Origin of the sequence: Amycolatopsis sp. NPDC051903, assembly GCF_044452505.1 — a bacterium.
Lineage (GTDB): Bacteria > Actinomycetota > Actinomycetes > Mycobacteriales > Pseudonocardiaceae > Amycolatopsis.
In genome coordinates this window covers 57,672-112,308 of record NZ_JBITBT010000004.1, presented here as the reverse complement: position 1 = coordinate 112,308, position 54,637 = coordinate 57,672, and the positions used below count along the sequence as shown (strand labels likewise).

The 54,637-nt window shown below is 70.5% G+C and carries 60 protein-coding genes (2 of these 60 only partly in view); 32 read left to right on the top strand and 28 right to left on the bottom strand.

Features of this window, described 5'->3' with window-relative positions:
- A protein-coding gene (locus ACIA77_RS11590) for a winged helix-turn-helix transcriptional regulator (RefSeq protein ID WP_395885764.1) crosses the window boundary here: on the top strand, positions 1–100 show its end. 359 nt of this gene lie to the left of the window's left edge; only the last 100 of its 459 coding nucleotides appear in the window; the start codon falls outside the window, past its left edge; its stop codon occupies positions 98–100.
- 33 nt (positions 101–133) lie between these two features.
- Here the strand turns inward: ACIA77_RS11590 and ACIA77_RS11585 are convergent, their stop codons facing one another.
- Positions 134–799 carry a DUF4097 family beta strand repeat-containing protein gene (locus ACIA77_RS11585; protein ID WP_395885763.1) on the bottom strand — a complete coding sequence of 222 codons (666 nt, stop codon included), beginning with the start codon at positions 797–799 and terminating at the stop codon, positions 134–136.
- Between the two features lie 507 nt (positions 800–1,306).
- On the opposite strand from ACIA77_RS11585, the gene ACIA77_RS11580 reads away from it, so the two are divergent.
- Positions 1,307–1,441, top strand: coding sequence for a hypothetical protein (locus tag ACIA77_RS11580; protein ID WP_395885762.1), 135 nt, complete (start codon positions 1,307–1,309; stop codon positions 1,439–1,441).
- Between the two features lie 3 nt (positions 1,442–1,444).
- Here ACIA77_RS11580 and ACIA77_RS11575 read toward each other — a convergent pair whose 3' ends face one another.
- Both ACIA77_RS11575 and ACIA77_RS11570 read right to left on the bottom strand, forming a co-directional pair.
- Positions 1,445–2,287, bottom strand: coding sequence for a PaaX family transcriptional regulator C-terminal domain-containing protein (locus ACIA77_RS11575; protein WP_395886194.1), 843 nt, complete (start codon positions 2,285–2,287; stop codon positions 1,445–1,447).
- A gap of 167 nt (positions 2,288–2,454) precedes the next feature.
- A complete protein-coding gene (locus ACIA77_RS11570) occupies positions 2,455–3,297 on the bottom strand; it encodes a sigma-70 family RNA polymerase sigma factor (RefSeq protein WP_395885761.1) in 843 nt (280 codons plus the stop codon).
- 106 nt (positions 3,298–3,403) lie between these two features.
- On the opposite strand from ACIA77_RS11570, the gene ACIA77_RS11565 reads away from it, so the two are divergent.
- The 5 genes from ACIA77_RS11565 to ACIA77_RS11545 all read left to right on the top strand — a co-directional run bounded on the left by ACIA77_RS11565 (position 3,404) and on the right by ACIA77_RS11545 (position 8,461).
- On the top strand, positions 3,404–4,183 hold the full coding sequence (locus ACIA77_RS11565; RefSeq protein ID WP_395885760.1) for a putative protein N(5)-glutamine methyltransferase: 780 nt from the start codon (positions 3,404–3,406) through the stop codon (positions 4,181–4,183).
- Between the two features lie 61 nt (positions 4,184–4,244).
- Positions 4,245–4,880, top strand: a complete 636-nt coding sequence (locus ACIA77_RS11560) for a hypothetical protein (RefSeq protein WP_395885759.1) — start codon at positions 4,245–4,247, stop codon at positions 4,878–4,880.
- Between the two features lie 70 nt (positions 4,881–4,950).
- Positions 4,951–6,108, top strand: a complete 1,158-nt coding sequence (gene glgA / locus ACIA77_RS11555; RefSeq protein WP_395885758.1) for a glycogen synthase — start codon at positions 4,951–4,953, stop codon at positions 6,106–6,108.
- Positions 6,105–7,322: a glucose-1-phosphate adenylyltransferase gene (gene glgC, locus ACIA77_RS11550; protein WP_395885757.1), complete on the top strand. Its 1,218-nt coding sequence runs from the start codon at positions 6,105–6,107 to the stop codon at positions 7,320–7,322. Before glgA ends, glgC begins: the two co-directional genes overlap by 4 nt.
- A gap of 353 nt (positions 7,323–7,675) precedes the next feature.
- Entirely contained in the window at positions 7,676–8,461 is a 786-nt protein-coding gene (locus ACIA77_RS11545; protein WP_395885756.1) for an SGNH/GDSL hydrolase family protein, read from the top strand.
- Between the two features lie 20 nt (positions 8,462–8,481).
- Here the strand turns inward: ACIA77_RS11545 and ACIA77_RS11540 are convergent, their stop codons facing one another.
- Positions 8,482–9,303, bottom strand: coding sequence for a class I SAM-dependent methyltransferase (locus tag ACIA77_RS11540; protein WP_395885755.1), 822 nt, complete (start codon positions 9,301–9,303; stop codon positions 8,482–8,484).
- A 194-nt stretch (positions 9,304–9,497) separates the two neighbouring features.
- Between ACIA77_RS11540 and ACIA77_RS11535 the strand changes: the two genes are divergently transcribed.
- Together ACIA77_RS11535 and ACIA77_RS11530 are read left to right on the top strand one after the other, a co-directional pair.
- Entirely contained in the window at positions 9,498–10,232 is a 735-nt protein-coding gene (locus ACIA77_RS11535; protein ID WP_395885754.1) for a GntR family transcriptional regulator, read from the top strand.
- 805 nt (positions 10,233–11,037) lie between these two features.
- Positions 11,038–11,775: a sulfite exporter TauE/SafE family protein gene (locus ACIA77_RS11530; protein ID WP_395885753.1), complete on the top strand. Its 738-nt coding sequence runs from the start codon at positions 11,038–11,040 to the stop codon at positions 11,773–11,775.
- A gap of 34 nt (positions 11,776–11,809) precedes the next feature.
- On the opposite strand, the gene ACIA77_RS11525 is transcribed toward ACIA77_RS11530, so the two are convergent.
- From ACIA77_RS11525 to ACIA77_RS11495, 7 genes are read right to left on the bottom strand one after another with little or no spacing between them, the layout of a single operon-like run.
- A complete protein-coding gene (locus ACIA77_RS11525; protein ID WP_395885752.1) occupies positions 11,810–13,669 on the bottom strand; it encodes an exo-alpha-sialidase in 1,860 nt (619 codons plus the stop codon).
- Positions 13,666–15,687 carry a beta-galactosidase gene (locus tag ACIA77_RS11520; protein WP_395885751.1) on the bottom strand — a complete coding sequence of 674 codons (2,022 nt, stop codon included), beginning with the start codon at positions 15,685–15,687 and terminating at the stop codon, positions 13,666–13,668. The genes ACIA77_RS11525 and ACIA77_RS11520 overlap by 4 nt, the downstream gene beginning before the upstream one ends.
- A complete protein-coding gene (locus ACIA77_RS11515; RefSeq protein ID WP_395885750.1) occupies positions 15,688–16,617 on the bottom strand; it encodes a dihydrodipicolinate synthase family protein in 930 nt (309 codons plus the stop codon).
- Positions 16,614–17,579, bottom strand: a complete 966-nt coding sequence (locus ACIA77_RS11510) for an oligopeptide/dipeptide ABC transporter ATP-binding protein (protein ID WP_395885749.1) — start codon at positions 17,577–17,579, stop codon at positions 16,614–16,616. Before ACIA77_RS11510 ends, ACIA77_RS11515 begins: the two co-directional genes overlap by 4 nt.
- Positions 17,576–19,549: a dipeptide/oligopeptide/nickel ABC transporter permease/ATP-binding protein gene (locus ACIA77_RS11505; RefSeq protein ID WP_395885748.1), complete on the bottom strand. Its 1,974-nt coding sequence runs from the start codon at positions 19,547–19,549 to the stop codon at positions 17,576–17,578. The genes ACIA77_RS11510 and ACIA77_RS11505 overlap by 4 nt, the downstream gene beginning before the upstream one ends.
- Positions 19,549–20,508, bottom strand: coding sequence for an ABC transporter permease (locus ACIA77_RS11500; protein ID WP_395885747.1), 960 nt, complete (start codon positions 20,506–20,508; stop codon positions 19,549–19,551). The genes ACIA77_RS11505 and ACIA77_RS11500 overlap by 1 nt, the downstream gene beginning before the upstream one ends.
- Positions 20,509–20,527: 19 nt before the next feature.
- Positions 20,528–22,141 (bottom strand): ABC transporter substrate-binding protein, encoded by a 1,614-nt coding sequence (locus tag ACIA77_RS11495; protein WP_395885746.1) that lies wholly within the window; start codon positions 22,139–22,141, stop codon positions 20,528–20,530.
- 204 nt (positions 22,142–22,345) lie between these two features.
- Between ACIA77_RS11495 and ACIA77_RS11490 the strand changes: the two genes are divergently transcribed.
- The 4 genes from ACIA77_RS11490 (at position 22,346) to ACIA77_RS11475 (ending at position 25,310) form a co-directional block, all read left to right on the top strand.
- Positions 22,346–23,077 (top strand): FadR/GntR family transcriptional regulator, encoded by a 732-nt coding sequence (locus ACIA77_RS11490; RefSeq protein ID WP_395885745.1) that lies wholly within the window; start codon positions 22,346–22,348, stop codon positions 23,075–23,077.
- A gap of 190 nt (positions 23,078–23,267) precedes the next feature.
- Positions 23,268–23,750 (top strand): GNAT family N-acetyltransferase, encoded by a 483-nt coding sequence (locus tag ACIA77_RS11485; protein WP_395885744.1) that lies wholly within the window; start codon positions 23,268–23,270, stop codon positions 23,748–23,750.
- Positions 23,747–24,451, top strand: coding sequence for a histidine phosphatase family protein (locus ACIA77_RS11480; protein ID WP_395885743.1), 705 nt, complete (start codon positions 23,747–23,749; stop codon positions 24,449–24,451). Before ACIA77_RS11485 ends, ACIA77_RS11480 begins: the two co-directional genes overlap by 4 nt.
- A gap of 64 nt (positions 24,452–24,515) precedes the next feature.
- Complete coding sequence (locus ACIA77_RS11475) at positions 24,516–25,310, top strand: SDR family NAD(P)-dependent oxidoreductase (RefSeq protein ID WP_395885742.1); 795 nt, start codon at positions 24,516–24,518, stop codon at positions 25,308–25,310.
- Positions 25,311–25,313: 3 nt separating this feature from the next.
- On the opposite strand, the gene ACIA77_RS11470 is transcribed toward ACIA77_RS11475, so the two are convergent.
- A complete protein-coding gene (locus ACIA77_RS11470) occupies positions 25,314–25,535 on the bottom strand; it encodes a three-helix bundle dimerization domain-containing protein (protein ID WP_395885741.1) in 222 nt (73 codons plus the stop codon).
- Between the two features lie 169 nt (positions 25,536–25,704).
- Here ACIA77_RS11470 and ACIA77_RS11465 point away from each other — a divergent pair, with 169 nt between their 5' ends.
- Together ACIA77_RS11465 and ACIA77_RS11460 are read left to right on the top strand one after the other, a co-directional pair.
- Positions 25,705–26,439 carry a sugar phosphate isomerase/epimerase family protein gene (locus tag ACIA77_RS11465; protein WP_395885740.1) on the top strand — a complete coding sequence of 245 codons (735 nt, stop codon included), beginning with the start codon at positions 25,705–25,707 and terminating at the stop codon, positions 26,437–26,439.
- A complete protein-coding gene (locus ACIA77_RS11460; protein WP_395885739.1) occupies positions 26,436–27,539 on the top strand; it encodes a Gfo/Idh/MocA family protein in 1,104 nt (367 codons plus the stop codon). Before ACIA77_RS11465 ends, ACIA77_RS11460 begins: the two co-directional genes overlap by 4 nt.
- Here ACIA77_RS11460 and ACIA77_RS11455 read toward each other — a convergent pair.
- Complete coding sequence (locus tag ACIA77_RS11455) at positions 27,536–28,126, bottom strand: TetR/AcrR family transcriptional regulator (protein WP_395885738.1); 591 nt, start codon at positions 28,124–28,126, stop codon at positions 27,536–27,538. The genes ACIA77_RS11460 and ACIA77_RS11455 overlap by 4 nt on opposite strands.
- A 149-nt stretch (positions 28,127–28,275) precedes the next feature.
- Between ACIA77_RS11455 and ACIA77_RS11450 the strand changes: the two genes are divergently transcribed.
- Positions 28,276–29,469, top strand: a complete 1,194-nt coding sequence (locus ACIA77_RS11450) for an MFS transporter (protein WP_395885737.1) — start codon at positions 28,276–28,278, stop codon at positions 29,467–29,469.
- A gap of 7 nt (positions 29,470–29,476) precedes the next feature.
- Here ACIA77_RS11450 and ACIA77_RS11445 read toward each other — a convergent pair whose 3' ends face one another.
- The 3 genes from ACIA77_RS11445 to ACIA77_RS11435 are packed head-to-tail and all read right to left on the bottom strand — an operon-like array spanning position 29,477 to position 32,071.
- Positions 29,477–29,947, bottom strand: a complete 471-nt coding sequence (locus ACIA77_RS11445; RefSeq protein WP_395885736.1) for a GerMN domain-containing protein — start codon at positions 29,945–29,947, stop codon at positions 29,477–29,479.
- Entirely contained in the window at positions 29,944–31,356 is a 1,413-nt protein-coding gene (locus ACIA77_RS11440) for an ATP-binding protein (RefSeq protein ID WP_395886193.1), read from the bottom strand. The genes ACIA77_RS11445 and ACIA77_RS11440 overlap by 4 nt, the downstream gene beginning before the upstream one ends.
- Positions 31,357–31,372: 16 nt before the next feature.
- The gene (locus ACIA77_RS11435; RefSeq protein WP_395885735.1) at positions 31,373–32,071 is read right to left on the bottom strand and encodes a response regulator; all 699 of its coding nucleotides are present in this window, start codon (positions 32,069–32,071) and stop codon (positions 31,373–31,375) included.
- A gap of 222 nt (positions 32,072–32,293) precedes the next feature.
- Between ACIA77_RS11435 and ACIA77_RS11430 the strand changes: the two genes are divergently transcribed.
- Positions 32,294–32,833: a D-alanyl-D-alanine carboxypeptidase gene (locus tag ACIA77_RS11430; RefSeq protein WP_395885734.1), complete on the top strand. Its 540-nt coding sequence runs from the start codon at positions 32,294–32,296 to the stop codon at positions 32,831–32,833.
- Between the two features lie 312 nt (positions 32,834–33,145).
- Here ACIA77_RS11430 and ACIA77_RS11425 read toward each other — a convergent pair whose 3' ends face one another.
- The gene (locus ACIA77_RS11425; RefSeq protein ID WP_395885733.1) at positions 33,146–33,784 is read right to left on the bottom strand and encodes a TetR/AcrR family transcriptional regulator; all 639 of its coding nucleotides are present in this window, start codon (positions 33,782–33,784) and stop codon (positions 33,146–33,148) included.
- Positions 33,785–33,916: 132 nt separating this feature from the next.
- Here ACIA77_RS11425 and ACIA77_RS11420 point away from each other — a divergent pair, with 132 nt between their 5' ends.
- The 4 genes from ACIA77_RS11420 to ACIA77_RS11405 are packed head-to-tail and all read left to right on the top strand — an operon-like array spanning position 33,917 to position 38,273.
- Positions 33,917–34,720, top strand: a complete 804-nt coding sequence (locus ACIA77_RS11420; protein WP_395885732.1) for an enoyl-CoA hydratase-related protein — start codon at positions 33,917–33,919, stop codon at positions 34,718–34,720.
- Positions 34,721–34,723: 3 nt separating this feature from the next.
- Positions 34,724–35,869 (top strand): acyl-CoA dehydrogenase family protein, encoded by a 1,146-nt coding sequence (locus tag ACIA77_RS11415; protein ID WP_395885731.1) that lies wholly within the window; start codon positions 34,724–34,726, stop codon positions 35,867–35,869.
- A gap of 22 nt (positions 35,870–35,891) precedes the next feature.
- On the top strand, positions 35,892–36,632 hold the full coding sequence (locus ACIA77_RS11410; protein ID WP_395885730.1) for an SDR family NAD(P)-dependent oxidoreductase: 741 nt from the start codon (positions 35,892–35,894) through the stop codon (positions 36,630–36,632).
- Positions 36,633–36,644: 12 nt separating this feature from the next.
- Positions 36,645–38,273 (top strand): AMP-binding protein, encoded by a 1,629-nt coding sequence (locus ACIA77_RS11405; protein ID WP_395885729.1) that lies wholly within the window; start codon positions 36,645–36,647, stop codon positions 38,271–38,273.
- Here ACIA77_RS11405 and ACIA77_RS11400 read toward each other — a convergent pair.
- Positions 38,257–38,760: an EXPERA domain-containing protein gene (locus ACIA77_RS11400; protein WP_395885728.1), complete on the bottom strand. Its 504-nt coding sequence runs from the start codon at positions 38,758–38,760 to the stop codon at positions 38,257–38,259. The genes ACIA77_RS11405 and ACIA77_RS11400 overlap by 17 nt on opposite strands.
- A 63-nt stretch (positions 38,761–38,823) precedes the next feature.
- On the opposite strand from ACIA77_RS11400, the gene ACIA77_RS11395 reads away from it, so the two are divergent.
- The 4 genes from ACIA77_RS11395 to ACIA77_RS11380 all read left to right on the top strand — a co-directional run bounded on the left by ACIA77_RS11395 (position 38,824) and on the right by ACIA77_RS11380 (position 41,618).
- Entirely contained in the window at positions 38,824–39,633 is an 810-nt protein-coding gene (locus tag ACIA77_RS11395; RefSeq protein ID WP_395885727.1) for a DUF1295 domain-containing protein, read from the top strand.
- A 104-nt stretch (positions 39,634–39,737) separates the two neighbouring features.
- Positions 39,738–40,115, top strand: coding sequence for a hypothetical protein (locus ACIA77_RS11390; protein ID WP_395885726.1), 378 nt, complete (start codon positions 39,738–39,740; stop codon positions 40,113–40,115).
- Positions 40,115–41,149, top strand: coding sequence for a hypothetical protein (locus ACIA77_RS11385; RefSeq protein ID WP_395885725.1), 1,035 nt, complete (start codon positions 40,115–40,117; stop codon positions 41,147–41,149). Before ACIA77_RS11390 ends, ACIA77_RS11385 begins: the two co-directional genes overlap by 1 nt.
- 1 nt (position 41,150) lies before the next feature.
- Positions 41,151–41,618 (top strand): YbaB/EbfC family nucleoid-associated protein, encoded by a 468-nt coding sequence (locus tag ACIA77_RS11380; protein ID WP_395885724.1) that lies wholly within the window; start codon positions 41,151–41,153, stop codon positions 41,616–41,618.
- Between the two features lie 11 nt (positions 41,619–41,629).
- On the opposite strand, the gene ACIA77_RS11375 is transcribed toward ACIA77_RS11380, so the two are convergent.
- The 3 genes from ACIA77_RS11375 to ACIA77_RS11365 all read right to left on the bottom strand — a co-directional run bounded on the left by ACIA77_RS11375 (position 41,630) and on the right by ACIA77_RS11365 (position 44,622).
- Complete coding sequence (locus ACIA77_RS11375; RefSeq protein ID WP_395886192.1) at positions 41,630–42,796, bottom strand: pentapeptide repeat-containing protein; 1,167 nt, start codon at positions 42,794–42,796, stop codon at positions 41,630–41,632.
- A gap of 228 nt (positions 42,797–43,024) precedes the next feature.
- Positions 43,025–43,504 (bottom strand): hypothetical protein, encoded by a 480-nt coding sequence (locus ACIA77_RS11370; protein WP_395885723.1) that lies wholly within the window; start codon positions 43,502–43,504, stop codon positions 43,025–43,027.
- A gap of 68 nt (positions 43,505–43,572) precedes the next feature.
- Positions 43,573–44,622 (bottom strand): TetR/AcrR family transcriptional regulator, encoded by a 1,050-nt coding sequence (locus ACIA77_RS11365; protein WP_395885722.1) that lies wholly within the window; start codon positions 44,620–44,622, stop codon positions 43,573–43,575.
- A gap of 92 nt (positions 44,623–44,714) precedes the next feature.
- Between ACIA77_RS11365 and ACIA77_RS11360 the strand changes: the two genes are divergently transcribed.
- The 3 genes from ACIA77_RS11360 (at position 44,715) to ACIA77_RS11350 (ending at position 47,122) form a co-directional block, all read left to right on the top strand.
- Positions 44,715–45,836 (top strand): cytochrome P450, encoded by a 1,122-nt coding sequence (locus tag ACIA77_RS11360; RefSeq protein WP_395885721.1) that lies wholly within the window; start codon positions 44,715–44,717, stop codon positions 45,834–45,836.
- A gap of 109 nt (positions 45,837–45,945) precedes the next feature.
- Entirely contained in the window at positions 45,946–46,536 is a 591-nt protein-coding gene (locus tag ACIA77_RS11355) for an HdeD family acid-resistance protein (protein ID WP_395885720.1), read from the top strand.
- 43 nt (positions 46,537–46,579) lie between these two features.
- Positions 46,580–47,122 carry a DUF6069 family protein gene (locus tag ACIA77_RS11350; RefSeq protein ID WP_395885719.1) on the top strand — a complete coding sequence of 181 codons (543 nt, stop codon included), beginning with the start codon at positions 46,580–46,582 and terminating at the stop codon, positions 47,120–47,122.
- Positions 47,123–47,817: 695 nt separating this feature from the next.
- On the opposite strand, the gene ACIA77_RS11345 is transcribed toward ACIA77_RS11350, so the two are convergent.
- The gene (locus ACIA77_RS11345) at positions 47,818–48,825 is read right to left on the bottom strand and encodes a hypothetical protein (RefSeq protein ID WP_395885718.1); all 1,008 of its coding nucleotides are present in this window, start codon (positions 48,823–48,825) and stop codon (positions 47,818–47,820) included.
- Between the two features lie 48 nt (positions 48,826–48,873).
- Between ACIA77_RS11345 and ACIA77_RS11340 the strand changes: the two genes are divergently transcribed.
- The 4 genes from ACIA77_RS11340 (at position 48,874) to ACIA77_RS11325 (ending at position 51,001) form a co-directional block, all read left to right on the top strand.
- Positions 48,874–49,404: a hypothetical protein gene (locus ACIA77_RS11340; RefSeq protein WP_395885717.1), complete on the top strand. Its 531-nt coding sequence runs from the start codon at positions 48,874–48,876 to the stop codon at positions 49,402–49,404.
- Between the two features lie 11 nt (positions 49,405–49,415).
- The gene (locus ACIA77_RS11335) at positions 49,416–49,655 is read left to right on the top strand and encodes a hypothetical protein (RefSeq protein ID WP_395885716.1); all 240 of its coding nucleotides are present in this window, start codon (positions 49,416–49,418) and stop codon (positions 49,653–49,655) included.
- 69 nt (positions 49,656–49,724) lie between these two features.
- The gene (locus ACIA77_RS11330; protein ID WP_395885715.1) at positions 49,725–50,177 is read left to right on the top strand and encodes a hypothetical protein; all 453 of its coding nucleotides are present in this window, start codon (positions 49,725–49,727) and stop codon (positions 50,175–50,177) included.
- Between the two features lie 29 nt (positions 50,178–50,206).
- Complete coding sequence (locus ACIA77_RS11325) at positions 50,207–51,001, top strand: helix-turn-helix transcriptional regulator (protein ID WP_395885714.1); 795 nt, start codon at positions 50,207–50,209, stop codon at positions 50,999–51,001.
- Between the two features lie 58 nt (positions 51,002–51,059).
- Here ACIA77_RS11325 and ACIA77_RS11320 read toward each other — a convergent pair whose 3' ends face one another.
- The 6 genes in view from ACIA77_RS11320 to ACIA77_RS11295 are tightly spaced (at most 33 nt apart) and all read right to left on the bottom strand, a layout consistent with a single transcriptional unit that may run on beyond the window.
- Positions 51,060–51,356, bottom strand: a complete 297-nt coding sequence (locus tag ACIA77_RS11320; RefSeq protein ID WP_395885713.1) for a hypothetical protein — start codon at positions 51,354–51,356, stop codon at positions 51,060–51,062.
- Positions 51,356–52,279, bottom strand: a complete 924-nt coding sequence (locus ACIA77_RS11315; RefSeq protein WP_395885712.1) for a glycoside hydrolase domain-containing protein — start codon at positions 52,277–52,279, stop codon at positions 51,356–51,358. Before ACIA77_RS11315 ends, ACIA77_RS11320 begins: the two co-directional genes overlap by 1 nt.
- Positions 52,280–52,312: 33 nt before the next feature.
- Entirely contained in the window at positions 52,313–52,537 is a 225-nt protein-coding gene (locus ACIA77_RS11310; protein ID WP_395885711.1) for a hypothetical protein, read from the bottom strand.
- Between the two features lie 3 nt (positions 52,538–52,540).
- Positions 52,541–53,083: a hypothetical protein gene (locus ACIA77_RS11305; protein WP_395885710.1), complete on the bottom strand. Its 543-nt coding sequence runs from the start codon at positions 53,081–53,083 to the stop codon at positions 52,541–52,543.
- A gap of 9 nt (positions 53,084–53,092) precedes the next feature.
- The gene (locus tag ACIA77_RS11300; RefSeq protein WP_395885709.1) at positions 53,093–53,776 is read right to left on the bottom strand and encodes a hypothetical protein; all 684 of its coding nucleotides are present in this window, start codon (positions 53,774–53,776) and stop codon (positions 53,093–53,095) included.
- Positions 53,776–54,637, bottom strand: partial view of a DUF5047 domain-containing protein gene (locus tag ACIA77_RS11295; protein ID WP_395885708.1) — the 3' portion only. Its footprint extends 110 nt past the window's final position; only the last 862 of its 972 coding nucleotides appear in the window; the start codon falls outside the window, past its right edge; the stop codon is at positions 53,776–53,778. The genes ACIA77_RS11300 and ACIA77_RS11295 overlap by 1 nt, the downstream gene beginning before the upstream one ends.

The following is a 54,637-nucleotide window of genomic DNA, read 5'->3' as shown; positions in this document are numbered from 1 at the left end:
CGAGCCCGTCGCGCCGCAGCTGGTGTGCGGCCACTGCTCCGAGGAGATCACGACGGCGAACGTGACGCCGGAACCGGGCCCGGGTTACCGCGAAGGGTGACCCGGCCCCGGTTCGAGCGACGGCCGCACCGCGTCAGAGGCTGCGGGCGACGATGTCGCCCCGCGAGGTGGTGGCGCGGATGTCGAGTTGGGTGGCGCCGTTGTTCTTCAGGGAGTTGCTGATGCGGCCGGACGTGGTGCCCGCGTCCAGCGCGGCCGACACACCGGCCGCGGCGGCGACCGAGATGTTGCCGGACTGCGTGTGCAGCACGACCGTGCCGCGCACGGCCTCGGCGATCCGGATGTCGCCCCTCGCGGTGCTGATCTCGGCGGGGCCGCCCAGCCGGCCGATCTCGACGTCGCCGTCGACCGCGGTCAGGTTCACGCGCCCGGCCTCGTCGATGGTGATCTCGCGATAGGCACCCTCGAAGGCGACGTCGCCGAGCCGCCCGACGCCACGGAGCTCGGCGCCGGCGGCCTTGCCCTCGACGCGGGAGCCGGCGGGCAGCTCGACCGTGACCTCAAGCGACCCCGACGCGCCGAAGACCTGGTTCTTGGGCTCCGCGGTGTGCACCCGCAGGACGCCATCGGCGTAGTCGACCGTGGTCTTCTCCGCCGCCTTCACGTCGCGCCCCTTAGCCGCGTCCGCGGGCCGGACTTCGACGGTGACGTCGGCCCGCTCCGCGGCGACGAGCCGGACGCGCCCGGCGGGGATGTCCAGGACGGCGGTGATCGGACCGGTGGTGGCAAACTTCTGCATGACGCTCTCCTGTGGTTTCGTTCGGCGCTCCCGTTGCTGGGGCGCCGGTGCTGGCTGCCGGTGTGATCGAGGAGCTGATCACGGAAACCACTCTCGCCCGCCGCGCTGACACGCCACGGGCACCACACTGACGCGGCTCTGACACGGCGTCAGCGCGGAGAACATCGAGGGGGTGCGCTGTCGTCGGCCGGGTGCTCGGGGAAGGTGTCCTTGCCGGCCGCGGTGAGGAGGCATCATGGCGGTCCGCTCGGTGGCTTGGACCACGCGGTCTAGCCTCGTCCCACCAGTTGCTTGAGTCCCGCACTGGTGATTCTGATGCGGTGTAACGACGACCACCGGGCCGGCACGGTCAAGCCACGCCCGCTCGTGCCGGTGGCCGCGTCGGCCTTGACGTACTTCGCGCGCCACCGCGATACCTACGCCGGCACCCACGTGGTGATCGTCCGGCCTGCAAGTGTCCACAGTGCACGGTGAAGGTCAGATCTCCGTGGTCGAGCCTGAAACCCGTTGGGAGAGACAACCATGCCGCACGTGATCGCCGAGCCCTGCGGCGACGTCACCGACGGCTCCTGGCTGGAGGAGTGCCCGGTCGACCGCAGCCACGAGAGTGAGCGCAAGCTCTACCGCAACCCGCTTGGCTGAGGCTCAGCCGGGGTCGCCGCCCTCGATGAACCGGTCCCAGTGCCGCTGGGCTTCGTCGCGCCACTCGGCGTGGCGGTCGTGGAACAGTTCGCCGGCCTGGGTGCCGCTCCAGCGTTCGGGCAGCAGTTCGTGCGGCAGGCCCGGGTCGAGGAACGGGAAGCGGCGCCACTCGTGCACCAGCCGCGTCTGCGCGAGCAGCACGGCCTCGCCCGAGCGCGGCGCGAGGCCGGTGAACTCGTCGATGAACCGCTCGTAGTGGTGTTCGAGTTCGCGCAGGTCCCAGGCGCGGGCGACCATCTGCTGCTCGTCGCCGATCTCGGCGTAGCTCGCGACGAACGACATCGCCTGCCCGCCGTCGGTCAGCTCCGCGACGAGCCGCGCGGCCTCGGCTTCCGCGGCCGTGTTCGGGCTGATCCACACGCCCGGTGCCGGCGAGCCGAAGCCCGCCCAGCTCAGGCGGGTGCGCATGCGGTGGCGCAGGTCGCGCTGCGATTCCGGTACCGACACGAGCAGCACCAGCCACCGGCGGTCCCAGCCGCCCGCCTGCCGGCCGAAGCTGTAGATGCGCTCGGCGCCTTCGGTGAGCAGGCGGCGGCCCGGGGGAGTCAGCGACCAGCGCACACGGCGGCCGGCGCGTTCGGACTTCAGCCAGCCCTCGCCCGAAGCTCGTGCCAGTGCCTGGCGGGCCGATTTCTCCTCGACTTTGAACAGGCCGAGGGCGTCGACCAGGGCCGATGTCCACACCGGCTCCTGGCGCGGCAGCACGTACTCGCCGAGCACCGTCATCAGCAGCGACCGCGCGCTGGTGTGCGCCAGCTCGCGCCGCCGGGTCACGCTGGGCCGGATGGCCGCCACCTGCGCATCACCGCCTCTCACGGACTCTGGGACAAGCGTCCAGTCAGATTACCCGGTCGACGGTCACGCAGCGCGCACCCGCCGGAGAACGCTGACTCTCCTTCGGCCAGGTCAGCGCGAAGGCGACCCCGGCGGGTCGTCACGATGAGCCACCGCGGTCAGAGCGCCCCGATGGCCAGGTCCGCGAGCCGGTCGGGCTCGGTGATGATGTCGACCTCGGTGATGCGGCCGTGTTCGATCGTGAACGCCATCGCGACCTGCAGCCGGCCGCGCGGCGCCGCGATGATGCCCGGACGGCCGCCGACCAGCGCCGGGCGCGAGTACGCGGCGCGCCGGGCGAAGCGGCTGGCGCCGGTGGCGATGTTGCGGGCGCCGCGCACGAGCGTCGGGATCTCGCCGTCGGCGCGCAGCACCGCGTCGGGGTCGAGCAGGGCGACGAGCGCGGCGAAGTCCCCGCCGCGCGAAGCCGCGAGGAACGCGTCGACGACTTCGCGCTTGCGCGCCAGGTCGGTCTCCGAACCGGCGGGGTTTCCGCGGACGCGGCGGCGGGCGCGGCTCGCCAGCTGTCGAGCGGCCGCGGGATTGCGGTCGACGATCGGGGCGACCTCGTCGAACGAGAGGCCGAAGATGTCGTGCAGCACGAACGACAGCCGCTCGGCGGGGGAGAGCGTGTCGAGGACGACGAGCAGCGCCAGGCCGACCGAGTCCGCCATCACGGCTTCGGTTTCGGGGTCGACCGTGGTGGCACCCTCCGGGAGGTCTTCGCCGGTCGGTTCCTCCCGGCGGGACTGGCGCGAGCGCAGGAAGTCGAGGCAGACGCGGCTGATGACGGTGGTGAGCCAGCCGCCGAGGTTGGCCACCCCCGTGGTGTCGGAGCGGCTGAGGCGCAACCACGTCTCCTGCACGGCGTCGTCGGCCTCGGCGAGCGAGCCGAGCATCCGGTAGGCGACGGCCCTGAGGTGGGTGCGGTGGGCTTCGAACTGCTCGGCGAGGTCGTTCACGGTGGTGTCCTCCGGGGTGCGGTGCGTCGATTGTCTGACGGTCCGGGGGCGCGGGATGTGACCGCGGCTAGTGTTGCGGGTCCGGATCGGGGTGCGGGGAGGGTGCGTGGTCGCGCGCGGTGAACGGGTCGTCTCGCGGTTGCGGGCGGCCGGGTGCGTGTTCGCCGAAGAGGAAGCGGCGGTGCTGATCGAGGCCGCCGGGTCCGAGGCCGACCTCGAGGCGATGGTGGCGCGGCGCGTGGCGGGCGAGCCGCTCGAGTACGTCGTGGGCTGGGCGGAGTTCGCGGGCCGGCGGTTCGTGGTGGAGCCCGGGGTGTTCGTCCCGCGGCACCGCACGGAGCTGCTCGTGACCCTGGCCGCCGGGTTCGCGCGGGCCGGCGACGTCGTGCTGGACCTGTGCTGCGGATCGGGCGCGCTGGGGGCGACGGTCGCGGCCGAGGTGGCCGGTGTGGAACTGCACGCGGCCGACGTCGATCCCGTGGCGGTGCGGTGCGCGCGGCGGAACGTGCCGGGTGAGGTGTACGAGGGCGACCTGTTCGAACCGGTGCCGGAACGGTTGCGCGGGCGGGTGGCCGTGCTGATCTCGAACGTGCCGTACGTCCCCACCGGCGAGGTGGCGTTGCTGCCGCCGGAGGCGCGCGAGTACGAGCCGCGCGAGGCGCTGGACGGCGGGGCCGACGGGCTCGACGTGCTGCGCCGCGTCGTCGCGCAGGCGCCGGAGTGGCTCGCGCCCGGCGGCCGCGTGCTCTTCGAGACCAGCGAAGGACAGGCGGAGCCGGCCGTGGCCGCGGTGGCGCGCGCCGGTCTCGAGGCGCGGGTGGCGGAGTCCGAGGACCTGGGCGCGACGGTGGTCGTCGGGCGGAAGCCGTTGCTGCACAAGGAGTAATCGTGGTTCGGGCGAGCACGGGCCGGGTAGTCGACCGGGACCGCGAGAGGGGAGCGCCCCGATGAAGGTCTACGCCGACCGGCCGGTCCGCCGCACCGCGCAGGTGCTCAGCGACGCGTTCGCGGCCGGCCTGCTCGCCTTCGCGGGGTGGCTCGCGGCGCACGTGCACACCGAGGTCGAGCGGCTGCGCGCGCCGGGCGACGGGCTCGTCGACGCGGGTTCCGGGCTGCGCTCGACGTTCGATTCGGCCGCGGACAAGGCCTCCGGCGTCCCGCTGATCGGACACCCGCTCGCCGACGCGCTGCACTCCGGCTCGGCCGCCGGCGGTGACCTCGTCGACGCGGGGCACTGGCAGATCACGGCCGTCGAAGATCTGGCGTGGTGGCTCGCGGTGCTCGTCATCGCGGTGCCGGTGGTGTTCCTGCTGGTGTCGTGGCTGCCGCTGCGCTGGCGGTTCACGCGCGGCGCGACGGCGGCGGACCGGTTGCGCCGCCAGGGGACCGAAGGCCTGGACCTCCTGGCGCTGCGCGCGCTGGTCACCCGGCCGTTGCCGCGCCGGGCCTCGGCCGCCGCGGTCACGGCGGGCTGGCGCGATCGCGATCCGGAGGTGCTCGCGGAGCTGGCCGAGCGCGAGCTCGCCCACCACGGGCTTCGCGCGCCGGCGCGCGAACCGGTCAGCGGGAGGACATCCGCGTGAGTCGATCACGACACGGATTCGTCCCCTTCTCGTACTGCACCGGGCAGGCCGAGCCGATTAGGGTCGGGGCATGAAGGTCGGCCTGCTCACCCGGGAGTACCCGCCGGACGTCTACGGCGGAGCGGGGGTGCACGTCGAGTTCCTCGCCCGCGAACTGCGGTCGCTGGTCGACCTGGACGTGCACTGCTGGGGACCCGATCGCGACGACGGCGCCCACGGGCACCGCGACGCGCACGGGTACGCCCAGACCGCGTTCGCCACCATGGACATCGCCGTGTCCATGGCGAACGCGCTCGAAGGCCACGACCTCGCCCACAGCCACACGTGGTACGCGAACCTCGGCGGGCACCTCGCGAAGCTGGCGCACGGCATCCCGCACGTCATCACCGCGCACTCGCTCGAACCCCTGCGCCCGTGGAAAGCCGAGCAACTGGGCGGCGGCTACCGCGTCTCGTCGTGGATCGAGAAGGACGCCTACGACGCGGCCGACGCGATCATCGCCGTGAGCGCGGGCATGCGCGAGGACGTGCTCACCGCGTACCCGGCCGTCGACCCCGCGCGCGTGCACGTGGTGCACAACGGCATCGACACCACGCTCTACCGCCCGGACCCGGGCCGCGACGTGCTGGCCAAGCACGGCATCGATCCGGACCGGCCGTACGCGCTGTTCGTCGGGCGCATCACGCGGCAGAAAGGCGTGCCGCACCTCGTGCGCGCCGGTGCTTCGCTCGCGGACGACGTGCAATTGGTGCTGTGCGCCGGCGGCGCCGACACCCCCGAGCTCGACGCGGAGTTCCGCGGTCTCGTGGCGGAACTGCAGGAGAAGCGCACGGGCGTGCACTGGATCCCGGAGATGCTGCCGCGCACCGAGGTCGTGCAGCTGCTGACGCACGCGACGGTGTTCGTGTGCCCGTCGGTGTACGAGCCGCTCGGCATCGTGAACCTCGAGGCGATGGCGTGCGGCACGGCGGTGGTCGCGAGCGACGTCGGCGGCATCCCCGAGGTGGTCGACGACGGGGCGACGGGGCTGCTCGTGCACTACGACGAGCACGATCCGGCGGCGTTCGAAGCGGGGCTCGCGCGGCGGATCGACGAACTGGTCGGCGATCGCGAACGGGCCGCCGCGATGGGGCTGGCCGGGCGCGAGCGGGCCGTGGGAGAGTTCGGCTGGTCGGCGATCGCCGCGAGGACGGTCGCGATCTACGAGGCGTGCGGGAGGGTTTCGTGATCGACGGATCCGACGTGCTGGGGATCGTGCTGGCTGGTGGCGAGGGCAAGCGCCTGATGCCGCTCACGACCGACCGGGCGAAACCCGCGGTGCCCTTCGGCGGGGTGCACCGCCTCGTCGACTTCGTGCTCTCGAACCTCGTGCACGGCGGCATCCGGCGCATCTGCGTGCTCACGCAGTACAAGTCGCACTCGCTCGACCGCCACATCTCCACGACGTGGCGGCTCTCGTCGCTCACCGGCGAGTACGTGACGCCGGTGCCCGCGCAGCAGCGCCTCGGCCCGCGCTGGTTCCAGGGCAGCGCCGACGCGATCCACCAGAGCCTCAACCTCGTGTACGACGAGTCGCCCGCGTACATCGCGGTGTTCGGCGCGGACAACATCTACCGCATGGACCCGCGCCAGATGATCGACGCGCACATCGCGTCGGGCGCGGGTGTCACCGTCGCCGGGATCCGCGTGCCACGGGCCGACGCCAGTGCGTTCGGCGTGATCCAGACCGGCGACGGTACGAGGATCGACGCGTTCCTGGAGAAGCCGGCGGACCCGCCGGGGCTGCCCGATTCGCCCGACGAGGCGTACGTGTCGATGGGCAACTACGTGTTCACCACGCAGACGATGCTCGACGCGCTGCACGCCGACTCGAAGAACGTCGGGTCCAAACACGACATGGGCCGCGACATCATCCCCGCGCTCGTCGAGACGGGCGAGGCCGCCGTGTACGACTTCAGCGGCAACCTCGTCCCCGGCGAGAGCGAGCGCGACCACGGCTACTGGCGCGACGTCGGGACCATCGACAGCTACTACGAAGCGCACACCGACCTGATCTCGACGTACCCGATCTTCAACCTCTACAACCGCAAGTGGCCGATCCTCGCGCACCCCGGCCAGCGCGCCGCGGCGAAGTTCGTGGAGGGCGGCAGCGCCACGCAGTCGATCATCAGCAACGGCTGCATCATCTCGGGCGCCCAGGTCGTCGATTCGGTGCTCTCGCCCGACGTCGTGGTCGAGAACGGTGCGGTCGTGCAGGGTTCCGTGCTGCTCGACGGCGTTCGCGTGGGCCGCGGGGCCGTGGTGCGCCGGGCGATCCTCGACAAGAACGTCGTGGTGCCCCCGGGTGCCCACATCGGGGTCGACCTCACCCGCGACCGGGAGCACTACCACGTGAGCCCGGGCGGGATCGTGGTGCTGGGCAAGGGGGAGTGCGCCATCTGACCGCCGTCGCGGGCGGCTCGGGCGGGCGGTTCTTGGCGAACTGGTGGTGCGGCGAGGAAACCTCTTACCCGACGTCGCGAGTGCCGGGGCGAGTGTGTCCGGCGTCACGTCGGCGGGGCGGCGCAGCGGTCCGCGGCGGGTGTGTGGGCCGGAAACGGCAGCTCACCGGCCGTGGTGGGTGGCGGTGCGGGGCGCCTCGGCGGCCGGCCGCCCGCCGGCCGGGCGGTGCGCGGGCAGACCGGCTGCCCGAAAACTCACCTTTCGTTACCAGGCCTCATCCGGTGGGGTAACAACTGTCCGGTGTGGAGCGATTCAGGCGCAGACGCTCCCCGTTCCCCGAAAGGTCCCCGACGATGCGCAGAGCCACGATCACCAGAATCACCGCGTTGCTGTCCCTCGTGGGGCTCGGCCTCGGGGTGTCCGCGGTGTCCACGGCGTCCACCTCGGACGCCGGCCAGGAGAGCACGTGGTGCACGGCCAAGAACAACATCGCGATCGTCGGCACTTCGGCCGACACCGGCTACGGCACCACCGGCTACGGGTCCACCACGGACACCTACTTCCCCACCACGTACGGCTGGACCACCAAGCTGGCCAACGACGTGCACGCCCAGTGGGGGACGAACGTGGAGAACTACTCGCACAACGGTGCCCTCGCGGCCGACTACCTGCCGGGCGGGCGCTGGGCGGGCACGACCGGCGCGATCGCCGACATGACCGCCAAACAGCCCGACCTGGTGCTCGTCGACCTCGGTGGCAACGACCTGTGGGCCCAGAACGACCCGGCGAAGTTCCAGACCGACCTGAACAACGTCATCGACGGCATCCGCGCCGCCCGGCCCGGCGTCGACATCCTGATGTCCATTTACGCACAGCTCAAGTGGACGCCGAACCCGTACGGCGGCACCACGCAGAAGTACACGTGGGACCAGTACGCGTCCGTGATCTACCAAACCGCGGTCGCGAAGGGAACGGCGTTGGTGGATCTCCGCCAGTACATCCCGCCGGCCGGGGCGGCGAACCTGCCGAACCCGAGCCCGTGGACGTCGGACAACATCCACCTCAACGACGCCGGCAACCTCGCCGAGTACGGCATGTGGTGGGGCTGGACCGCGAGCCTGGGCAGCATCTGCCAGTGACGCCGGGGGTCACGCGACGGTCAGGCGACCGTCGCGTGGGCCAGCACCGACAGCCCGGCCGGGCGCAGGGCGTCGGTGCGTGGCCAGACGTCGTGGTCGTGCTGGCGGACGTGCCGGACGGGGCCGAAACCGTTGTCCCGCAGCAGGTCCGTCAGTGATTCGGGGGAGAAGCAGCTGAGCCAGGGTTCGCCGCGTTGCGCGGCGACCGGGGCGACGAGGCCGGCGTAGGACGCGCCGGCCTCGTCGCGCAGCTGCGGGAGCAGGAAGTAGTCGGCGACGAGCTGCGAGCCGGGCGCGAAACCGCCGAGGACCGCCAGTGTCCGGGCGATAGCGGGGCGCGTGAGGTACATCGTGACGCCGAGCCAGCCCACGAGTGCCGGGCGGGAAACGTCGAAGCCCTGCCCGATGAGGGCCGCGACCAGGTCGCCGGACTCGAGGTCCAGCGGGACGTAGGCGACCGACGCCGGTGCCGGGATCCCGTTGCGGGCCAGCTGTGCGCGTTTCCACGCCTGCGTTTCCGGACGGTCCACTTCGAACACCCGGACGTCCGCGCCGCGGGCGCGGTAGGCGTAGGTGTCGAGGCCGGCGCCGAGCAGCACGTACTGGGTGAGGCCGCCGAGTTGCGCCTCGGTGTACCGGCTGCGCACGAGGACCTGGGTCCGGGCGCCGGCCAGCACTGGCTGGTCGCCGTGCTCGCGGTGGTAGGCGAGGAGTTCGCCGGCCCGCCCCCCGAGCAGGGGAGCGGCGAGGTCGTCGGTGAAGATCTTCGGGTCGGCGTCGACGACGAGGTGCGCGGCGCGCGCGGCAGCCGCGGTGAGGGCGGTGAAACTGGGTTCGGTCACGGGCCGGAACGGTACCCCGGAATTGTGGAAGTATAGCACAAAAAGGATTTTTTCGGAAGCCCGCCGCGGTTGCGATCCGGTTCCGGTGGCGGAAGCCTTGCGCGGGCCGCGGTGCTCGCTGGTCACGGCGTTTGCGCAGGTCAACGCTGGTGGCGTAACCCCGGCGTAATGCGTGAGGGGGTAGCGTCGCGCCCGTGGAAGCACCGGATCGCCGCCCGCGCGCCGAACGCGCGCGCCAGATCGCCGACGTCCTGCGCCAGCGCATCACGGCCGGCACCTTCGACGGCGGGCCGCTGCCGGACGAACGCACCCTCGGCACCCAACTCGGCGCGACGCGCAACGCCGTGCGCGAAGCACTCGCGCTGCTGCGCGCCGAAGGTTTGGTCGAGCGGCGCCAGGGCGTCGGAACCCTCGTGGTGCAACCGAAGTACGGCCACGGCCTCGACCGCCTCGCCGGGCTCGCGGAAGCCCTCGACGGCCACGGCGAAATCGTCAACGAAGTCCGCGCGGCCCGCGTCCTCACCCCGCCACCCGCGATCGCCGAGCGCCTCGCGCTGGCCCCGGGCGAACCCGTGGTGCACCTGGAACGCCTGCGCCGCCTCGACGGCCGCCCGCTGTCGCTCGACACCACCTACCTCACGGCCGACATCGGGGTCCCGCTGCTCGGCCACGACCTCGCCGGCCGCGACCTGTTCGCGCTGATCGAGGAAACCAGCGGCCGCCGGCTCGGCCGCGCGGACGTGGTCGTCCACGCCGTCTCCGCCGGTCCGGACACCGCCGCGCTGCTGGACATCCCACCCGGCACGGCCGTCTTCGCCCTCGACCGCCTCACCCGCTTCGCCGACGGCCGCCCCGTGGACGCCGAATCCCTCCACGTGCGCGCCGACCGCCTCACCCTCCGCGCGACGCTGCACCGCGGGCCGGCGTGATGGCGGGTTCGCTTGTGAGGGTTGGTGTGGAGCGCTTGTCGGCGGGCGGTGTTCGCCTCGGGCTGCCTCGTGGTTGCGGTGCCGGCGGCCTGTCCGGTGCCGAGTTGCCGCGCGTGTGCGCCGACCGCTGCACCATCCGCGCGATTCTTTGCCGCGGGCCGGCGTGGTGGCGAGGTTGCTTGTGCGGCGTGGTGTGGAACGTTCGCCGGCGGGCCGTGTTCGCCTCGGGCTGCCGCGTGGGTTGCGGTGCCGGCGGCCTGTCCGGTGTCGACTTGCCGCGCGTGTGCGCCGACCGCTGCACCATCCGCGCGATTCTTTGCCGCGGGCCGGCGTGGTGGCGACGTTGCTTGTGCGGCGTGGTGTGGAGCTCCGGCCGGCCGTGTTCAGTTCGGGCCGCCTCGCCGGTTGTGGTGCCGGCTGCCTGTCCGGACCCGAGTCGTCGCGCGTGTGCGCCGACCGCCGCACCCTCCGCGCGACGCTGCACCGCGAGCCGGCGTGATGGCGGGTTTGCGTGTGCGGGTTGGTGTGGAGCGCTTGTCGGCGGGCGGTGTTCGCCCCGGGCTGCCTCGTGGGTTGCGGCGCCGGCTGCCTGTCCGGACCCGAGTCGTCGCGCGTGTGCGCCGACCGCCGCACCCTCCCCGCGACGCCGCACCGAGGGCCGGCGTGATGGCGGGTGCGCTTGTGCGGGTTGGTGTGGAGCGTTCGCCTGCCGGTGTGCTGACGGGTGCGGCAGTGCGGCCCGGTTCGCGGGGTGCAGGGCGTCGGCCGGTGGTGGGGCTCGGTGCCGTGCGGGTGGGAGGTTCCTGTGAGCACTGACGTGTTGCTCGCCCTGTTCGGGCTGGTCGGGGGGATCGGCATCACGGCGATCGGGCCGGGTGGGGTGTTGCCGACGATCGCGTTGTTCCTGCTGACGCCGCTGGGGCCGGCGCAGGTGGCGGGGACGGCGATCGTCACGCACGTGGCGACGGGGGTGGCCGGGAGTGCCGCTTATGTCCACTCCGGACAGTTGCGGGAGGCGCACACGCGGCGGGTCGCGCTGTTGCTCGCGGGTGCGGCGGCCGTCGGCACGCCGGCGGGTGTGGTGCTGAACTCGCTGGTGTCCGCGCGGTGGTTCGGCGTGGTGCTCGGGGTGTTCGCGGCGGTCGTGGCGGCACTGGTGGTGTGGCGGAAACCGGTCGTGCGGGACGAACCGCCGGTGGGGACGATCCTGGCACTGGGCTTCGGGGTGGCGGTGGCGGCGGGGCTCGTCGGTGTCGGCGGGCCGATGCTGGCGGTGCCGCTGTTGGTGGTCGTCGGGGCGGAGATGCTGGAAGCGCTGGCGGCGGCGCAGGTCCAGTCGGTGGTCATCGCCGGCGTCGGGTCGCTGGGGTACCTGGTGCACGGCACGATCGACTGGCACCTCGCCGCCGTGATCGGGGTGCCGGAGCTCGCCGGGGTCGTGCTGGGCTGGAAGATCGCGCGGGCCCTGCCGACGAAAAAGCTGCGGATCGTGCTCGTGGTGGCGCTGCTGGCCGTCGCGCCGTACTTGGTCCTGCGTGGCTGAAGCCGCCTGCTCACGGCTCCAGCCCCGCAGGGGCTCAGCGCACCCGGTCGAACGGCAGCTGCACCACCGGGCCCGGCCACACGGACCGGCCCTGGCCGATCGCGTCCAGTTCGGGTTCCGACAGCGCCCGGCGGTAGAGCCGGACGTCGTCGAGGGAGCCCTTGAAGTGGTTCGCACCGTCGAGGCGCTCACCCAGCTGCAGCTGGAACGCGACGGTCTGGCTGACCGACCCGGGTGAGTCCGGCCCGGACGCGGCGAGCACGCCGTCGACCCAGATCTTCAGCTGACCACCGGTGCGTTCGAGTGCGAGGCGGTGCCACTGCTGGTCGTCGTAGGCCTGCGTGGTGGTCACGGACTTGCTGCCCGCCGCCGTGGTCATCATGGCGATCAGCCGGTGCGACGCCGGTTCCCCGCGCAGCCACACCTGCGGCGCGGAGTTCATCCCGCCCAGCCACAGCAGCGCTTGCGGATCCTTCGATTCGCCGTAGCTGAACCAGGTCGTGAACGTGAAGTCACCGGAGCCCGGCAGCTGCGCCGGCGAGTACGGCACGCGCACGAAGTCGTCCACGCCGTCGAGCGTCAGCGCCCCGCCCGACACCCCCGGCGTCACGGCCGCGCCGCCGAGCACGTAGGCGCCACCGCCCGGCCGCGCGACGTCCGGGGTCACCGGGCCCGCGGATCGCCGCCACCCCAGGTAGTTCTCGTCGAAGCGGGCGAACCGGATCTCGTCGCGCGCGTCGACCGCGCCGCCCTCGTACATCAGGCCGATGTCCGCGTCGCGCTGCTGCGGTCCGCTCAGCTGCACGAGGTCGGAGTAGCCGGACCAGTCGTTCGTGATCCGCGTGCCCTGCTCCGCGTCCTCCCAGGTGCGGCCGTTGTCGTAGGACGAGCGGATCATCATCCAGCGGCGGCGGTCGGTGTCGGACGGCGACGCGAACAGGATCCGGTCACCGCCCGGCCGCTGCAGCCGCAGCAGCGATCCCTGCACCATCGGCGTGACGAGGTCCGGGATGGTGGTGAAGCGCTTGCTGAACGTCTGACCACCGTCGCGGCTCAACGCGTAGTCGCGGTTGCCGACGTCCGTACCGCCCTGTTCCCGGCCGCCGGCGTAGATCGTGCCGTCCGGCAGTTCGAGGACGCTGACCTCCGAAGGCTTTTGCGCATACGTGCCGCCGACCGGGTGCGGGTAGCTGTCCACGGCGCCGACGTGCCAGCTGCGGCCGTGGTCGTCGCTGTAGATCAGTGCCGCGTAGTTTTCGACGGAATTGGTGCCGTCACTGCGTTCCGCGTTGACCCCGAACACCAGCCGGCCCGCGTGGCGGCCCTGCGTGAGCTGGATGCCGTGCACGGGACCCGAGGCGTACCACGAATCCCAGTCGGGCAGCTTCGCCTGCGCGCTGATGTCGACCGGTGCCGACCACGTCTTGCCGTCGTCGTCGCTGTACTGCGCGTGCGGGGTGCGCGGGCACGGCACGTCGCACGCCTTGTCGTCGTCTCGGCCCTTGTTGTACGTGGTGATCAGCACGATGCGCCCGGTCAGACTGTCCACAATGGGCACCGGATTACCGTGCGTGTCACCGCCGCCCGGGTTCACGACCTGCAGCGGGGACCACGTGTTCCCGCCGTCGGTGGAGCGCTTGAGCACGAGGTCGATGTCGCCGGTGTCGCCGCAGTTGTCGCGCCGGCCTTCGGCGAAGGCCAGCAGGGTGCCGTGCGTGCTGCGGACGATGGCGGGGATGCGGAAGCAGGCGTAGCCCGTTTCCTGGTGGGGGTTGAAGAGCACCTGCTGGTCGAACCGGCCGGCCGGAGCCGGTGCCGCCGAGGCACCGGCCGGGACCAGCACGCCGGACACCAGCACCACGAACGCCAGTGCCCAGCGGATGATCGGTCTCATTCCCGTTCTTCCCTTTCGCCTAAGTGGAACTCCCCGCCTACGACGGCCACCCCGCGCGGCGCCAGCTGCACGGCGTCACTCGGCCGGCCGGGATCGGTGAGCAGGTCTGCGGCGGGCGAGGGCAGCGGCACGGTGACCGCTTCCTCGCCGTGGTTGAGCAGGAACAGGTACGACTCGCCGGCGCCGTGGCGGACCACGGCCTGCACGCCGGCGGGCAGGCCGGGCAGCACGGGCGAGACCCCGGCTTCCGCGGTGATCCGGTCGACGAGGGTGCGCATCGCCGCCGCGTCGGGCCGGGTGGCGAGGTACCAGGCGACGCCGTCGCCGAAGGAGTTGCGCGTGACGGCCGGGAGCCCCGCGAGCTCACCGGCGCCGAACGTCGCGACGACCGACGCACCCTCGGGCTCCACCCACTCCGACCAGATCGTGCCGGTCGCGGCGGCACCGGCGAGGTCGAGGCCGATCGAGCCACCTTCGGGCAGTGGCCGGAACTCGTCGATCTTCACGCCCAGCACGTCGCGCAACGGCGCCGGGTACCCGCCGAGGTACGCGCGGTCGTTCTCGTCGACGATGCCGGAGAAGAACGACACGACGAGGTGGCCGCCACCGGCCACGTAGGACCGCAGGTTCTCCGCGACCCCGGCGTCCATCAGGTACAGGTTCGGGACGACGACGAGCTTGTAGGCCGACAGCTCCCGCGTCGGGCGCACGACGTCACACGTCACGTTCGCGTCGAACAACGGCGCGTAATGGGCGAGGTGCGCGTCGAGCTGACGCAGGTCGTCGGAGGGGTGTGAATCCAGCTCCAGGGCCCACCAGCTGTGCCAGTCGTGCAGGATCGCCACGTCGGCCTTCACTCGGCTGCCCGCGAGCCGCGGCACGGCGGCCAGCTCCCGGCCGAGGTCGGCGACCTCGCGGAACGTGCGCGAATCGCGCCCGCCGTGCGGCACCATCGCGGAGTGGAACTTCTCGGCGCCGCCCGCGGTCTGGCGCCACTGGAAGAACAGCACGGCGTCGGCGCCGCGCGCCACGGCCTGCCAGCTGCCGAGCCGCATGGCGCCCGGCGGCTTGGGGCCGTTGCGCGTGCGCCAGTTGACGGCGCTCGGGGCCTGCTCGAGCAGCAGCCACGGCTGACCGTCCTTCGTGGACCGCACGAGGTCGTACGCGAAGGCGGCTTCGACGTGACCGCGGGGGTCGTGGGGATCCGGGTAGGAGTCGAGGCTCACCACGTCTTCGTGCGGGGTCCAGGAATGCCAGTCGAGCGCTTTCTGGACCAGGCCGACGAAGTTGGTGGTCACGGGGACGTCCGGGGTGAGCCGCGCCAGGACTTCGCGTTCGGTGAGGTAGCAGCCGAGCGACGCGTCGGAGGAGAACCGGTGGTAGTCCAGCTGCTGGGCCGGGTTCGGGAACGTCGGCGCCACGCGCGGTGGCTCGATCTCGGCCCAGTCGTCGTAGCGCTGCGACCAGAACGTGGTGCTCCACGCGGCGTTGAGCGCCTCGACGCTCTGGTACCGCTCGCGCAGCCAGTCGCGGAACGCCACCGCGGACGCGTCGCAGTAACACGCGCGGATGTGGCAGCCGAACTCGTTGCCGAGGTGCCACATCTTCAGCGCCGGGTGCCCGGCGTAGCGCGTGGCGACCTGTTCGACGAGCCGCGCGGCGTGCTCGCGGTAGACCGGACTCGACGGGCAGAACTGCTGGCGCGCCCCGGCCGACAGGCGTGTGCCGTCGGCGCGCACGGGCAGGATTTCGGGGTGGCGGTGGGAGAGCCACGGTGGTGGTGAGGCCGTCATCGTGGCCAGGCACGCGTCGACCCCGCCCGCCGCGAGCTTGTCCATGACGGTGTCGAACCAGCCGAAGTCGTACTCGCCGGGCCGCGGTTCCACCTGCGCCCACGAGAAGATCCCCACCGTGACCATCGAGACCGAGGCCTCGGCCATGAGCTTGAGGTCTTCGTCCCAGACCTCGGGCGACCAGTGTTCGGGGTTGTAGTCGCCGCCGAAGTGGACCCGAGCCATCTAGAGCAGCCCCGCTTCCGCCAGCTTTTCCTTGATCCGCAGCAGTTCGTCGCCGTTGAGCGGCAGTTGCGGCGGCGCCATCACGGCGTTGTCGATGAATCCGCGCATCTTCATCGACGCCTTGAACGCGCCGAGCGCGGCCGAACCGCGGCCCATCCGGCTCGGCGGCGCGACGTCGGTGATCGTGAACAGCGACAGCAGCCGCTCCTGTTCGCGGCGCGCGGCGTGCGGGTTGCCGGAGCGGACGTGGTCGTAGATGAGCACGTAACCGACCGGATCGACGTTGCCCAGCCCGGGCACGGCGCCATCGGCGCCCAGTGCGAGCGCCGAATCCACGAGCAGCTCCGAGCCCGTGAACACGGCGAACGTGTCGAGCCCGCGTTCGCGCCGCTCCTTGAGCACGTAGCGGAAACCGGCTTCGTCGCCGCTGGAGTCCTTGAGCCCGGCGATCACGCCGTCGGCGGCGAGGTTCAGCACGAGCTCGCGGTCGAGCTTCGTGTGCACCGCCACCGGGATGTCGTAGGCGAAGATCGGCAACGCCGTCTTCTCGTGCAGCAGCCGGAAGTGGCGGTCGATCTCGGCCACGTGCGTGCGCGTGTAGTACGGCGCGGTCACCACGATGGCGTCGGCGCCCGCCGCTTCGGCGGCCTTCACGTGCTCGGCCACGCGCAGGGTCGTCATGTCGATGCAGCCGGCCAGCACGGGCACGCGGCCGGCGACCTGGTCCACGGCCGTCTCGATCGTCACGCGGCGCTGCGCGTCGGGCAGGAAGGCGACTTCGCTGGAGGAACCGAGCACGAAGATGCCGTGCACGCCGGCGTCGAGCTGGAACTCGACGTGGCGGCGCAGCGATTCGGTGTCCACGGTGAAGTCGTCGTTGAACGGGGTGCACAGCGGCGGGATGATGCCGGCGAACTTCGGCGCGGTCATGAGGCGTTCACTCCGGTGGTGATCTCTGGGTGGATGCAGCGGTAGCTGTGCCCGGCGGACTCGGTGAGCGGCGGCAGCGCCGACGCGCACTCGGCCGTGGCCTTCGGGCACCGGGTGTGGAACGCGCAGCCGCTGGGCGGCGCGGTCGCCGACGGCACGGGTCCACTGAGGACGATCGGTTCGACGGGGTGCAGCAGGCTCGGCGTCGCCGAGAACAGCGCCCGCGTGTACGGGTGCCGGGCATCACCAGGCAGATCCTCCGCGGCGGCTTCTTCGACGATCCGCCCGAGGTACATCGTCACGATGCGGACGCTCATGCGCCGCACGGTCTGGATGTCGTGCGACACGAAAACCATGGCGAGCCCGAGTTCCTCGCGCAGGTCGATGAGCAGGTTGAGGATCTGCGCCCGCACCGACACGTCGAGCGCGGACGTCGGCTCGTCGGCCACGAGCAGCGCGGGCCGCAGGGCCAGCGCCCGAGCGATGGCGACGCGCTGGCGTTGCCCGCCCGAAAGCTGCGCGGGCAGCGCGTCGGCGACACTGCCGGGCAGGCCGACGAGACCCATGAGTTCCTTCACCCGCTCGGCGCGTTCGGCGGGGGTGCCGGCGTGGTGCACGTCGAGCGGGTCGCGCAGGATCTTCGCCACCGGCAGGCGGCGGTTGAGCGCCGTGGCCGGGTCCTGGAAGACCATCCCGACCTGCCGGCCCAGCTCGGCCGGACGCAGCCCCGCGAGCGGTTTGCCGTCGTAGCGCACGGCGCCCCGCGTCGGCTGCTGCAGCCCGACGAGGACCTTGGCGAGCGTGGACTTGCCGCAGCCGGACTCGCCGACCACGCCCACCGTCTCACCGGCGGCGATCTTCAGGTTCGCGTCGGTGAGCGCGTAGACGTGGTCGCGGCCGAACAGGCTCGCCGCGCGGACGCGGTGCACCACGTGCACACCGTCGACTTCGACGAGGGTCATACCTGCGCTCCTTCCACGACAGCCGGGGTCGTGCGTTCGGCGGGGTAGTGGCACGCGACCAGGTGCCCCGCTCCGGCCGGCTCTGGTTCGGGCGCCACCTCGAAGCAGTGCCCGCGCGCGGCGGGACAGCGGTCGGCGAACCGGCAGCCCGGCGGGAAGTCGGCCGGCGCCGGCACGACCCCCTTGATCTGGGTGAGCGTGGCTTCGTGCTCCTCCAGCGACAGCACGGCCGACAGCAGGCCGCGCGTGTAGTGGTGCCGCGGCGAGCCGACGACCTCGGCCGTCGTGCCCGTCTCGGCCACCTGCCCGCCGTACATCACGACCACGCGGTCGGCGACGTCGGAGACCAGCGCGAGGTCGTGCGACACCAGGATCAGCGCGAAGCCGAGTTCCTCCTGCAGCCGCAGCAGCAGCTTGATGACCTGGGCCTGCACGGTCACGTCGAGCGCCGTGGTGGGCTCGTCGGCCACGATCAGCTTGGGGCTGCGGGAAAGAGCCATCGCGATGAGCACGCGCTGGCGCTGCCCGCCGGACAGCTCGTGCGGGTAGGAGCGCAGCGTCCGGCCCGCATCGAGGTTCACCAGTTCCAGCAGCTCCTCCGGCGTGCGCGTGCCGCCGCGGCGGGTGAACTGCTTGAGCTGCGCGCGGATCGTCATCGCCGGGTTCAGGGAGCTGAGCGCGTCCTGGTAGACCATCGAGAGGTCGTGGCCGAGGTGGCGCCGGCGCGTGCCCGCCTTCATGGTGAGCAGGTCCGCACCCTCGAACAGGATCTCGCCCGACAGCCGCGCGGCGCCCGGCTGCAGGCCCATGACCGACAGCGCGGTGAGCGACTTGCCGCAGCCCGATTCGCCGATCAGGCCCAGCACTTCGCCCGAACGCACGGTGAACGACACGCCGTCGACCACGTTCACGCCGTTGTGCCGGTCGGGGAAGCTGACCGCGAGGTCCTTCACCTCCAGCACCGGCCGCCGGTCCGACAGATCGCGCGCCTTGGCGGCCAAGCGTTCGCCGGCTTCGAGCAGGCCCTCGATCGGCAGGGCGGCCGCGGTGTTCTCCGACGCCTTCTCCGCCTCGATCTTCTTGGCGACCTCACCCGCCTTCGCGTTGCGGGCCGAAGGCGCGGCCCACGAGTCGGAGATGCCTTCGGACAGGATGTTGAGCGCCAGCACCGTGATCAGGATCAGCAAGCCGGGGAACAGCGTCGCCCACCAGCCGCCGGTGAGCACGAGGTCCTTGCCGTCCGAGAGCACCGAGCCCCACGACGGGTTCGGCGGCTGGATACCCGCGCCGATGAACGACAGCGACGCCTCGAACACGATCGCGTCGGCCACCGTCACCGTGCAGTACACGAGGATCGGCGCCGCGCAGTTGACCGCGACGTGCCGGGCCAGGATGAACAGCCGCTTCGCGCCGATCACCCGCTCGGCGTCCACGTAGTCCTCGCCGTACTGGGCCAGCACGTTCGCGCGCACCACGCGGGCGACCGGGGCCATGTTGAGGAACCCGATCGCGAGGATCAGCACGAGGATGCCGCGGCCGAACACCGCCACCAGCACCGCGGCGAGCGCGATACCGGGGAACGCCATGATCACGTCCATCACGCGCATGACCACCGCGTCGGTGCGGCGTCCGGACGTGGCGGCGAACGAGCCGATCACCAGGCCGGCGAGCAACGCCAGCACGGTGGCGCCGAGGCCGATCGCGAGCGACCAGCGCGTGCCGGCCACGAGGCGCGAAAAGATGTCGCGGCCCGACTGGTCGGTGCCGAACCAGTGCTCGGCGCTCGGACCGCCGGCGTCGGTGCTGAGCGCGTCGGGGTTGTGCGTGGCCAGCAGCGTGCCGAAGATCGCGACGAGCGCGAGCACCACGAGCAGGCCGAGGGCGAGCCACGACGTCGGGGGGAGTTTGCGGAACCGCACGCCCGGCCGCGAGAGCCGGGCGGTGAGGTTCGGGTGCAGGACGGGGCGCATCAGGAGTGGCTCCGCAGTCGGGGGTTGGCGATGAGGTAGAGCACGTCGACGATGAGGTTCACGAGCACGAAGCCCACGGCGATCGTGATCACGAACCCCTGGACCTTCGCCGTGTCGCCGTCCTGCACGGCCTGGATCATGTTCTGGCCCATGCCGGGCAGCGCGAACATCGTCTCGATGACCACGGCGCCGCCGAGCAGGTAGCCGACGCGCAGGCCGAGCACGGTGAGCGGGTTGACCAGCGCGTTGCGCAGCACGTTGCGGCCCACCACGACCACGGGCGGCAGGCCGCCGCCGCGGGCGGTGCGCACGTAGTCCTTGTCCAGCTCCTCCACCATCGACGTGCGGATCACGCGCGTCAGCTGCGCGGCCACCGGCAGGGACAGCGAGATCGCCGGCAGCGTCATTGAGTTGAGCCAGCCCGAGAACGAGTCGGCCGGGCTCACGTAACCACTGGTGGGGAACAGGCCCTTGCCCACGGCGAGCCACTGCACCAGCAGCAGCGCGATCCAGAACGCCGGCGCCGCGACGCCCGCCAGCGTGACCACCCGGATCGCGTGGTCGGGCCAGCGGCCGCGGAACAGCGCCGACGTCACGCCGAGCACGATCGACAGCACGAGCGCGAGCACCAGCCCGAGCAGCGTGAGCTGCACGGTGAGCGGGAGCGCGGTCGCGATGGTCTGGCCGACCGGTTCCTTGGTGATCACGCTCGTGCCGAAGTCACCTTGCAGCAGGTGCCACACGAAGTGCACGTACTGCAGGGGCAGCGGGTCGAGCAGTCCGTTGGCCTCGCGGAACTGCTGCAGCTGCGCCTCGGTGGCGTTCGCCCCGTTGAACGCGGCCAGTGCCGGGTCGACGGGGGAGAACTGCATGACGATGAACACGAACAGGATCACGCCGAGCAGCAGGGGGATCAGGGCGAGGATGCGGGAGGCCAGCATCCGCACGACGACGATCACGGGCGGTGGTCCTCTCTCGTCAGACCGGCTTGGCCTGGTTGAGGTAGATGCCCGGGTAGCCCTGGGCGTGCACGCCCGTGATCGCCTTCGGGTCCCAGGCCGTGCCGAGCTGCGTGAACACGATGGGGTAGATCACGGCCTGCTCGGAGATCAGGTCCAGCAGCTGCTTGTTCAGCGCGGTGCGCTTGGCCTCGTCCGGCTCCGCGGCGGCCTTGTCCTGCAGCGACAGCAGCGCCTGGGTGTCGGCGTTGTTCCAGCGCGCGTACTTCGTCATCATCAGCGACGAGGCGTCGTAGTAGTAGCGGATGAGCAGGTCGGGGTCGTTGCCGAACTGCATGGGGTTGTTCGTGGTGGACACGACCTGGAAGTCGTTGCCGTTGTCCAGCTTGGAGAACAGCGCCTTGGTGTCCTGGGAGTCCAAAGTGGTCTGCACGCCGATGGCGTCCCAGCCCTCCTTGATCACCTTCACGCAGTCGAGCACGAGCGAGGTGTTGGTGGTGGACAGGGAGATCTTCAGGTTCGTGACGCCGGCTTCGGCCAGCAGCTGCTTGGCCTTCGCCGGGTCGTAGGTGAAGCTCTGCGACGCCGGCTGCGACTGCGGCAGCTTCGGGTTGATGAACGACGTGCCCGGCGTGCCGGTGCCGCGCAGGCCGATCTCGATCATCTTCTTCTTGTCGATGGCGTAGTGCAGCGCCTGGCGCACGCGTTTGTCGCCGAAGGGCGCGTGAGCGGTGTTGAACATCAGGTACAAGTTGTTGCCGCCGTCGGCGAACTCGACGGTGCGGCCGGCCTTGCGCAGCTGGTCGGCGTTGGCGGCGGGGATGTTCTCCACGATCTGCGCGTCGGGCTTCGCGCCGGAGATCGCGGCCACGCGCGGCGCGGAGTCCACGATGGACTTCCACAGCATCTTCTGGTACGCCGCCGGGCGCGGGCCGTTGTAGTCCGCGAACTTCTCGAACGACGTGTGCGAAAGCGGCGCCTGCTCGGTGACCTGGTACGGGCCGGAACCCACGACCTTGCCCCCGGCGGCGAGCGGCCAGTTGTTCTCGAACACGTGCTTCGGCACGATCTTGCAGATCTGGATCCGCTGCAGCGCGTAGGGGAACGGGAACTTGAGCACGAACTCGACGCTGCGGTCGTCGACCTTCTTCACCTCCTTCAGCCACTGGGCGAAGAAGCTGTGGATGAGCACGTTCTCCTTCGGGTCCAGGGCGCGGGCGTAGGTGAAGACCACGTCGTCGGCCGTCACGGGCTGCCCGTCGTGCCACTTGGCGCCGTCGCGCAGCTCGAACTCGATGCTGGTACCGCTGACGTCGGCCGGCAGGGCCTTCGCGAGCCCGGCGAACGGCGCGCGCGTGATGGGGTCGCCTTCCACCAGCGATTCGTAGCTGTGCAGGATGGCGGCCATGGAGAACGCCGAAGCGGTCTGCAGCGGGTCCCACGACTGGTTGTTGCCGTAGCCGATGACAGCGGTGAGGGAGTCCGTGGAGCTGCCGGTCTTGTTCGTCGAAGCGGGGCCGCCGCACGCGGCGATGGTCGACGAGAAGGCGGCGGTGGCGCCCACGAGGCCCGCGTAGCGCAGCAGTGTGCGCCGGTCGAACGAAGGGCCGGTCCCCATGGCGGTTCGGGACATCGGTGTCTCCTGACTGTGTGTTTCACCCACCAGAGGTCATAGGACGTGGGACGTCCTATGACTGGGCGAACCCTAGAACCCCGCCGGGTACCGGTCAAGGGGACGTGGCGTTTTCGGCATCGGGCCGAGACCGGCAGGGTATGACGTAGGATGTCCTCCGATGGCGACGTGCCAGCGGAGGAAGAACCATTCGGGGAGACAGTTTTGGCGCGCCCGCAACGCAGCGAAGAGATCACCAAGCAGATCATCGATCTGATCATCGACCGCGACCTGCCGCCCGGCGCGCCGATGCCCACCGAGCTCAGCCTGATGGACGACATCGGCGTCAGCCGGAACTCGATCCGGGAGGCGATCAAGGCGCTGCAGGCCCTCGGCATCGTCGAGATCCGGCACGGCTACGGCACGTTCGTCGGCTCGGCCGGATCCGAAGCGCTGCAGACGTGGCTGCTGTTCCGCACGCGGACCCGCGGCGCCAGCGACGCGGGCCGGCTGCGTGATCTGCTGGAGGTCCGCGAGATGATCGAGACGGAGCTGACCCGGCGCGTCGCGCTGGAGCACCGGCCCGAGCTGATCGCGGACCTCGAAGCCTGCGTCGCCCGCATGCGCCGCAAGGGCCCCGATGCGGCGGTCGCCGACCGCGAGTTCCACGACCTCATCTGCGCCGAAGCCGGCTTCGACCTCGCCCGTGAGCTCACCGGCCTGTTCTGGGACGTCTACCGCGCGGCGGAAGCCGAACTCGGCGGCCCGGCTTCGTCCGCCGCGGGCACCGCCAAACGCCACCAGGTCATCGTCGACGCCCTGGTGTCGCGTGATGCCGAGGCCGCGGCGGAGGCCGTGCACCGCCACTTCGACGAGGTGCGCAAGCGCGCGAAGGCGGGTCGCTACGGCGGCTTCGGCGAAGCGCGCCCGGTGGAGGCCGATTCCGCGGTGTTCTGACGCGCGTCCGGCCCGCGGAGGCAGTTCGGCGAGGCGTACGCCAGGTGGAGCGCGATTTCCCGGCGGTGCGGCCGGGGCGTTCGTACACTGGGCGGCCGGACCTTGGAGGTGCCTTCTGGACGCTCCGGAGATCGAGCTGCTGGCGCGGTCGGCGGCGGGCGACGAGGCGCTGGCCGGCGCGGTCAGCGCGGTGGTGAACGCGGTCTACGCGACCGCGGAGAAGGGCCTGTGGCTCGGCCGGGCCGACCGGACGTCACCGGCGGAGGTGGCGGGCCTGATCGCGGCCGGGGAGATCGCGGTGGCGAGACAGCGCGGCCGGGTCGTGGGGTGCGTGCGGGTGCGGCAGGTCGCCGACGGCGTCGGCGAATTCGGGCTGCTGGCCGCCGCGCCGGAGCTGCAGGGCGCGGGCATCGGGCGGCGGCTGGTGCGGTTCGCGGAGCAACGCTGCCGCGCGCTGGGCGACCGGCGGCTGCAGCTGGAGCTGCTCGTGCCGCGGGAGTTCGAGCACCCGTCGAAGCAATTCCTGGCCGCCTGGTACACGCGGCTGGGCTTCCGGGTCGAGCACACGGCGACCGTCGAGGCGACCTACCCGCACCTCGCGCCGCTGCTGGCGACGCCGTGCGATTTCGTGGTGTACCGCAAGGACCTGACCGCCGGCGGTGAGCAGCGGTGACGACGCGGCTGGACTGGATCGGCCTGGTGCGCCACGGCCAGAGCACCGGCAACGTCGCCCGCGAGATCGCCGAGGCCGAGGGGCACGCCGTCATCGACATCGCCGAGCGCGATGCCGACGTGCCGCTCAACGGGCTGGGCGAGCGGCAGGCCCGCGCCGTGGGGGAGTGGCTCGCGGGCGACCCGCCCGACCTCGTCGTGGCCTCGCCCTACCTGCGGGCCCTCGACACGGCCCGGATCGCGCTCGGCGTCGCGAAGGACAGCGGCGTCGAAGTGCCCGGCGGCCTGCGCGTCGACGAACGCGTCCGCGATCGTGAGCTCGGTGTCCTCGACCTGCTCACCAGCCGCGGGGTCGCCGAACGCTGGCCCGACGAGCTGCGGCGCAAGCAGCGCCTCGGCAAGTTCTACTACCGCCCGCCGGGCGGCGAATCGTGGGCCGACGTCGTGCTGCGGGTGCGGTCGCTGCTCGCCGACCTGAGCGCGGAGACGCCGGGGCAGCGCGTGCTGTTCGTCGCCCACGAGATGACGGTGTTCGCCCTGCGGTACATCCTCGAAGCCGTGCCGGAACGGGAACTCCTCGCCGCGGCCGCCCGCACGGATGTGCCCAACGCGTCGGTCACCACGTGGGAACGCGGCCTCGAAGGCGGTTACCGGATGACCCTCGCCCAGGAGACGGGCCACCTCGGCGCCCTGCTGAGCTGAACGATCGGCGGCATGATGGGGCACAAGATCGACAGCCGCACGCTCGAGCGACCAAGGGGAAGCCATGAAGCTCGACCTCGACGGGAAGACTGCGCTCGTCACCGGATCGACGCAGGGGATCGGCGCGGCGATCGCCGCCGGGCTCGCGCGGGCGGGCGCTCGCGTGGTCGTCAACGGGCGCACCGAAGCCCGGGTCGCCGAAGCGCTGCAGGAGCTGGCCGGTCAGGTGCCCGGCGGTGAGTTCGTGGCCGGCGCCGGCGACGTGACCACCGACGAAGGCGCCCGCGCGGTCGTGGCCGCGGCGGGGCGGCTCGACGTCCTGGTCAACAACCTCGGCATCTTCGGCGCCGCCGAGCCGCTCGAGATCACCGACGACGAGTGGCGCCGCTACTTCGAGGTCAACGTGCTCGCGGCCGTACGGCTCACCCGCCTGACCATGCCCGCCATGATCGAGCGCGGCTGGGGCCGGATCCTCAACGTCGCGAGCGACTCGGCGGTCGTGATCCCCGCCGAGATGATCCACTACGGCATGTCGAAAACCGCGCTGCTGGGCGTCTCACGCGGCTTCGCCAAGGCCGCGGCGGGGACCGGCGTCACGGTCAACTCCGTGCTCGCCGGTCCCACGCACACCGGGGGTGTCGAGGACTTCGTCCACCAGCTCGTCGAGCAGGACCTGCCGTGGGACGAAGCCCAGCGGGAGTTCATGAAGACCCACCGCCCGCAATCACTACTGCAGCGGCTGATCGAGCCCGAGGAGATCGCGAACCTGGTGGTGTACCTCAGTTCGCCGCTCGCGTCGGCCACCACCGGCGGGGCGGTCCGGGTCGACGGCGGTTACGTGGACTCGATCCTCCCGTAGCGCTCAGGGCTCGCCGAGCCGGTCACGCACCTGGCGCTCGACGAGCACGGGCAGGAAGCTGCGCACGCCGGCGTCGTCGAAGTGCTGCCGTTGCGCGCTGATCGTGCTGGTGATCTCCGGTTCCCGCGCTTGGCCGTACTCGTCGACGAGCCGGGACTTGAGCGCGGAGAAACTCTCTTCCTCGCCCTTCACCATGAGGTCGTTCATGCCGAGGTGCTGGGTCATCGCCGTGCCTTTCCGTGGTCGCGTGCCCTACTGGTTGCTGCCCGCGTCCGGCGCTGTTCAAACGGCGGGCGGCCCGCCACCCGGAAAGACCTGGTGTCAATTTTGACCACCTGGTAGAAATTCTGGCGACGCGGCGCACCGCCGCCGACCGCGAAGCCAAGGAGCTGGAATGGGCAAGCTTTCCGTGCAGCTGTACTCGGTCCGCGACGCGTTCGCGGCCGACCCGGCGGACACCCTGCGGCGGCTCGCCGCGATCGGGTTCACGCAGGTCGAGCCGTACGGCGTCGTCGAGAACGTGGCGGCGCTGTCCGCCGGGCTGCCGGCCAACGGGCTGACGGCGCCGACGGCGCACGCGAAGCTGATCGGCGAAGACCAGCACGCCGTGTTCGCCGCCGCGAAGCAGCTGGGCATCGCCGTGGTCATCGACCCGCTGGTGAAGCCCGAGCAGTGGCAGGACCCGGCCGACATCGCGGCCACCGCGACGGCCCTGAACGCCGCGGCGAAGGTCGCCGAGGAGCACGGCGTGCGCGTCGGCTACCACAACCACTGGTGGGAGCTGGAGTCGCGCGTCGAGGGCCGCAGCGCCCTCGAGGTGTTCGCCGAGCAGCTCGACCCGGCGATCGCGCTGGAGGTCGACGCCTACTGGGCCACCGCGGGCGGCGAGAACGCGCCGGAGCTGCTGCGCCGGCTCGGCGACCGCGTGCACGCGATCCACGTGAAGGACGGCGCGCTCGCCACCGACGCGTCCGGCCAGGTCCCGGCGGGCCGCGGCAGCGTGCCGCTGCCCGAGGTCCTCGCCGCCGCGCCGCAGGCGCTGCGCGTGGTCGAGTTCGACCGCTACGACGGCGACCTCTTCGACGGCATCGCCGCCAGCTTCGCTTACCTCACCGAGGCCGGGCAGTGACGGGTGGCCCCGTCGGGGTCGGGCTCATCGGCGCCGGCGTCATCAGCGACACCTACCTCGAGAACCTCACGAGCTTCCCCGACGTGCGCGTGCTGTCCGTCGCGGACCTCGACGTGACCCGCGCGCGGGCGCAGGCGGACAAACACGGGGTGCCCCACGGGCAGACCGTCGCGGAGCTGCTCGCGGACCCGGAGATCGAGCTGGTCGTGAACCTCACGATCCCGGCCGCGCACGTCGAGGTCGGCCTGGCCGCGCTGGACGCGGGCAAGAGCGTGTGGGCCGAGAAACCGCTGGCGCTCGACCGGCAGACGGGCCGCAAGCTGCTCGACCGCGCCCGCGAGAAGGGGCTGCGCGTGGCGAGCGCGCCCGACACCGTGCTCGGCGCGGGCCTGCAGACGGCCCGGCGCGCGATCGAAGCCGGCCGCATCGGCGAACCGCGCACGGGGCTCGCGCTGTTCCAGACGCCGGGGCCCGAAAGCTGGCACCCGGCGCCGGAATTCCTGTTCCAGGACGGCGGTGGCCCGTTGCTGGACATGGGCCCGTACTACCTCACGGAACTCGTGCAGCTGTTCGGCCCGATCCGCAAGGTCACCGGCGCCGGCGGCCGCGCGCGCGACACCCGCGTGATCGGCTCCGGCCCGCGGGCCGGCACGGAGTTCGCGGTGACGGTGCCGACCACGGTGACCGCGCTCGTCGAGTTCACCCTCGGCGGCAGCGCCCAGGTGGTGCTGAGCTTCGACTCCGCGGTGGTGCGCACGGGTTTCGTCGAGGTGGCGGGCACCCTCGGCACGGCCGTGCTGCCCGACCCGAACCGCTTCGACGGCCCGACGAAGCTGCACCTGCTGGGCGCGGCCGAGCCGGAAGAGCTGACGCCGCAAGGACATCCGGCGTCGCGCGGCACGGGCGTGCTGGAGCTCGCGCGGGCGATCCGCGCCGGCGTGCCGGAACGCGCGTCGGGCGAGCTGGCCTACCACGTGCTCGACGCGATGCTGGCCATCGACGAATCGCTCACGCGCGGCCGGTCGGTGGAGGTGACCTCGACGGTCGCGGTGCCGCCCGCGCTGCCCGAGGGCTGGGACCCCTACGCCCGCACGCTCTAGTCGAGGGGGACGGTGAGCAGGTTCTGCAGGTAGAACCGCAGCGAGCCCACGAGGTCCACATCGGCGGGAGTGGTGAGCCACTGGACCTGCAACCCGTCCATCAACGCGATGAAGGTCAGGGCCGCGAAGTCGGGGTCGACACCCTCGCGCAGCTCGCCCGTCCCGGCGAGCACGCGGAACGAGTCGACCACGCCTTCGCGGGCCTGCCGGTAGTGCCGGTCGAAGTACTCGTGCGCGGGGTGGTCCGGGGCCACGGCCTCGGCCGCCAGCCGCGAGTACAGGTCGACGATGCCGGGGTGGCGCACGTTGTGCCCGGCCAGCGCGACGAAGTGGCGCAACACTTCCAGTCCGGGCGGCACCGTCAGCTGCTCGCGTTCGGAGTCCTCGGCGTCGCGCCGCTCCAGCACGGCGGCGAGCAGCGCTTCCTTGGTGGGGAAGTAGTACAGCAACCCGGCGTGGCTGATGCCGGCGCGCTTGGCGATCTCCCGGAGCGAAGAACCGTGGTAACCCGCCTCGCCGTACACCACGGCCGCCGCCGAAATGATGTCCTCGCGGCGGATCCGGCCCTTCAGGTAGCCCCCGGTCACGGCAGGGCGATCGGTTCGGCGGCGTGCATCCGCCCATCATGCCGCAGCCGAGTTTCGATCGTCCGACGTGATCGTTCGAACAAACAAGTTGCACGAACCGGTGGTGGCTGTGCGACCATGGCCCGACGATCGAGGGAGGAACCGCCCGAATGACCGACGTTCCCCGGCTGCCCCGCGCCGCCCGGTTCGCGACGTGGAGCTTCTTCGCGCTCAACGGGTTCGCGGTCGGCATGTGGGTGGTGCACATCCCCGTGGTCGAGCGCGCCACCGGCATCTCGCACACCACGCTCGGCGCGCTGCTGCTCGTGCTGGGCGGCGCGGCGTTCGCCGGCATGCAGGTGTCCGGTCCGCTCGCCGACCGCTTCGGCCACCGCCGCGTCGTCCCCGCGGCCGGCGTCCTGCTGGGGCTCGCGCTGTTCCTGCCCGGGCTCGCGACCAGCTGGTGGACGCTCGGGCTCTCGCTCGTGCTGTTCGGCTTCTGCAACGGGTCCCTCGACGTCGCCATGAACGCCCAGGCCGTGGTCGTCGAACGCGCCTACCCGCGCCCGATCATGGCGGCGTTCCACGCGATGTGGTCGATCGGCGGCGCGCTCGCCGCGGTCGTCGGGGCCGCGGTGCTGGGCGCGAACGTGCCGACCGCGGTCACGCTCAGCGCCACCGGCGCCCTGTGCGTCGCCGCGTCGCTGGGCGCCGGGCGGCTGCTGCTCGACAGCCGGCGGCCCGAACCCGCCGACGCCGACACCGACCCCGCGCCAGTGGGGAATGGCCGGACGCCGATGCGCGTCGTCTGGCTCCTCGGCGCGCTGGCGTTCGCGCTGATGCTCTCGGAGGGCGTCGCGAACGACTGGGCGGCGCTGCACCTGCAGGACGTGCTGGGCACGTCGGCGAGCACCGCCGCGCTGGCGTACGGGTCGTTCGCCGTCGCGATGACCGTCGGGCGCTTCGCCACCGACCGCGTCGCCGCGCTGGCCGGTCCCGTCGCGGTGGTGCGCTACGGCTCGACGCTGGCGGCGGTCGGCGTCGGGACGGCCGCGCTGGCGCCGTGGGTGCCGCTGGCCCTGATCGGCTGGGCGCTGTTCGGCCTGGGGCTGTCCGGTGGCGTCCCGCAGCTGTTCACGGCGGCGGGCAACCTCGACACGCGCGCGTCCGGCGCGTTGATGGCCCGGGTCGTCGGGCTCGGCTACGTCGGGTTGCTGGCGGGTCCCGCGCTGATCGGCGGGCTCACGCGCTGGATGCCGCTCAACGTCGCCTTCGCGGTGCCGTTCGCCTTGTGCGTGGCCGCCGTGGTGGCGGCGCCGGTGATCGGCCGGAAGCGCACCAGGGAGCCGGAGAAGGTCGGCTGAAGCCGCCTCAGCTGCAGGTTTCCGGGCCGAGGGTCTCCCCGCCGCCGGTGAGGATGAACCGGGCGCCCGGCGGGCTCTGGTTGCGCAGCGTGCACACGATCTGGCGCACCGCCAGGTCCGACAACGCGGTCACCGAGCTGGACAGCTGCACGACCGTCCCGCCCGCCGACGTCAGCACGGTGGCCGGTACCACGGATCGCGGCACCTCGGTGGTGAGCCCGTCCGCCTGCTCGGCCGGGGTCGGGCCCTGCGCCAATGCGTTGATCGCCGCCGCGCCGGTGAGGTCCGTGCCGTCGCGCTGGACCTGGGTGAGCGACCCGTCGGCCACGAAGTAGACCGAGTCGCGCGCCCGGTCGATCTCCGGCGCGGCCGGCCCGCTCGGCGCGTCGCCGCCGGGGATCGCGCCGCTGGGCCGCACGCCGCACGCCGTGGCCGTGAGCGCCACCAGCAAGATCGCCGCCGCCACGCGCCGGATCACCCGGCACCTCCCGCCACGGGCAGGCGCAGGGTGAACGTGGCGCCACCGCCGGGGCGGTTGGCCGCGGTGAGCGTGCCGCCGTGCAGGTTGGCGTTCTCCCACGAGATCGCGAGCCCGAGCCCGCTGCCTTCCGAGCGGGTGCGGGCGGTGTCGGCCTTGTAGAAGCGGTCGAACACGTGCGGGAGCACCTCCTCGTTCAGCCCCGGGCCTTCGTCGGTCACTTCGATCGTGACCCAGCCGTCGGCCGCGCTCAAGCCGAGGCGAACCGGGGGAGCGCCGTGGCGCAGCGCGTTGCCGACGAGGTTCGCGACGATCACGTCGAGCCGCCGCGGGTCGAGCCGGGCGCGGATGCCCGGCGGCAGCTCGGTCCGGATCTCGTCGGTCCAGCCGCGGGCGCGCAGCGTGGCGACGAGGGCGTCGGCGACGTCCACGTCGTCGAGCGCGAGCGACGCCGAGCCGGAGTCGAAGCGGGTCACCTCGATGAGGTCGTTGACGAGCCGCGTGAGGTTGTGCGTCTCCTGGCTCACCAGCCGCACCGCTCGGCCGGCGATCTCGGGCAGGCCGGCGACCTCGGACTCGAGCACGTCGGTCACGGCGGTCATGGCCGCCAGCGGAGTGCGCAGCTCGTGGGACACGTCGGCGACGAACCGCCGCGCGTCCGCCTCCATCCGCTCCAGTTCGGTCACGTGGTTCTGCAGGGATTCCGCCGTGGTGTTGAAGGTTTTCGCGACGGCGGCCAGCTCGTCGGTGCCGCGGACGGTGAGCCGCGTGTCGAGATCACCTTCGCCGAGCCGGTGCGCCGCGGTACGCAGCTCCCGCACCGGCTCGAGCACGCTGCGGGCGGCTGCGAGCGCCAGCAGCAGGGCCAGCAGCAGCGCGCCACCGCCGGTCAGCCACGCGTTCCGCGCGAGCTCGGCGATGCTCGCGGACTCGTCCGCGAAGCCTTCCAGCAGGTAGACCGTGATCCCGGACGGCCGGTTGTGGTGCGACTCGGGCGTCGTGACCATGAGCTGGGTGCCGATCAGCAACCCGGTCTGCCCGCCGGCGTCCACGCGCTGCCAGCCCACTCGGCCGCTGTCGACGATCTCCTTCAGGTCGGGCGTGATCAAGGTCTGCACATTCCGGTTGCCGCCCGTGACGTTCCCGCTGATCACGACCGCGGATTCTTCGCGGCCGGCGATCTCGCCGGCGAGGGTCGTCAGCTCGTTGCTCGTCGGCACGCGGACGTTCAGCGGGTAGACCTGCTGGATGCGGTTCTCCATCTCGACGACGGCGCTGTCCTGGGCCTTCTGCAGGATGGTGGTGCGCGCCGACCGGTAGCCGATCCCGGCGACGGCGATGGTCGTGACCACGCTCAGCAGCACGAACGCCGCCAGGAGGCGCGTGCGCAGGCCCCAGGCCCGCCACAGCTTCACGGGCTTCTCTTCACAGTGGCCCGAAGCGGTATCCGAACCCGCGCAGGGTCTGCACGTACACCGGCGCTGCGGGGTCGTCCTCGATCTTCGCGCGCAGGCGCTGCACGCAGGCGTCGACGAGCCGTGAATCGCCGAGGTAACCCTGGTCCCACACCGATTCGAGCAGCTGCTGGCGGCTCAGCACGCGGCCCGGGGAAGCGGACAGCTCCAGCAGCAGCCGCAGCTCTGTGGGGGCGAGGCTGACCGGTGTGCCGTGTTTGCCGACCACGAGGCCGTCGCGGTCGATGGTGAGGTCGCCGTGGCGTTCGAGCTCCGGCTTCGGCGTGCCGGCCTGGCGCGGTTCGCCGCCGGTGCGCCGCAGCACAGCCTTGATCCGGGCCTCCAGCACGCGCGGCTGCGCGGGTTTCACCACGTAGTCGTCGGCGCCGGCTTCGAGCCCGGCGACCACGTCGATGTCGTCGTTGCGGGCGGTGAGCATGATGATCGGCAGGTCGCCGGCGGCGCGGATGCGCCGGCACACCTCGAACCCGTCCATGCCGGGCAGCATCAGGTCGAGCACGACGACGTCGGCGGCGGCCGCCGAGTTCAGCCGCGCGAGTCCTTCTTCACCGCTTTCCACCGCTTCGACGGTGTGGCCCTGGTAGGTCAGGGCGATCTGCAGGCCGTCGCGCACGGCCTGGTCGTCTTCGATCAACAGCACCCGGGGCATGGTTCTCACTATCGCAGCGCTCTCCCGTGCCCGCCCGTCCGGATCCCGGACAGTCCACAGCGGACACCTCCGGCGAGGATCCGCGCGCCGTCTCACCGGTCGGTGCGCGCTACGTCATGGTTGTGTAACAGCCGGCGTCCGTGCGGAGCTGTTACACAACTGTCGGACTCCGGGGACCCGGCGCGGGCGGGAGGCGGACATCCGCCCGCGATCGTGAACGGCATGATCGAGCTCTTCCGCTCCCGTGCCGCGGCCTACGCGGCGCTCGCCCGCTTGCTGGCGGTGCTGGTGCTGCCGGTGGCTTTCGTGCGCTCGCCCGGCCGTGCCCGCCACCTCGCGTGCCAGTGGGCCCTGGCGCTGCGGTACCCGGCCGAGGACCTCGCCGGCCTCACGCCCGCCGCCCGCGAAGCCTTCACCGCGGCCCGGACCGAAGCCTTCTGGCGCGACGGCCAGCTCATCGGCCTCACCTCCGGTCACCGCGACGCCGCCGAGCAGCACGCGATGTTCCGCGCGGAGGTCCGCCGCACGGGCTCCGCCGGGCGGGCCCGCCAGCGCGTGCTGCCGCCGGAAGAGTCCGGGCACGTCGCCGGTTACGCCCTCGACGTCCGCCCCACCGAAGGCGCGGCCTGGCTCGAACGCCACGGCGCGGCCTACCGCCTCCACCGCCGCTACGACAACGAGTGGTGGCACTTCGAGTACCACGCCGACACCGTCCCGCTGCGCCTCCCGTGCCCGGGCACGCTGCCGGCCGTCGTGGCCTGAACGCGGCAAGCGGCGTTCTGCTGGAGGCCGGTCAGTGGGCCGTATAGGCCTGGGTTGTCCGGGATGTGGTCGTGCCGGCAGCGCCAGAGGATTCTGGTCCAGGCTTGGGCCAGGATTCTTGCGTCGTGGGGGTGGTGGCAGCCGCGTTCGCGGGCCCGGTGGTAGGAGCCATGGGCAGGGGTTGGCGCACGGGGTGTTGGGCCCATTCGATGACTGCGGCTCGGAGCTGTTTGTTGCGGCCGCGACGGTAGGCGACGTGATGGCGCTTGCCAAACCGCATACGCCTGTCGCCCCTGACGTCCGCCAGTGAGCTCAGCGCTGCGGCGCCACGCCGACGAGCATCATCAGCGTGTCCGCCAGTTCGCCGACCGCCCGTTCGCGCGCCCGCTCCGACAGGCCCGCGCACCACACCGGCGCCTGGCTCATCGAGGCGTGCAGGCACTGCAGCACGGTGTCGACGGAGGTCACGGTGAACTCGCCCGATTCGACGCCCTCGGTCACGAGGTCGCGGAACAGGCGGTCGTGGCGGCGGCGCAGGGCCTTGATGCGGGCGCGCTGCTCGTCGGGCCAGTCGCGGGGGACGAGGAACAGGCGCAGGGCCGCGGGGTGGTCGCGCACGGCGATGGTGATGTGCTCGTGCAGCAGCGCCCGCAGGCGTTCGGACACCGAGCCGTCGAGTGAGGCCAGCAGTTCTTCCAGCCGGACGGTCCACGAGTCGCCGAGTGTTTCGATCGCGGCTGTGCCGAGTTCGTCCTTGCTGGCGAAGTAGTAGTACAGCGAACCCTTCGTGACGTCGAGCCGGTCGGCGACGTCCTCGATGCTCACCGCGTCGTAGCCGCGCTCGCCGAACAGGTCGGCGGCGGCGGTCAGGATCTCCTGGATCCGGCGGCCGCGTTTGCGCGCCACGCGGTCGGACGCGGGCCGCTGCGCCGTTTCCTGCTGGGGGCTCACCGGCGGCTCCCGGACTGCTCGCTGATCACCGACGCCAGGGTACCAGTTTAACCGCAACGCCAAACATTGACTTTCGATTCAAAATTCGTCACGGTGGTCAGGCAACGACGCGAACCTGTCGAAGGAGCGGTAGTGAGCACGCAGACGTACGAGGACATCCGCTACGAGCTCGACGGCCCCGCCGCGGTCGTCACCATCGACCGGCCCCACCGCCACAACGCATTCACCGCGCGCACCGTCGAGGAGCTGATCAAGGCGTTCCGCTCCGCGTGGGCCGACCCGAAGGTGCAGGCCGTGATCCTCACCGGCGCCGGCGAGAAGGCGTTCTGCACCGGCGGCGACGTCAAGCAGCGCGCCGAAACCGGTGACTACGGGCCGAGCGAGAGCGGCCTGTTCGAGATCGGCAACCTGCACAAGCTGATCCGCGACATCCCCAAACCCGTGATCGCGGCCGTCAACGGCGTCGCCGTGGGTGGCGGGCACGTGCTGCACGTGCTGTGCGACGTCACGCTCGCCGCCGACACCGCGCGCTTCGGGCAGGCCGGTCCGCGCGTCGGCTCGTTCGACGCGGGGTTCGGCACCGCGTACTTGGCTCGGGTGGTGGGGGAGAAGAAGGCGCGCGAGATCTGGTTCTGGTGCCGCCAGTACGACGCGGCCGAGGCCGAACACATGGGGCTGGTCAACAAGGTCGTGCCCGCCGCCGAGCTGATGACCGAGGCCAAGGCGTGGGCGGCCGAGGTCGCCGAGAAGAGCCCGACCGCGTTGCGGTTCTGCAAGCAGTCGTTCAACGCCGACACCGACCACCAGGCGGGGCTGAGCAACCTCGCGATGTCCGCGCTCGACCTGTTCACGGCCTCACCCGAAGGCCTCGAAGGCGCCGCCGCGTTCGGCGAGAAGCGCAAGCCGGACTTCGCCGCCCACGTGAACTGGCACTGAGCCGTGGACTTCCGGTTCGGTGAGGACGAACAGTCCTACCGCGACGAGCTGCGCCGGTTCGCCGGCAAGGTCCTCGCCCCGCACTACCAGTCCGACGACCGCGCCGGGCGGCTGCGGCCCGGGCTCGTGGCCGACCTGGCCGCGATGGGGCTGACCGGCCTGCGCATCCCGGAACGCCACGGCGGGCAGGAGGCGAGCGCCGTCGTCGCCGGGCTCGCCGCCGAGGAGGTGGCCCGCGGCGACTTCAACGCCGCCTACCTCATCATCGTCAGCGCGCTGATCAGCGACGTCCTGGCCCGCAACGCCACCGCCGACCAGCAAGCGCACTGGCTGCCGCCGATCGCGTCCGGCGCCGTGGTGCCCGCGTTGTGCGTGACCGAACCCGGCCACGGCACCGACGCGGCGAACCTCGAACTGAAGGCCGTGCCCGACGGCGACGGCTGGCGGCTGACGGGCGAGAAGACGTCGATCACCCTCGGGATGGCCGCGCACACCGCGCTCGTGCTCGCCCGCACCGGCGGGCCCGGCGCCCGGGGCGTGAGCGCGTTCTACGTCGAGCTCACCGCCGAGCACGTGTCCCGGTCGGCGTTCGACGACCTCGGCAGCCGCTCGATCGGTCGCGCCGCCCTGCACTTCGACGGCCTGCCCGTGACGCGCGACGACCTGGTCGGCGAAACGGGCGGCGGGTTCGTCTCGGTGGTGCAGGGCTTCGACTACTCGCGTGCGATCATCGGCCTGGCGTGCCTCGGCGCGGCACAGTCCTCATTGGACGAGACGCTCCGCTGGGCCCGCGACCGCGAGGCGTTCGGCGCGCCGATCGGCACGTTCCAGGGGGTGGCGTTCCCGCTCGCGGAGTGCGCCACGTACGTCCGCGCCGCCCGGCACGTGTGCTACGAAGCATTGTGGCGCAAGGACCACGGCCTCGAGCACAGCACCGAGGCGGCGATGGCGAAGTTCTGGGCGCCGAAGCTCTCGGCCGAGGTGATCCACCAGTGCCTGCTCACCTTCGGCCACCTCGCCTACTCCAGCGAAAGCCCGCTCGGGCAGCGGCTGCGCGACGTGATCGGCCTCGAGATCGGCGACGGCACCGCGCAGGTGTCGAAGCTCGTGATCGCCCGCAACCTGCTCGGGCGCGCGTACGCACCCTGATCCCGACTTCGAAAGGCCCGCCATGGGAAAGCTCGACGGCAAGATCGCGATCGTCACCGGTGCCGGCCAGGGCATCGGGCGGGGGATCGCCCGCAAGCTCGCGGCCGAAGGCGCGCACGTCGTGGTCGCCGACCTGAACGAGACGACCGCGAAGGAGACCGCGGCCGAGTTCGGCGGCACGGCCCGCTGCACCGACGTGACGTCGCGCGAGTCGGTCGACGCGCTCGCGCGCGAAGTGGTGGACCGCTTCGGCCGCATCGACGTGCTGGTGAACAACGCGGGCTGGGACAAGGCGAGCCCGTTCGTCGACTCCGACCCGGCCGACTGGGACCGCGTGATCCGGATCAACCTCTACGGCGTGCTCACCACGACGAAGGCCGTGCTGCCCGTGATGGCGGTCCAGGGCGGCGGCACGGTGGTGAACATCGCGTCCGACGCCGGCCGCGTCGGGTCGTCCGGCGAGGCCGTGTACTCCGCCGCGAAGGGCGGGGTGATCGCCTTCACCAAGTCGATCGCGCGCGAGATGGCGCGCCACCACGTCAACGCCAACGCCGTGTGCCCCGGCCCGGCCGACACCGCGCTGTTCGCCTCCCTCGGCGGGGACGACCCGCGGCTGCGCGAAGCCCTTACCCGCGCCATCCCGTTCCGCCGCCTCGCGACGCCCGAGGACGTGGCGGGCGTGGTGGCGTTCTTCGCTTCCGACGAGGCCGGTTACGTGACCGGCCAGACCGTCAGCGTCAGCGGCGGCCTCACCATGAGTTAGGGAGGAACCCCGATGGTGTTCACCACGATCCTCGACGAGGAGCAGATCGCGAAGTACACCCGCGCGGGCTTCTGGGTGGACCGGACCATCACCGACCACCTCGACGCGGCCGCCGCGGCCACGCCGGGCAAGACGGCGTTCGTCGACTCGCGCCGCAGCGTCACCTACGGCGAGCTGCGCACCCAGGTGGACGCGTGCGCGCTGCGGCTGCTGGACCTCGGCGTCGGGCCCGGCGATGTCGTGTCGTTCCAGCTGCCCAACTGGATCGAGTGGCTCGTGGTGCACTTCGCCGCCACGCGCATCGGGGCCGTGAGCAACCCGCTCATCCCGATCTACCGCGAGCGCGAGGTCGGCTTCATGGTGGGGCTCGCCAAGTCGAAGGTCGTGGTGGTGCCGGGCGAGTTCCGCGGGTTCGACCGCGCGGCCGTGATGACGCGCCTTCGTCCACAGTGGCCTGAGCTGGAGCACGTGCTCGTGGTGGGCGGGAAACCTGGCCAGGGCACGCTGTCCTGGGAGGACTTCCTCGCGGCGCCCACCTCGCGCGACCCCGCGCAGCTGCCGGCCCTGCGGCCGGACCCGAACGCGGTGACGCTGCTCATCTTCACCTCTGGCACGACCGGCGAGCCCAAGGGCGTGCTGCACACGCACAACACCGTCGGCGCCATGAACAACCCGCTGCCCGCGCGGCTCGGGATCACGGCGGCCAGCGTGATCCACATGGCCTCGACGCTCGCGCACCTCACCGGTTTCCTCTACGGCGCAAGGCTGCCCGTGCAGAACGGCGCCACCGGCGTGCTGCAGGACGTGTGGGATCCCCGGCGGTTCGTGGAGCTCGTCGAGGAGCACGGCATCACCTACACCTCCGCCGCGACACCGTTCCTGCACGACACCCTCGCCGCGCCGAACCTCGCCGAGCACGACGTGTCGTCGCTGGAGCGGTTCTGCTGCATGGGCGCGCCGATCCCGCGCGCGCTCGTTCGCGAGGCTTCGCGGCGGCTGCCCGGCACGGTCGTGCTCGGCGGCTGGGGCCAGAGCGAGAACGGCCTGGTCACCCTGGGCGTCCCCGGTGATCCGGACGACAAGCGCGTGGACACCGACGGCTGCCCCTGGCCCGGCATGCGGATTCGCGTCGTCGGCTTCGACGGTGCCGAGCTGCCGCCGGGGGAAGAGGGACGGCTGCAGGTGACGGGGCCGTTCCTGTTCGTCGGCTACGCCGAGCGCCCGGAGCTGACCCGCGCGAGCTTCGCCGGCGAGTGGTTCGACACCGGCGACCTGGCCACGATCGACGCCGACGGGTACCTCACCGTTCGCGGCCGCACCAAGGACGTGATCATCCGCGGCGGTGAGAACATCCCCGTGGCCTACGTGGAGAACGTGCTGTACGAGCACCCGGACGTGGCGGGCGTGGCCGTGGTCGCGATGCCGGACCCGCGGCTGCAGGAGCGCGCCTGCGCGTGCGTGACGCTGCGGGACGGCGCCGCGGAGCTGACCTTCGAGGCGATGCGGGAGTTCCTCGAGGACAAGGGTGTCGCGAAGCAGTACTGGCCCGAGCGGCTCGTCGTGCTGGCCGAACTGCCGCGCACGGCGAGCGGGAAGATCCAGAAGTTCCAGCTGCGCGAGCGGGTCAGAACCGGCGCGTGAACGGCAGCGGCTTGCGCATGCGGATCAGCAGGAGCAGCGGCACGAGCACGTACGGGAGGTTGAACGCGAGGAACTTCGCCGGGTTGCCGGTGCGCATCGCGGGGTCGCCGAAGAACTCCACGCCGAACACGACGACGCCGGTGAGCGTGACGATCATCGTCGCGTAGATCACGGCGAAGAGCTGGATCCCGTTCTTGCCCCAGAGCAGGCACACCACGAGCACGACGTAGAAGGGCATGTACACGAACGCCGAGAGCCCCGTGACGATCCGCATCCAGTCCGGCGGGTGCATGAACAGCACGTCGGCGTCGTGGGCGTACCAGTAGTTGGAGTTGACGAAGAAGTTGCTCGACGGGCGCGAGAAGTCCACCCCGACCGTGGGCAGCAGGTCGCTGATGAGCGAGGTGACGGTGAACGCGGCGAACACGATCGCGAAGAAGATGTCGATCCCGCGTCGGCGCAGCGGCAGGTTCGCCGGGGTGGTCATGCGCTGATCCTAAACGGACGGATCAGGCCGCGTTCTGTCAGTGTGGCCGGTTAGAGTGGGCCCGTGAACGCGTTCCAGGTCTGCTTGTGGGTCTTCGCCGGTGTCTGCGCGCTGTGCTGGGTGCTTTCGGTGCTCACGCGGGAGTACTCGTGGGTGGACCGGATCTGGTCGCTGGTGCCCGTGGCCTACGTCGGGATCTTCGCCGGTTTCGCGGGCTTCGCCGACGCGCGGCTCGACGTGCTGTTCGTCCTCGTGCTGCTGTGGGGTGCGCGGCTGACGTTCAACTTCGCCCGCAAGGGCGGCTACGCGCGCGGCGGCGAGGACTACCGCTGGGTGGTGCTGCGCGGGAAGATGGCGCCCTGGCAGTTCCAGGTCTTCACCTTCTTCTTCATCACGATCTACCAGAACGCGATCCTGCTCCTGATCACGCTGCCCGCGTGGACCGCGCTGGAGCACCGCACGGCCTTCGGCGCGGGCGACGTCGTGGTCGCGGTGCTGTTCCTCGCCTGCCTGGCGGGGGAGACGGTCGCGGACCAGCAGCAGTGGACCTTCCACCAGTGGAAGAAGCGCGAAAGCGCCGCCGGCCGCGTGCCCGACCCGCGGTTCCTGCAGACGGGGCTGTTCCGGTTTTCGCGCCACCCGAACTTCTTCTTCGAACAGGCGCAGTGGTGGCTGGTCTTCGTGTTCGGCGCGATCGCGTTCGGCGGTGTCCCGTGGACGATCGCGGGCGCGGTGCTGCTGACGCTGCTGTTCGTCGGCTCGACGATCTTCACCGAGAGCATCACGCGCGGCCGGTACCCGGAATACGCGGACTACCAGAAGCGCACGTCGCCGGTCGTCCCGTGGCTTCCGCGGCGCGTGGCGGTACAGTGATCTGAACCACTCGACGCGGGTTCCGGCGAACGAAACCGGGCTTCGCGTCGTCGATGTCTTTCACCACTGGGGGTGGGGGATCGGTGTGGAATGGGGGTTTTTCAATGATCGGTTTCGAGACCGACCTCGACGACCTGCGCAAAGCGAGCGGGTTCGTCGCCAACGCCGGTGACGCCGCGACCGCGGCCGCCGGCGGGGTGAAGAAGGAGGACGTGCCGGAAGCCACGGGTGCTGCCGCGATCCTCGGCGCGGTCACGCCGTTCGGGGGCGGCCCGACGACGGCGTTCGGCCGCACGCTCGGGATGCGCTCGGTCGCGGCCGCGTACGAGTACCACCGGCAGAAGGTGCAGGAGGCGCTGGAGAAACTGGCGTACTCCACGCACGAGTCGAGCGTGGCGCTGCAGCGCGTGGCCGAGATCTACGAGGCGGCGGACGAGAACGCGCAGGCCGGCCTGCGGCGCGCGGCCGGCGGGGGTGCGTGATGGGCGACGACTACTTCGGGCTGCAGTCCTCGTCGTCGGACGAAGACGACCGGACTTCGCTGCTTTCCGGCGTGAGCGACGACCTGCTCGACGGCGCGAACGACGCGCTCGACGGGTTGCAGTACCTGCGCTACGCGGAGTTCTTCGCGTGGTCGCTCTCGGAGGAGAACTACCAGCAGCGCCAGGAAGAGATCGCGGACGTGTTCCGCGAGTTCTCGTCGGCCGACCTGACCGATCAGGGCGACGGGCTGCAGGCGATGATCAACGACTACGAGCTCGTCTGGAAGAACCTCGGCCGGCACTCGATCACCGAGCTGCGCCGGGCCAAGGAGCTGATGACCAGCTGGCGCGGCAACGCGGCCGAGGACGTGAAGACCTACCTCGACCGGCTGTCGGAGACCTACGACCAGATGGCCACGGAGATCTCCGTGCTGGAGAGCGGCGTCGTCGCCGCGCGTGACGCGGTGTGGGGCGCGCGCCGGGACCTGACGAACCTGGCGGCGACGTTCAAGGACACGGCGCAGAAGTACCAGGAGGCCAAGGCGAAGGAGGGGGAGATCTCGCTGTCGAAGGTGATGACCACTGCCTTCACCGCGGCGTTGGTCGGCTTGCTCGCCGCCGTCGCGACCCCGGCCGCGGCGGGCGCGGAGATCACGCTGGCCGCGGCGGGCACCCAGGCCGCGGCGGCCGGCGCCGGCGCGGGCATCAGCGAAGTCGTCGCCGAGGGCACGGCCCGCATCGAGGGCGACAACGCCACCGACATCTACCAGAGCTTCTTCGACAACGTCGGCAAGCTGCGCTCGGCCATGCACGACTCGACCGGCGACCTGGTCGACAAGATCCGCGAAAAGGCCGACGCGCTGCCCGAAATCCCGGCCCCGCCCGACGTCAGCCCCGGCGCCACCTTCGACCCGGACGCGTTCGAGACCACGCACACCTCGAAGCGCACCGAGGACAACGTCCGCCGCGAAAACGTCGACATCGCCCCGGACGGCGGCCTGTCACGCCCGATGACCCCCTCGCGGCTCGACTGACGTGACCGACCGCGACTCCCTGGTCGCCGCCCTGGCCGCGCTGTCGGTGGACGCCACGTCCCCCGACGGCACGGTCACGGCGACCGTCAACACGGACGGCGTCCTGACCCGCCTGCACCTCTCGGACGCCGCGTCCGCTCTCCCGCCTGCCACCCTGGCCGCCACGGTGCTGGCGACCTACGCGGCGGCCCAACGCGAATCCGCCCAGCGGACGGCGGCCCTGCTCGCCCCACTCGGCACGGCCGGCTACGTGATGGACCGCCTCCGCTGGCGGGCCGGCTTCAGCCCGGTGACCGCCGCACCGGCCGATCCACCACCACCCGATCCGCCTTCCGCCGACTCGCCGGCCGCGGACGGCGAATACCTGCGCAACCGCGTCTCCGACGCCCCACCACCACCCGGCCCTGCCACCCCACCGTCCGACGACGACTGGTACGGCCGGGACGTGCGGTCCGATTCCGCCTGGTGAGGTGAGTGTCCTCAGCTCTCGTCGACGTAATCGAGGTCGTCGGCCTGCAGCTGGGGCGGCCGGTAGGGCACCCCGTCCAGCTCCGCGCCGGTGAAGCCGATGTCCCCGTCGAAGGTGGCGTCGACGAACGTGGTGTAGCTGGCGAAGGCGGCACCCTCGAACCACGCGCCATCGCCGAACCGCGCCCGGTCGAAGTACGCACTCTGCGCCGCCACGTCGTCGTCGAACACCGGCGCCACCATGAACCCGGCCCGCGTGAAATCGGCGCTGCGCGCGAAGGCGACGGTACTGAACCGCACGACGCCGCGGAACAGCGCTTCGCCGAACTTGGCGTCGCGGCTGAAGCGAGCGCTGCGGAGAGTCGTCGTACCCACGAACTCGGTCTTCTCGAACCGCGCTTCACCGCGGAACTCCGCCTTTTCGAAGCGGGTGTCCCCCTTGAACGTGGCCCGGGTGAACCACGCGTCGCTGCTGAACACGGCGCCGTCGAAGCGGGTCGTCCCGGTGAAGCGCACCTCGTGGAACCACGCGTCCCCGGTGAAGCGGGTTCCGGTGAAGCGGGCGTTGTGCAGTTCGCACCCGTTGAGCGGCAGGTCGATGAGCACAGCACCCGACAGGTCGAGTTCGATGCCCGGCCAGAACCTCGCGTCCTTGCTCGCAGGGGTGAGGTGACGGACGAGCAGCCGCTGCGCGGTCAGGCGGACTTCGCGCTCCTGCAGCTGATCCCGGTCGGCGTCGTGACCCGAAGCCGGGTCCGGCAACTCGTACGGCATGCGCAAGTAGGCGCTGATGACGTCGGCAATGGTCTGGCGCAGGTGCGCGCTGTCCTGCGCCAGCCGGTCGAGTGCGTACAGCCCGGCCAAGCGGACGGGGGCCTTGTCGGACCCCAGCTGTTCCACGGCCTTGAGGTAGAGCTCGTTGATCCGGCGTTCGGTCGCGTCGTGCCGCGCTGCTCGGTCCGCTTGTTCCCGGAGGCGCAGTTCGGCCCGTTTGGTCGCCAGATCGTGTTCCGCTGTTTGTTGACGCCGCGCGGCGAGGATCAGAGCGAGTGCTCCGCCTGTCCCGACGACGACCGTGCCGACGGTGCGGATGCCGTCCAGCCGGGCGCGGTCGGCGTCGGTGCCGTGGCCGGACAAGGTGAGCAGGACCCAACCGGCCGCCACGGCGAGCGCCACCATCACCACACCGCACACGATGATCGTGCGATGGGACAGCGCGCGTCCGGCGGGTGGCCGAAGTCCCGTTTCGTCGTGTGGTTCCGGTGCGGTTGAGGGAATTTCGGCCACGGATTCCATGATCGCACTTCGGTGTGCGGGTGATAGGTGCAATCGGGTGGTGCCTCGGGGGCGTCGCGGGAAACGAGTTTCCTCAGAGGCGGCTATCGCTTGTGCGTCCTCAGTGGACACTCACCTCGCGAACGAGGTCGCCAGATCTCCCGAGCCCGTCTGGGGCGCACCCGTCGGACGGACCTTCACCTGGGGCGAGGGAGCCGTCGGCGTGCGGGGTTTCGAGGGGTGCGGTGCGGGGGCGGCGGATGAAGAAGGCGGGGTGGGCGACGAAGTGGTGCCGGTGATCGTAAAAGTAGCTGTCGCCACGCGTCCGTCGCCGCAGGGGAAGGTGGCGGTGTAGGTGCCGGGGCGGGAGGCGGCGGTGCCGTGGCCCCCTGCGCGGCCCCAGTTGCCGCCTTCGGTCCACTGGATGGGGGCGGCGAAGCCCGCCGAGGTGACCGGGCCCGAGGGACCGCAGCCGTTGCCTTGGGCGGCAAAGGTTTCGACGAAGATCTCGCCGCCCGGGGCGACTTCCGGAGGCCCCAGGGACCACCCGACGTCGCCCGGCGCCGACAAAACTGTGGTCAGCAGGGCGCCGGCCAGGAGTTGGGTGAGCATGCTGTCCTCCCCTTCAGTCGTTGCGTGAACAGAGACACGCGCGAACCGGACGGGAGGTTGCCCGGAACTCAGCCCGCCGCGGCGGCGTGGCACGCGCCGAAGCCCTCGGCGCGCAGGGTGACGCGCCCGGACCGCACGCGGATCGCCGTTTCCGTCGCGTCGCTGACCGCGGAGACGCCGGCGGCGGAGGCGAGGGCGCCGGCGTCGTCGAGGACGACCTGGAGGCGGGGCCACGCCGGGGCGGGGAAGGACTGGCGCAGGTGGCCGCGCAGCTGCGCCAGCACGAGGTGCGTCAGCGGTGCCAGCTCGGGCGCCGAGCCCGTGACGACGGCGACGGTCACCGCGGCGTCCGGCGGTGCGGCGCGCACGGCTTCCTCCACAGCGGACAGCCGGTGCAGGCCGAGGACCGCGACCACGCCGTCGCCGGTCGGGGAGGCCGGGCGGTCGTGCAAGGAGTCGAACGCGGCGGGTGGCACCCACGGCTCGTCGACCGGGCGGGGCTGCGCCACGATCGGCGGCACGTCGGGCCAGGTGTCGGCCAGGCCCAGCGATGGCAAGGATTCGCACGCGCGCACCACGTTGAACGGCTCGCCGAACCCCGGCGCGGCGGCGGCGAGCCGGCTCGCGCCGTGCAGCGTCGTGAGCGCCAGTTCGGCCACGCGCACGAGCCGGCCCGCCGCGGGGGCGAGCCGTTCGAGCGCGAGGCCGAGGACGATCGCCTCGAAGCGCATCAGCTGCGCGTACGGACGGTGGGTGAGTTCATCGGCGAGGATCTCCGGGACCAGGTCCACGCCGAGGCGTGAACCGGGGTCCGTGGCGAGCGGCAGGTGCGCGACCCAAGCGCGGGCCAGCACGCCGAGCGCTTCACCGGGGGTGAGCCCCGGGTCCCCGGCCGGCGCGGCCGCCACGCGCTCCGCTTCCTCCGCCAGCACGGCGAAGTACAGCGCGCGCTTGCCGGGGAAGTTCGAGTAGACGGCGCCGCGCGTCAGCTCGGCGCGTTCGGCGATCACGTCGATCTTCGCGTCGCGGAAGCCGCGTTCGGTGAACTCGTCGCGGGCGGCACCGAGCACCTTCGCCCGGTTGCGCTCCTGCGCTTCCGCCCTGCTCAGCCGGGCCATCGTCCTCCTCGTGCTCCGGTGCTGGTCACGATAGCGTCCACAGTCATATGATATGAACATCTGATGTGAACATCCGACTGAGGAGAAGTCCCGTGGTCCCCGAGATCGACCTGACCGACCCCGCGGTGCACCGCGACCCGTTCGCGGTCTACGGCGCAGCTCGCGAACAAGGGCCCGTCGCCAAACTCGTCGGCCCGGGCTTCGGCCCGCTGTGGGTGCTGACCCGCCACGCCGACGCCCGCGAGCTGCTCACGGACCCGCGGTTCGCGCTCGGCCCCGGCAGCTACCAGCGGCTCGACGTGCCCGAGCACTGCCGTCCGTACCTGCGGACGATGCAGGAGATGGAGGGCGCCGAGCACCAGCGGCTGCGCCGGCTCGTCGCGCCCGCGTTCACGGCCCGCCGCGCGGCGGAGTTCCGGTCCCGGATCGAGCCCATCGTCGAGCGTCTGCTGGACGAGCAGCCGGAAGACCTGCTCGCCGGCTTCGCGCAGCCGTTGCCGATGGAGGTGATCTGCGAGCTCGTCGGCGTGCCGCAGGCCGACCGGCGGCGCTGGCACGAGTACGGGCAGAACGTGGTCAGCGGCTCGGGCGCGGGGTTCGCCGCCGCCGTGCCCGGCATCATCGGCGGCGCCCGCGGCCTGACCACTCCGCCCGCGAGCGAGTTCCTGGAGCTGCTCGCCGGAACCGAGGGGCTGGCGGAGGCGGAGCTCGTCACGCTGGTCTGGCAGCTCGTGCTCGCCGGCCAGACACCCGCCAACTTCATCGCCAACGCCGTCGAAGCGCTGCTGACCCACCCGGACCAGCTCGCCGAGCTGACCGCCGAACCCGGGCTGTGGCCCGGCGCGATCGACGAGCTGATGCGCTGGTGCGGACCGCAGCTGCTGACGATCCCGCGCCAAGCCACCGAGGACCTCGACCTGCACGGCGTCGCGATCCGCGCGGGCGAACCCGTGTCGGCCGCGATCGCCGCGGCCAACCGCGATCCGCGCGCGTTCGCCGACCCCGGGCGCCTCGACGTCCGCCGCGCCGCGGGCGGGCACCTCGGGTTCGCGCACGGGCCGCACTTCTGCCTCGGCGCGGCGCTCGCACGGGTCGAGTCGGAGGTCGCATTGCGGGGGTTGCTGCGGCGGTTCCCTTCGCTGCGCTTGGGGGAAGTCCGGCGCGCACCGGACCCCGGCACGTGGCGGCTCGCGGCGCTGCCGGTGAGCTTCTGACGTCCTCTTCGGACGCTTCGTTCATCTATCGGGTGAACGAAGCGCCCGTGCTTCGATCTTCCTGCGCTGCTAACGTTTTCCCTGGTCAGGATCACGTCAGGGAGGCGTCATGTCCGGATACCTAGCCACTCCCCTGGGCGGTGCCGTGATCGATCCGCGGCAGACGTGGGGGTGGGTTCTCGCGCGCGGGGGCTTCGCGGTGGTGTTCGGTGTCATCGCCCTGATCTGGCCCGGCCTCACGGCACTGGCGCTGGCGTTCGTCTTCGGCATCTACGCGCTCGTCGACGCGGTGGGCGCGTTCATGCAGGCGTTCCGCCCCGGTGACGGCATGCACCGGGCCGCGTACGCGTTGTTCGGCGTGCTCGGGCTGGCCGCCGGTGTGGTGGCGCTCGTGTGGCCGGGCGTGACGATCCTCGTGCTGGCGATCCTCGTCGGCGCGTGGGCGGTGGTCACGGGCGTCGCCGAGATCGTCGCCGCGATCCGGTTGCGCAAGCAGATCTCGGGGGAGGGGTTCCTCATCTTCGCGGGCGTGGTGTCCGTGATCGCGGGTGTGCTGGTGCTGTTCCACCCGATCGCGGGGGTGTACGGGATCGCCCTGCTCGTCGGCATTTACGCGCTGGTGTACGGGATCATGCTCGTCGTGCTGGCTTTCCGGCTGCGGCGGTGGGGCAAGCGCGAGCAGGCGAACCAGCCCGCTTAGCGCGACAATCGGGGGACAGCTTCCGAACCGGGAGGGATCCGTGATGGCGCAGAACCCTTACGACGAGGACGTCCGGCCGGGGATCGACGCGGCCCGGCTCTGGGCGGGCGGAGTCGCCACGGCCGTGATCGCCGCGCTCGTCGCGATCGTCGGCCTGCTGATCGCCCGGGGCATCTTCGACGTGCCGGTGCTCGCGCCGAAGGGCGAGGGCGTGTGGGGCTCGGCCAGCACCACGACCTACGCCCTCGTCGCCGCGGGCGCCGCGCTCGCCGCCACGGCGCTGATGCACCTGCTCAGCGTCGCGACGCCGGCGCCCAGCCAGTTCTTCGGCTGGATCATGGTGCTCGTGACGCTCATCGCGGTGGTGCTGCCGCTCACGCTGACGGTCGACCTGAGCGCCAAGATCGCGACCGCCGCGATCAACCTCGTGATCGGCCTCGTGATCGCGATCGTGGTCAACAGCATGGCCGCCAACGCGCGCACGCTGCACCGCCGCAAGCGCGTGTCGCGCCGCACCGACCCGAACTCCCCGACCCGGCAGTGGAACGAGCCACCCCCACCCCCGACGCAGTACTACGACCGCTGACGCGGCGGGATTTTCCCGACGGACGGCGTCCGGCGCGAGCCGGGATGCGGTGCGACGGTTTGAGGTCGCGGCCGGCGCGTGCGCCTTCTCCGAGGCTGGATTTGGTGCGCCATTGCGATGCGCCGCCGGATCGGCGGCCGACGTCGACCACAACGTGATCCATCGCCCGGCTCGCGATGGTTACACCTATGGCCGGTGGGGGACAGTCCGCGACGGCGTTGGCGATCGAGGCGAGTTCTACCTGTACTGCAGATCCTCCGAAACCGGAGCGGTCGCGACCTCGTGCGAACTATGCAGTACTACGACCGCTAAGTCCGCAGAGTTTCTCCGAGGGACGGCGGCCGGCCGGACCGGGGACACGGCGCGACGGTTCGAGGTCGCGGCTGCGGCCGGCGCGTGATGCCTTTCCACGGCTGGATTTGGCGCGCCATTGCGATGCGCCGGCGGATCGGGGGCCGACGTCGACCACATCGGTGGTCCATCGCCCGACTCGCGATGGTTACACCCATGGCCGGTGGGGACAGTCCGCGACAGCATTGGCGAGAAAGGCGAATTCTGCCGCAACTACGGATTCAACGAAACCGGATCTGTCTCGGACTCGTGTGGAACTCCGCACCGCAACCGCTGAGGCCGCAGCGAAAACCGGGCCGTCAGTCCGGAGTGGACTGACGGCCCGGCTTCACTTCAGCGGAAACTCAGCCGATGTGGTAGCTGTACGGCAGAGTCGCCAGCACCTCGCCGGTGCCGACCTGGGGCAGGCCCGTCACGCCGGTCGGGAGGGTCGGGACGGTCACCAGGTTCAGGTGGCCCGCCACCGAGGCACCGCGCTTGCCCGACGGGGTGATGGTCACGGTGACCGTCACCGTCTGGCCCGGGGCGACGATGAGCGGCGAGCCGCCCGTGCCGTTCGGGTCGGCGGACTGGTCGTACGGGTCGCCGGTGGACGACGTGACCGCGGAGTCGAAGCCCGCGGTGCGCATCGACGCCGTGTAGGACGCGTGGCCGGCCGGGGCGCCCGCGGCGCCGAACGGGCCGATCTCCTGCACGTCGGCGAACCAGACGCCCTTCGTGACGTAACCCTGCTTCTCACCGATCGTCGCGACGGAGACGGTGCTGCCGGCCTGCGCGGCCTTCAGGTCGCCGAGCACGTCGATGCCCGCGGCCGAACCCTGCAGCTCGACCTGCGCCGGCACGGTCGACGACGTCGCGACCGTGAACTTGCTCGTGTCCGGCGGGATCGAGTACACGGGCGCGTCGGCGTTGAACTCGGGCAGGTTCACCTCGGTCGAGCCCTGGATGGGCTGCGGCTGCAGGGTCTGCTGCGCGTTCGTCCGCGCGTCCACGCCGATCGCGATCGGCTCGACGCCCGTGTTGCGGACCGTCACGGGCACCGACACGGCCTGGCCGGCGGCGAGCTTCTTCGACGCCGAGTCCGGCAGCGCGGGCGCGCTGACCACGACCTGGTCGAAGCCCACCGTGCCGGTGAACGGCTGCTCGAGCTGCTTGCCCGTCACCGGGTTCTGCACCACGAGCACGAGGTGCCAGCGGCCCGGCAGCGGGTTGGCGTCCGTGAGCTGCAGCCCCGTGCCCTGCTGCAGCGTGGTCGGCGAGCCCAGGAACACGTTGCTGTTCACGTCGGCGAGCTCACCGTTCGGGTCCACGAGCACACCGTCGAGGACGGTGCCCGGGTCCTGCAGCTTCACCGCGACGTCCAGGTCCTTCTTGCCCTTCGGGACGTCGAAGGAGCAGAAATGAAGAAGACCCTCACTCGGCTGGAAGCCCTGGTTCCGGCCCTCATCCTGGTCGGTCTCCTGGTCTCGGTCCTGACCTGGTTTGCCTCGCCCACGGCCCATGCCGGTACCGCACTTCCGGTCTCCGGGGTCTGCCTGCCGGACCAGGAGGTGGCCAAGGCCCGGGCTCTCACCGGTGAGCACGAGACCAACGTGGATTGGGTGGACCGGGCACAGGCCAAGGCCTGGGACATGGCCAATGCAGCCGCCTGGGCCCTCCCCAAGCACGTGACGATTGTGATGGACACCCCGTGTGAGTACGTGGCGGGAGTTGCGGCTCACGAATTCGCCCACGAGGCCCAGTTCCGTAAGGCGGGGGGTTCGGCCCGGGCCTACACGTATTACGGACCGACCGAAATCGAAAAAGTGGCCCAGTGCTACGCCGTTCTGACCGGATTCAAGGCTTACAAAGCCTATGGCGTGGGTAAGGCCTCGGACTGCTCCGAATACGAACTGGTTTCGGCTGAGAGCCTCCGTGCCTGGGCCCGATGAAAGGAATGGACATGGACGAGTTTGACCGGAAGTTCTGGGACATGGTTCTGGATGGCCGAATCGAGAGCCTCAACGAACTGGACGCAAGGGCCGCAGACCTCGACATGAGGGCCGAAATGATGCAAGCCCGATGGGCCCTGGAACGAGGCGAGTTCGAGGCCAGGGAGCCTCAGCCCCGAAAGCCCCGGACCTGGATTCTGGTGGTTCTCGGTCTCCTGGCCCTGGCTGCCCTGCTGCTCACCTTCCTGTAACCGGCTCTACCTCGAACACCTGCACCAAGCCTTCCCCAGATGGGAGCCCAATTTGAAAGGACACTGACAATGACTGCGAACACCTACCGAGGCCATGGCAAGAACGGCATGGAACGGTTCAACACCTGGTTCCGGCCGGAGGGAATCCCGGGCTTCATTTCCCCGAGTGACATTGACGGACACCTGAACGACAAGACGTATGACCGGAACCTTGTTCTTGAATTGAAGCCCGTGGGGGCTGTGGTTCCGAACGGCCAGGTTTACACGGCTGAATCCCTGACCCGACTGAAGTCGGATTCCGGATATCCCGCGTTTGAGGTCCTGCATGTGTTCGACCCGTTCGCGGATGGGGACCTCGGTGCCGGAGCCACAATCGAGGACGACGAGGAAATCGTGGTCCACTGGTACCACCGGGGCACGCGTTACAAGCAGTACATCATGCCGATTTCCAAGCTGAACGACTTTGTTTCCAAGTGGTGGGCCAGGCGCCTTAACTGCGAATGCGGTTGCTACTCCAAGTGATTCACACCTCAAACCTGAAAGGCGCCATCATGACCCACTTCACTGACTCCGAAATCCGCTCCCGCTACGTCGCTTGCTTCCAGGGCCTGGGCCTCACGGCCGAAGAGTTCGAGGCTGCCAACTCGGCCGAACTCGAATCCCGGGAGCTTCCGCTCCGAGAACCCAATCCGGCGAACTACCCGAGTCTGAAGGAAATCCTTGGCGAAGAACGGGCCTCGGCGCTCGAACTCGAAGACCCCGGGCCGGACTTCTCGGACCCCTCGTTCTGGGGTCAGGCCATGAAGCTCCGGGGTGGAACCAAGAGCGCCCACGACCAGAAAGAAGACTGGGAGCTTGACCGGAAGGCCTCGACCTGGCTTCACGCGGCCGGGTTCCCGGTTGGCTCCGAGTCCCGCATGAATGACGCGGACGGGAACAAGGTTTGGTCTCTCGACCAGGATTTTGAGGAGCCTGAGTTCCTCCTGGACCTGAACACCAGCGACCCGGGCGATGTTCCCTCCGCTGAGGAAGTGGTTCAGGTGTTCAAGGCTGAGGCCCAACTCACGAACCGTGAGGCCCAGCTTGCCTACTGGCTTGCGGAGAACGGGGCCGGGGCTGGTTGGACTCCGATTGCAGCCGAGGCCTTGGGGCTCTCTGTGGAGAACGTCCGGAAGATGTTCCAGCGGCTCAAGGCCAAGGCTCCGGACTTCTTCCAGGTTCCGGACTACGAACCCAAGGCTCCCAAGCCCCGGCCGGAGAAGACGGCTCAGGAGCTTCTGGACGCGGATTGGAGCTATGAGCCTAGCTTGACCCCGGACGGCTACCCGTTTGACGACCAGGTCTAGACACAAAAAGGCCCGGACTTGACTCCCACATCGGGGGCCAGGTCCGGGCCTTTCGTCGTTACTGGGGGTTCAGGGTTGCAGGGTCCGTGCTCGCGTGGTGCTGAGCCCACAGGGCCTGAATCTGGGCCGGGCCCTCAAGCTCCGGTGCCTCGTCCTGGCCCTCAGAGCCCGTCTCTAGGGCTTTGTTGGCCGGGCCCACTGCCACACCCAAGGTGGCGAGCACCGGGCTCAGAACGCCAACCAGGGCCGTAACCGTGGTCTCATCCACGTGGACCCCGACCAAGGCCAGGATGCCGACCACCACGGCCGGGCTCAGGCCGAAGACTGCGGCAAGAATCGCTTTCGCGTACTTCATTACGCGGCCCTCTCAATGCAGGCCAGGTGTTCACTGGCACAGGAGTAGGAGTAGAACACCCGGGTCGTGCCCTTGGGGATTCGATACGCCCCAGGCTGGTTGACCTCGACCCGGGCCGGATTGACTCCAGGCACAAGCGAGTTCCCACCACCCCGGCCATTGGCCACATTCAGGCCAGTACCCGGGCCCCAACACAGGACCGGGCCCATGAAGACCGGAGTAGCCGTGGGTACGATGTTCAGGACACCGTCCGTGAGCCCATTCCAATACAGGGTGTCATTCCGCACACCCGGGCTTACAGGCTGCCTCTTCGGTTCGGGCATTTCCTCATCCTCGATTTCAGGTCCCGGGGTCGAACCGCCACCGGGTGTGTAAATCCGAATGACCTTGTTCAGGTCACACTCAACCCCGTCCACGTACACACGACCGTTGTTCCACTGGTACACGTCGGCGTGGGGGACGAGGTCCGATTCCCGGCCCGCCTGCCAGAACCCGAATGCCGAGTCCTTGGCCGTGTTCAGGGCATTGGCAAAGCCGTAGGCTCCGACCCGAGAGCCGAGAACAGACCGGGCACCACGGAGGTATTCGGTCCAGTTCACAACACTGGGAAGCTCGGACCGGTCATTCGCGAAGTAGACAACCCCGTCATAGCCCAGGTAGTCGGCCCCCGCCTTGGCCCTCTGGGCATTGGCAGCCCCGGCCGAATACCCGCCGTCCGGGTCATCGGTCGAGTCCTCGAACACCAGTTGAACCGTGAGCCCGTTGTTCAGGTGGTCCAGGTATTCGGTTCGGGTCGTGTGCTTGTGGCCGAGAAGGTTGGGTGCGTCAATGTAGCGAATCGCACCCGTATACCCTGCCGCTCGAATCTTGGCCCCAGGAATGGTCCGGGCCGAGTAGTCAATCCATTGTTCAATGTAGGCCACGGTCTTCAGACCTCCATGGTGGGCCTTGAGGTGTTACTTCCCGAGAAGCTCAACCAGGTTCGGAACCCAGGCCATGGCTCCCACGCCGAGGGCCAACCACGTGGTGGCCTTGGAGGCCTGCTTCTGTTCCAGGGACTTGATTCGTTCCCCATGCTGGGCCTGGGTGACAGTCGTGGTGTCCAGCTTCTCGGCCAACCTGTCAAGCTTGTTTTCCAACCGACCGAACCAATACTCCGCGTTATGAATCTCTTCAGGCATGGCTTAGAACACCTTCCACAACTTGAACATCGGGGCCCGAGTGCTGAAAGCCGTGGTCGTGGTCGAAGACGCGTTGTAGAAGTAGGCACAAATCTGGGTACCGGCAGTCAGGAACCCACCAAAGTTGTGGGTGAAGTCGCCGTAGCCGCCCTGAGTCGAATCACCGGGGAACAGGAGCGTTCCATCCGAGTACGAGGCCCCAGACACATGCAGGGCCCCAGAGCAGGGGTTCAGGGTCGTACGCATGTTCACGTAGCCCACGTAAATGCCGTCAGACTGAATGGTCCATGTGTCCGTGCCGTTCCAGCCAATACCGGCCGGGGCAACCAGGGTCCCACCGAACGTGAGGCGAGTACCGGAGCCCGAGTTAAGACCGGTCTGCTGGGCCGAGGCCTTGACCTCGCCACCCACCTTCGTGGTCAGGGCACCATTGAAGCCGTCGAACACGGTCTCCACGGCCTGGGCCAAGGCCTGCATGTCAGCAGGAACATTCGGAACCTGAGTACCGGCCGGGTACGGGAGGCTCCAATTCGGGGTAAGGGGCATGAAAGACTCCTAAAAAGGGATGACCGTGATGTTTCGGCTACCGATAATCGGCGTGAATGACGTGTTGTAGCGGAGGTATTTGGCCGTGAACACGTTCTGTCCGGACTGAAGCCCGTCCGCAGCGGTGAGCAGGAGTGCTCGACTTGAGAAGATGACCGCCCCGGCCCCAACCACGGCCCCGAAGATGTTGTAATTCGGCGCAATGCTGCTGGCACCCGAAACCTGGAACGACATTCGACCCCCGGCATAGGTGGTGTTACCGGCCGGAGACAGCACCGAGAACGATGCCGAGAGCAGAACCAGGGCCCGGCGGCTAGAACCGATATTCACCGTGGCTTGGGGTCCGAATGTAGCTAGGTCTGCATACGACGTGGACGTACAGTTCTCGTCCACGTCGACCTCAGCCGAAACAATCTGGTTCGAGAACGTGGAACCCGGGGCAGTAATCTTGCCCATGATGAAGTACTGGGTTCCCTTGCGTTCGACCATGACCGAGTCGTTCACCTGGTACGAGGTGCCGATACCTGTCTGAATGACCCGGAGGTTCGAGAGGACAACCCCGTTCACCTCAACCGCGTTGGACCCGGTCAGGTCATCCCAGGACTTCACAACACCCGTGTACAGGCCCGTGTCATTGGCGCCCGAGGGCTGAGCCAGGCCCTGGGTAATCAGGGCTGCAATCGTGGGGTCCATCACAGCGTTTGCTTCCTCGTGTCTGCGGACATGGCCCCATCCGGGGTCAGGGAATAGGTGATGCGGTCCAAGATGTGAATCTCGTAGCCCTCCTGGTCCGAGAACACGAGCTTGATAACGTCCCCACCCTCCAGGGCCGGGTTCGGAACCGTCTGGAACGAGACCGAATACGGGAGCCCCGTGGACTGAGCCAGCATCGAATTAGCGGCACCCTGGGCCTGGTCCATCGTGGTGATGAAGGACGAGGAATAGAACCGGGGCACCTTGCCGAAAGACCCATACCAGTAGGTGGGGGACGTGGGGTTCTGGTCGTAGGCAATGGCCTGGACCGGCGGAACCTCACCCGTAGCGTCACCCCGGGCAACCACGGCGTTGTAGACCCCAGACCGGCTCAGGGTTCGGGACATGGCCACGAGGACACCGCCCCGGCCCTTGTTCACTTCCCAGACCGGAGCACCCGACGTGTCCGGGGCGTCCTTGACCTGAAGCCTGCCCGCGTAATCGAAGTAGGCAATCTTGCCCCTGGAAGCCACCACATCTTGGATGAACTTCAACCGGTCCTCGTCCACAATCTGCTGAACCTGGAATTGGTCCGAGTACGCGTCCCAGTCATAGACCGAGTCCAGAACCGCACCGCCCGGGAATGCATCCTGAACCAGGAGGTCAATTGTGGAACCGACCGAAGCTGAGGCGCTGAACTGGATGGGGGCCACGACCCTGGCGTCCTGGACCATGGCCATTCGGTCAGAGCCTGAGATACGAATCTGGCCATCCGGCCGCCCAGTCTGCTCAACCTGGTCAATGCGGAAGTAGCCCAGGCCCACCCATTCCGTGGTTCCCGTGCCGTACTGCACACCCCGC

Bases quoted from the DNA above. Each gene is read 5' to 3' on its own strand.
- ACIA77_RS11300 (WP_395885709.1), bottom strand. From the start codon at position 53,776: ATGGACCCCACGATTGCAGCCCTGATTACCCAGGGCCTGGCTCAGCCC.
- ACIA77_RS11525 (WP_395885752.1), bottom strand. From the start codon at position 13,669: ATGAGACCGATCATCCGCTGGGCACTGGCGTTCGTGGTGCTGGTGTCC.
- ACIA77_RS11510 (WP_395885749.1), bottom strand. From the start codon at position 17,579: ATGACCCTCGTCGAAGTCGACGGTGTGCACGTGGTGCACCGCGTCCGC.
- ACIA77_RS11470 (WP_395885741.1), bottom strand. From the start codon at position 25,535: ATGACCCAGCACCTCGGCATGAACGACCTCATGGTGAAGGGCGAGGAA.
- ACIA77_RS11305 (WP_395885710.1), bottom strand. From the start codon at position 53,083: ATGCCCCTTACCCCGAATTGGAGCCTCCCGTACCCGGCCGGTACTCAG.
- ACIA77_RS11435 (WP_395885735.1), bottom strand. From the start codon at position 32,071: ATGCCCCGGGTGCTGTTGATCGAAGACGACCAGGCCGTGCGCGACGGC.
- ACIA77_RS11310 (WP_395885711.1), bottom strand. From the start codon at position 52,537: ATGCCTGAAGAGATTCATAACGCGGAGTATTGGTTCGGTCGGTTGGAA.
- ACIA77_RS11405 (WP_395885729.1), top strand. From the start codon at position 36,645: ATGGTGTTCACCACGATCCTCGACGAGGAGCAGATCGCGAAGTACACC.
- ACIA77_RS11495 (WP_395885746.1), bottom strand. From the start codon at position 22,141: ATGTCCCGAACCGCCATGGGGACCGGCCCTTCGTTCGACCGGCGCACA.
- ACIA77_RS11365 (WP_395885722.1), bottom strand. From the start codon at position 44,622: ATGGCCCGGCTGAGCAGGGCGGAAGCGCAGGAGCGCAACCGGGCGAAG.
- ACIA77_RS11375 (WP_395886192.1), bottom strand. From the start codon at position 42,796: ATGGTGGCGCTCGCCGTGGCGGCCGGTTGGGTCCTGCTCACCTTGTCC.
- ACIA77_RS11545 (WP_395885756.1), top strand. From the start codon at position 7,676: ATGCGCAGAGCCACGATCACCAGAATCACCGCGTTGCTGTCCCTCGTG.
- ACIA77_RS11330 (WP_395885715.1), top strand. From the start codon at position 49,725: ATGACTGCGAACACCTACCGAGGCCATGGCAAGAACGGCATGGAACGG.
- ACIA77_RS11350 (WP_395885719.1), top strand. From the start codon at position 46,580: ATGGCGCAGAACCCTTACGACGAGGACGTCCGGCCGGGGATCGACGCG.
- ACIA77_RS11560 (WP_395885759.1), top strand. From the start codon at position 4,245: ATGAAGGTCTACGCCGACCGGCCGGTCCGCCGCACCGCGCAGGTGCTC.
- glgA (WP_395885758.1), top strand. From the start codon at position 4,951: ATGAAGGTCGGCCTGCTCACCCGGGAGTACCCGCCGGACGTCTACGGC.
- ACIA77_RS11410 (WP_395885730.1), top strand. From the start codon at position 35,892: ATGGGAAAGCTCGACGGCAAGATCGCGATCGTCACCGGTGCCGGCCAG.
- ACIA77_RS11465 (WP_395885740.1), top strand. From the start codon at position 25,705: ATGGGCAAGCTTTCCGTGCAGCTGTACTCGGTCCGCGACGCGTTCGCG.
- ACIA77_RS11340 (WP_395885717.1), top strand. From the start codon at position 48,874: ATGAAGAAGACCCTCACTCGGCTGGAAGCCCTGGTTCCGGCCCTCATC.
- ACIA77_RS11355 (WP_395885720.1), top strand. From the start codon at position 45,946: ATGTCCGGATACCTAGCCACTCCCCTGGGCGGTGCCGTGATCGATCCG.
- ACIA77_RS11505 (WP_395885748.1), bottom strand. From the start codon at position 19,549: ATGCGCCCCGTCCTGCACCCGAACCTCACCGCCCGGCTCTCGCGGCCG.
- ACIA77_RS11390 (WP_395885726.1), top strand. From the start codon at position 39,738: ATGATCGGTTTCGAGACCGACCTCGACGACCTGCGCAAAGCGAGCGGG.
- ACIA77_RS11325 (WP_395885714.1), top strand. From the start codon at position 50,207: ATGACCCACTTCACTGACTCCGAAATCCGCTCCCGCTACGTCGCTTGC.
- ACIA77_RS11385 (WP_395885725.1), top strand. From the start codon at position 40,115: ATGGGCGACGACTACTTCGGGCTGCAGTCCTCGTCGTCGGACGAAGAC.
- ACIA77_RS11515 (WP_395885750.1), bottom strand. From the start codon at position 16,617: ATGACCGCGCCGAAGTTCGCCGGCATCATCCCGCCGCTGTGCACCCCG.
- ACIA77_RS11370 (WP_395885723.1), bottom strand. From the start codon at position 43,504: ATGCTCACCCAACTCCTGGCCGGCGCCCTGCTGACCACAGTTTTGTCG.
- ACIA77_RS11520 (WP_395885751.1), bottom strand. From the start codon at position 15,687: ATGGCTCGGGTCCACTTCGGCGGCGACTACAACCCCGAACACTGGTCG.
- ACIA77_RS11430 (WP_395885734.1), top strand. From the start codon at position 32,294: ATGATCGAGCTCTTCCGCTCCCGTGCCGCGGCCTACGCGGCGCTCGCC.
- ACIA77_RS11400 (WP_395885728.1), bottom strand. From the start codon at position 38,760: ATGACCACCCCGGCGAACCTGCCGCTGCGCCGACGCGGGATCGACATC.
- ACIA77_RS11335 (WP_395885716.1), top strand. From the start codon at position 49,416: ATGGACGAGTTTGACCGGAAGTTCTGGGACATGGTTCTGGATGGCCGA.
- ACIA77_RS11320 (WP_395885713.1), bottom strand. From the start codon at position 51,356: ATGAAGTACGCGAAAGCGATTCTTGCCGCAGTCTTCGGCCTGAGCCCG.
- ACIA77_RS11475 (WP_395885742.1), top strand. From the start codon at position 24,516: ATGAAGCTCGACCTCGACGGGAAGACTGCGCTCGTCACCGGATCGACG.
- ACIA77_RS11585 (WP_395885763.1), bottom strand. From the start codon at position 799: ATGCAGAAGTTTGCCACCACCGGTCCGATCACCGCCGTCCTGGACATC.
- ACIA77_RS11450 (WP_395885737.1), top strand. From the start codon at position 28,276: ATGACCGACGTTCCCCGGCTGCCCCGCGCCGCCCGGTTCGCGACGTGG.